A 57,536-nucleotide genomic window follows, 5' to 3' on the forward strand; every position below is an offset into this window, starting at 1 on the left:
TTTGAATTTGCCAATACCATTGACCATGTACTGTGCCCGCCATTCCTGGGCTAGCATTGCACGAAGTGAAGGAATACCGATTTCAATTATTAGCGAAGGGATGGGACATGATTCGGAAAGTACCACACAAATTTATCTTGCTTCTTTAGAAACACAGGTAATAGATAAAGCCAATCGCAAAATACTGAAATTGCTGTAATTAAGAATTATACAAGAGGAGTCATTCAATGGACTCCTTTTTTGTTGATGTGTCAAATTGTTTAGGTAAAATATCTATCTCCTTGTAGGAGATGAGCATATATCTGCAAAAATAGTTGTTTTCTAGCAAACTCAATTCTTTTTTAAGGACTTTTTTTCATACTTAGACAGAAAAATTCCCTAATACTCTTGTTTGTGTGACAAAACTCATACAAATACACACATAATATCATAATTATTAACTATATAATAGAGAACACTCATCTCCTACAAGGAGATGAAAAAAATAGCAAGAATATGTGTGTCCAAGATGTATACCACAAGGGAGAAGAATCGTTTGCCAATGGGACAAACGACCGCGAAGCGTGCCCAAAACGTTGGATTGCCGTTCTTGTTCAAATGAATTGTGAGAAAAAAACAGCTACCCAATTGGGCAAGGCAGGTTACGAAACTTATATTCCCATACAGCAAGAAATACATCAATGGAGTGACCGGAAGAAAAAAGTCAACCGACTCATTATGCCAATGGTCGTGTTTGTTCGTGCAACAGTAAATGAAGAAGAATGGTTGCGCAGCCAATCGTATATTTTCAAACTCTTAGCTTTACCTGGTACCGATGAGGATAAAAAGAAATTTGCAACTCCTATTCCCGATTATCAAATTGAGCGTCTGAAGTTCTTGCTTGAAAAAGCAGAAAGTGAGGTAACTATTGTTGCTAATCTAACAATTGGAAATGCTGTTCGAGTGATATTTGGTCCATTGAAAGGGCTTGAGGGAGTGGTTAGTGAGGCTGATAATAAAAGTTCTATCGTAGGAGTTATGATTGATGGACTAGGCTATGCTTGTGTGAAAATTCTAAAGACAAATATCGAAATTATCCTGTAAGAAGTTACTAATGACAAAAAAGAAATTGCCCGTTCGTTTTACGGGTCAGCACTTTACTATTGATAAAGTGCTAATAAAAGATGCAATAAGACAAGCAAATATAAGTAATCAGGATACGGTTTTAGATATTGGGGCAGGCAAGGGGTTTCTTACTGTTCATTTATTAAAAATCGCCAACAATGTTGTTGCTATTGAAAACGACACAGCTTTGGTTGAACATTTACGAAAATTATTTTCTGATGCCCGAAATGTTCAAGTTGTCGGTTGTGATTTTAGGAATTTTGCAGTTCCGAAATTTCCTTTCAAAGTGGTGTCAAATATTCCTTATGGCATTACTTCCGATATTTTCAAAATCCTGATGTTTGAGAGTCTTGGAAATTTTCTGGGAGGTTCCATTGTCCTTCAATTAGAACCTACACAAAAGTTATTTTCGAGGAAGCTTTACAATCCATATACCGTTTTCTATCATACTTTTTTTGATTTGAAACTTGTCTATGAGGTAGGTCCTGAAAGTTTCTTGCCACCGCCAACTGTCAAATCAGCCCTGTTAAACATTAAAAGAAAACACTTATTTTTTGATTTTAAGTTTAAAGCCAAATACTTAGCATTTATTTCCTGTCTGTTAGAGAAACCTGATTTATCTGTAAAAACAGCTTTAAAGTCGATTTTCAGGAAAAGTCAGGTCAGGTCAATTTCGGAAAAATTCGGTTTAAACCTTAATGCTCAAATTGTTTGTTTGTCTCCAAGTCAATGGTTAAACTGTTTTTTGGAAATGCTGGAAGTTGTCCCTGAAAAATTTCATCCTTCGTAGTTCAAAGTCGGGTGGTTGTCAAGATGATTTTTTTGGTTTGGTGTCGTCTTTTTTTAAGCTGCCGCATAACGGTTTGGCGCTTGGCGCAGTGGCGGATTTTGGAGCACAAAACTGTCAATACACCACAAAAGTTGATGCGAGGTAGAATGTTCAATTAACCACGTCACCCGCCATTGAGCCAAACGCCTGTTACCTGCTGGCATTCTTTTAAATTATATTCAAGTCTTTAAATACTTTTTTGGTAATTTCTTTTCTGCAACTTCCGAAATCAGACCTTTTCATTTTTCTGTCTTGTAAAAGTCTTGTTGCAAAAATATAAGTCCCATTTTTGGTCTCAATGTACCCTGTCCACCAACCTGTATTGATGTTATTTTCCCTTGTCCAACCTGTCTTAGCCCTTATAGTATATTCTTCATTTTGTTCCGTAATCATTACGTTTTTAACAATGTCAATATTTCGCTTAGAAAAGGGTAATTTTTCTTCATAAAAAGATTTTACAAATTCGACCTGATTTTTAGGCGAAATTGCAAAGTCTCCAAAATTCCAAAAATCGGCTTCAGTTTGGGATAAATTATTGTTTCCATACTTGCTCTCTGCGAGGTGTTTTCTATAGGTATCTTTTCCGATTTTCTTTGCAAGTTCTACAAAAACCCAACCTGCTGATAATTCAAAGGCTTCTTTGACTGGCATATCGTGATAAATTTCGGGTCTATAACCATACTTAACTGTATCTGTACTACCAACCCATTTTATTATTTCGTTTTCATCTTTGATAGTATTAGTTTCAAGAGCAATCAATAAATTTATAATCTTGAATGTAGATGCTGGAAGCGTTTCAATTTCTAATCCAACTGTGTCCGATACAATCCATTTATCATTTCTAATGTCATAAATAGCAATTGTGCCTTCAACTCCGCAACTGTCAAAATAATTTTGGAAGTCGCCCCGTATATTTATGTCGTTCTTAGCCAAAATATTTGATTTTCCATCTGCTTGTCTGTTAGACGAACATCCATAAATAAGGAAAAGTGTTACAATAAAAGAAAATAAACTTTTTGATTTCATTAGTTTCTTGAATTTACGGTTTGGTTTTTTATGCTTGCAGGTAACGTGCCGCGTATTGGCGATGGGCGGGATTTTTAGCACTGAACTTTAATCGAAGAACAGAAGTTGAATTTTGCACTTCCGTTGATACGAAGCCGTTCAGCCCGCCTATTGCCAATACGATGTTGTACGACGTAGTTATGTTTTGGGTTTTAGTCCAGCTAAATATTTTCGTATGTCATTTTCTAATTTATCCGGGTATTTGTACTCTAATTTTTTTGACAATTCAGTTCCTATTTCTGAAACTAAATCAGTCATTGAAAATAGAGCAGTCCAATTTTCCTTTATATCGCTCCCTGAAAATGTTTGTTCTGTTTTAGCCCACATTTCCTGGTTAAGATACTTTTTGAAAAGCCGTCCATATTTATTGGTCGTTATGTTCCAATTGTGTTCACTTGCAATGTGCCATTCAATTAAAGGAATTAAATATTCTGTGCGAATAACGGTTTCCGACATAAATTTCGCATAGAATATTTCATCTCTCACAAGACACTTTGCCACGTAAGTTGTGTCCCACCAAAAATCGTTTATTAGATTTTGAAACTCTTTTTCAGACGGTTTTTTGATAATGGAAATTTGATAAGTTGGTTTCAGCATTTGCTTTGTAATACCATCTTTATCAATTAAAATTTTATAACCAATATCCCAATCTTCTGGTAATTCTTTCTCTTGCGTTTCCTTTATAAATTTTGATTTGCTGTAAAGTTTAAAATCTACTTTCACACCGTCTTCATAAAGTAGCATTTTCATTGCGTGTTTATGGTTAAAACAACTTTCGTCTTCTTCAATCATAGCAATTGGATTTCCGAATTTAAGCGTCCAGCTTTTGTCTGAAATGTAATTTGTATTATCCTCAAAAACAAATTCAATGTCTAAATCACTAAATTCGTCAACAAGTGCTAAAGGATTTACAAGTGAACTTGTCAGAAGAAGAACTCTTACATCTTCGTTTTTCTCCGACCATTCTATAATTGTTCTTAACTTTTCTTCTCTGACTTTCATTTTGTTTGGTTCGGTTTTACTATGTCGTACAACGTCTTATTTACGCAACAAATATACAACATTCGTAAATACAAACCATATAACATTCGTAAACCGATTTGTGAGTAAAAGTGGAACTCCTTGATATGATATTGATAGAGAGAAGGATAAGCACGAAAATAAACATAGAATTATTTTGCATTTACGAATGTTTTGTTATCTTTGCCACTCACACTTATAACCGGAGGCATGGATGTTGACAGATTGATACTTGAATTTGAGCGGAAGCTCGTCTTGCAGCGCTACAGTGCGAACTCGATCGCTAACTACAAAAGCAGCGCGAGGAGCTTCCTTGATCTTGCGAAAAGGAAATTCTCGCATCCGGCTGAAATCGACGAGTTGGCGGTTGAGAAATATGTGCTGTGGAAAATCGAGAGGCACAGGATCGGCAGTTCTCACCAGCGCATGATAGTGGCGTCGATCGACAAGTTCTACAAGTCGATTTATGGCAGGGAGTTAAAGATAAAACACCTTTATCCGTCGAGGAGGACCTTTGCGTTGCCCAATTGTCTGAATATAGATGAAGTGAAAAGGATCATCGACGGCACCGAAAACATCAAGCACCGTTGCATGATCAAAATGCTTTATGGATCGGGGCTGCGATTGAGCGAACTGATCAATCTGGAGATAGCCGATATTGATTCTGCCAGGATGCTGATCCGCATCGTCAAGTCCAAGGGGAACAAAGACAGGGTTGTGACGCTCCCGGAATCCATTCTGACTGATCTTCGCACCTGTTACATCCTGCATAAGCCCGATGTATATCTGTTTGAAGGGCAGTGGGGCGGCCCATATTCGGCAAAGTCCGTGCAGATGGTTGTCAAGAACGCCGCGTCAAGAGCCGGAATCAGGAAGAGAGTCACGCCTGGATGCGTTCTGAATATTTTTCAACTCCCGACCTCCACCTCAAGTGGGCATCCGAGTCAAATGTCATAAAAAAAAGGGATTGCATTCGCATCGGAACACAAACCCTTTCGAGATAAAGAGAGAATGAAATTATCTTTTATTTTTGTCTGTCGCTCGTTGTGGCTACCACGCCCCTGAAATAACCGATGGATTCGGCAATTCCGATGAACGGATCCTTCATGTTGCGTTCGTGCTCCAAACTGACGACGCCGTCGTAGCCGGTTTTTCGGAGCATCCTCACGAATCCGGGGATATCAAGGATTCCCCGGCCGACCTCAACCGAATATCCCGCTTTTGAAGCTCCGGTGACATCTTTCAGGTGAATGTCGAACACGCGAGAGATGTATTTCTCCAAATCGGCGACCGGGTCTTTTCCGTTGCGTCTGTCATGACCGATATCCAGGCACATGCCGATGCGCGGGTCCAAATCCTTCACGTTTTCCCAAACGTCGTCGGCATCGGGATAGAGCGGCATGTCGGGGCCGTGCAGGTGGATGGCGTAATTGAAATCGTATTCCTTCACCTTTTTATCCAGATAAGGAAGCAGGTCGTAGTTTGGAACGCCGACGATCAGCTTCACTCCAACCCGTTTGGCATACTCGAATGCGTTGTCGATTTCCTGCTCCGTTTTCATGTAAATCGGTCCCACGGCATAACCGGTAACTCCCTTCGATTTCAATTTCTCGTGGAAATCGGCAATCTGTTGGTCGGTGCTGTTGAACGGCAGATGAAAATCCTTGATGCAGAGGTAGTGGACATCGCATTTTTCCAATGTCTGCAAGGTCTTGTCCAAATCGAAATTCACGAAAGTATAACCCGCCATTCCCACCTTGAATTTCTCGTAGGTGTCGGCAGCCGGTTGCGGATCGGGTCGATCTTGCGCGCTGATCATCATCGAAACGACGATTGCGGATAAGAAGAGGAGTAATTTTCTCATGACTTGCAAATGTTTTTACGTGTACGAACACAAATGTACGATTAAATATCATATGCAGGCAATGAATCAAATGTTTGTTATAGATATTTACCTTAATAAATTTAAAAATCACTTTTGTTCAATAAATCCCCGCTTTTTTCGTTACTTTGCATGCGGATTAAACGGATATGTCGGCATGATTGATTTCAATTCTCATCAATGGATCAAGTACGGTTTTGTTGCTTTTGCAGTGGCCATTGCATTGGCTTCTTTGTTGTTCTCCAACAAATTGGTGCGGGAACTGACCATCGAGGAGCGCAACAAGATTGAAATCTGGGCAAAAGCCACCGAGCATCTCGCCACCGAAACCGATAACAGCGACATGAACCTTGTGTTGCGGATCTTGCAGGGCAACACCACCATTCCGGTTATTTTGTACGACAAATCGAACCGAAGTTTCATTGTCAACAACATCAAACTTCCCGACAAAGGGCGGGACAGGTTTCTTCAAAAGAAAATGGAGGCATTTTCCAAAAAACGAAATGCCATTGAACTCACCGAACTCAATCAATCTCTTTATTACGATGATTCCTACACGCTCAAGCAGTTGCAGGTTTTTCCCTATGTGCAGCTGGCGGTGATAGCATTTTTCATCGCGCTGGTGTTCTTCGCCCTTCGCAATTCGTTGAAAGCGCAGCAGAACCGGGTGTGGGTGGGATTGTCCAAGGAGACGGCACACCAGTTGGGAACGCCGATTTCATCGTTGGTCGCGTGGATCGAGTTTTTGAAGCTGAAAGATATCGATCCCGCTCTATTGTCCGAAATCGACAAGGACGTGCATCGCTTGGAGATGATTGCCCGGCGTTTCTCGAAGATCGGTTCCGCCACGGATCTCCGGCAGGCAGATTTGCGCGAGGTTGTCCGCCGATCGTTAGGTTATATGGAAAAGCGGATTTCCGATAAAGTGCGGATCGATCTGGATTTTCCCGAACATGGGGTGACGGTTACCGTGAGCGAGCCGCTTTTCGATTGGGTGATCGAGAACCTGTTGAAAAATGCGGTGGATGCCATGGGCGGCGAGGGAACGGTTTTGTTCCATATTTCCGAAAGGCGGGGAAAGGTGCTTTTGGATATTTCCGATACTGGAAAAGGTGTCCCGAAATCACAGTTCAAAACCCTTTTTTATCCCGGATTCACCACCAAGGAGCGTGGTTGGGGACTTGGCCTGTCGCTTGTGAAGCGGATTGTGGAGGAATACCACAAAGGAAAGATTTTTGTGAAGGAATCGGAGCTTGGGAAAGGAACCACGTTCAGGATGGTGCTGAAATGATTATATATCCCTGTGTGATGGAACGTCGCATTTGCCATGGCAATTTAAGAGACCATTCTTTGACAGAGATTATTGACAAGAAATTGGTGAATTTCTCAAAGGAAAATGTAAAGGAATGCAAACAATGCGAATTCAGACATATCTGCAAAGATTGCCGACCTGATTCCATATCGATGAAAATAGATGATAAGCCATGGTACTGTTCGTACGATGTGGAGAAAGGTGAATGGGCAGACCCAGATGAGTTCATTGGTCAAATTTTGGCGTTGAACGAACAATCATGAATTACATAATTCGAGATATTTGCATTGAGCAAGATTTGCTAAAATTCCATAAAGTGCATTCGGATGCCAATTCGATGCTGTATTACGGAATGGAACCTGCTAGTAGCATTGATAAATCGCAAGAGTTGCTGAATGCTTATGCTTCTGCTGTTGCACAAGGCAAAATGATTATTAAGGTAATTGCAGATGCTACCACATCGGAATATGTGGGAGAAATTGGATTATTCAATATAAATGAGTTGCATCACAGAGCAAATTCATATTGTATTTTATTGCCGGAATATCGCAAAAAAGGTATCTCAAAATACATTTCCAAAGAATTCTATAATATGATATTCACGAGTACTTCGATAAACAGAATACAGGCTTATACAGATAGTAGAAACGTTAATGCGAAAAAGTCTTTGACAGGAATTGGTTATCAGTACGAAGGTAGGCTATATCAATATGAGTTTGACAAAGGAGAATATATTGATATAGATGTCTATTCGCTATTGCGTAAAAATTATTTCAGTAATGAATAATAATGAAAAAAATTGCAAAATACTTTCATGGATTTCTTGGAAAACATATAATCTTGGAACAATTGAGAAAACATTGATATTTGAGCAACATACACAGAGGTATTATCTGCTAGATAATAAGGCATCTGTTTGCTGGAATGAACTTCAATACAATAATTCCCTTACTTACGATAGCGCACAGGTTTTGCAACTGCTTATTGATGATGGCATTATTCTGATGAATTGTTCAAGCATAGACTTGGAATGCAATGAAAGTCACATAAACAAATACATTAATATCCCTCAGGACTTTTGTGATGAAATAAAATCTAATGGTTATATTTTTGATGCACACTGGGATATTACCAATAAATGTAATGCTAAGTGTATCCATTGTTATAATCAGCATGCACATGATGGAACAAGAAATACTGTCAATGACGAGTTGACATTTGATGAATCATTGAAACTTGTAGATGAGTTAGATTATTTAGGGGTTTTTAGATTGGTTTTGTCAGGAGGTGAAGTGTTAACGAAAGACTATTTTATACCTCTAAGTAAATATATAAGAGAACGACATATACAATTAGTTATATATACCAATGGAATTGCCCTTACAGATAACATGTTAGCTAATTTAGTAGAAATTCATCCATCTACAGTATGTTTCAGCGTATATGGGGATAATGATATGGTACATGACTCTATAACCCAAGTAAAAGGTTCATATAAAAGAATCATTAGTGCATTATCACACCTTAAAGAGTATAGTATAGAAACCTGTCATAAAAATACTCTTCTTCTATCCAATTATCATTGCTGGCGTGATACTTTAATTAAAGGAGGTACATTGGCAAATCATTCTTTAATAAACTGTACTATATACCCATCAATGGATGATGCTAAAATAACAAAATTTTCACTTGGAGAATCTCAATTATGTGAACTCGCATTATCACCAGATAGCCCTATTTATTATAAACGGAAAATAGTAGGTTCATGCAATATTTTTAAAGATAAAAATATCACTCCATGCTATAATACAACTAATATGATATATGTTAATCCTAATGGAGATGTTTATCCGTGTATAGCATTTCCTTGTGTAATAGCCAGTTTTAGAAGAGGGAATATAAAGGATTTAAAACGCAATAATAAGAGAGAAAAATTTGAGTGCAATTTTGATAAAATGAACAATATTGATCGGCTTGATAATTGGCGTTCTTTAAAAATATCGGATCTGAAAGAATGTGGCAAGCATGATTATTGTCGTTTTTGCATTGATGTATGCCCTGGAGATGCATATTTACTGACAGGCGATCCTTTACAAGCAGCCGAGAATCATTGCATAATAGCTAAAGCAAGATATGGAGCGTTCCTACAATATAATGACGATATATGTCTAATGAATTGAAATCTATTATTTTCAAACATCAGAAATCATTTGTAAATATTGAGTAATAAATAATATTATTACTATTATTAAAACTATTCATTGTATAATGAAAAATAGTTTGATTAATTACTTCTTTCTATGATTGAATAAATAACAAAATGCCTCCTGTATGATGTATGAGTAGTAGTAAAGACATGAAGTCATAGCGCCACATTCTATTACAAAGGAATATAGCATATGGCATTTATAATAAGCTAATTATTTTAGTATTTATTTTGACGGAATTAGATTTACATTACTAAAGGAGTCCAGTCCAAAGCCACGTTTGGATTGTGTTTCGCATTAAAAGTAATAATGAAACCGAATAAGGAAGGCAATATTGATTTTGAGGCATGGATAAGCATTGTCAAGCAGCAGTTTTTCCCGATCTTCCTTACCGTATGTGTGTCTTATCCGATTGCCATAGCGCAAATATGTGGGAGGATTAGGCTGGCAAAACTGGATGAAAAGACTATAGAAATAGCTGAAAGAGCGATGTATCAATATAGAAATAACCTTGCTATCCTGTTCTTGACAGGTTCAGGATCATATCCTAACGACCTCTTTCATTTGGAGTTCTTAGACGATATTTATAAGTTAGCAGAGCCGTTTTGCAACATTAAAGGTCTCAAAACAGCTCCAAAAATAATTTGACACAGTTTATTTACATTACTATATTTGCAAAAGCTCAGTTAACTAAAACCGCATCCTGTATTTCCACCTCTGAGGGCAGACGGGAAAGCAGGAGTTCCGCCATTGCCCCGTTCTGCGGAATCAGTGCCGGGAAGTCTGTTCTGCCAGGCTTATATATCTCAGTCGCTACGTTATATAAATCCCAAGCGGTAATCTGTCCCTTTTCGCGGGCCAGTTTCAGTACCTCTTCCGTGAAGATGGAAATCTGGCTTTGGTTCAGCGGGTAGGTTTCCACGGAGGATGACAGGTTCCTGTCTGAACTGTCATGGGAGACACGCAATGCTGTCAGCAGCCCGATATACATATATACTTCCTCCAGTAAGACGATTCTGCGTTTCAGCCGCTGAATCCTTGCAATGTCCTCGTTCATGTTCACCTCGAAGTTGGCCAGCCATCCGTCCACCGTCTCGAATACCCCTTCAGTTGTCACCTTGTTCTTTCCGTAATTGCAGATGCTTCTTTCCGGTGACAGGATACACTGGTTATGGCATACTTTCACGCACGGGCCTATGGCCGCTTGTATGCCGTCCTGATGGTAGGCGACGACCAGCGTAGTCGTCAGCTCGTCCGTTTCCCAGTCCTTGATACGGATGGTCGCGAAGATGCGTCGGAGGATGTGGGCTTCCACGGCCTTTTCCCCGTGTGTCTGTTCCACCTGCGGGAGAATGCTCACTCCCGGCTGTGTCTTGTTCCTGTTCTGAGCAGCGAAGATTTCCTCCACCTCGTAATCTAGGTTGTACTTCTCGCAAATGTCCATCATACGCTGCAGGACCTGGTAGTGATAGATGCCCTGGACAGGCTTGCCGTAGATATCATTCTCCTTGTAGGTACGCTGGAGAGTCTCGAAGTTCATTACTTCGATTCCGTTGTTCTGAAAATCAAACTGCTGTTGTTTTTCCAATACTGCCATTGCTTCCATAATCTTGAATTTTATAAAGTTAATACTATGATTGTCTATCTTTTTTCAGGTATGTATCTGCCATCCGTGGAACGGTCCAAGTGTCACGGCAAAAGACCGGTCGGGTATTCCGTGATAGAGCAGACCGCCTACGATGCCGATGCTTCCGTCGGGATAGCGTTGCGTGAAGCCGAACGAGTACGGGGCATGGTCGTAATAGAGCGAGATTTCGCTTGGATGGTCTGGATTCTCCTCCCATTTTTTCAGTCTGTCCAGACAGTTCTGGAGTGATGTGTCACCGATGGATTCGGCGTAACGCTTTACATTCTGGAAATGTTCTTCATTCAGGATTTTCATGACTCATTGTATTTTATCTGTTAAACACGTCCGGCTCCGGGAGCCGGTATTTTTTATTTTTCACCTGCCTGACTGTCCCGTGACCGTACCCGCAAGGTTTGGCGAAAGAAAATACCGCAGCCACCGGCGAGGATGATTTTCTTTCAGCCAACCCCATAGGGGCCTGACCTTGTCCGGGTACGTTGGACACGGGACTACCTTTGCAGGGAGGAAAATAAAATATACAGGTTGTGTGTCGTTGTATCTTCTTGCAGGTATGTCGGTGAGAAACCCATTGATTTGTTCGTCTTTGACAAAGGAATGGTGTACTTTTGCAAATCCTAATTTGAAAAATCATGGAAGATTATATAAAGAAAGCTGCGGATGCTTTCCTTGTGGAGCGTCCGTATGGTATGCGCGTGGATTACAGTAAGCGAGGATACGTGCTGTTCAACCGTAATCTCAATGTGTTGGGCAATGGGGAACATGCCCGTCTGGAGGAACTGCCTCTGGAGGATTTTGATGTGGACGAGATTCCCCTGGAAGGTGAAATCATAAAGGAACATGCGGGTTTTACCGATGTGTTTTTCTATTCGGACTGTACCAATCCCTATGCCGGGTATGTGCTGGATCTGAGGAAACTCAAGGCCTATAACCAGTTTATCTATCCCTTGGCAATGATACTGAACAGGAAGCTGTAAATCCTGATATGTCCTGATAATAGCGGTAACAGTTGCATAGGATGGCTGTTACCGCTTTGGATTTTATTGGCTGATTTCATCTTCGGCAAGGAATGCAAGATAGTCTGTTACAGCCTTATGACATCCGGTAAAGTCGGGAGTACGGCGGCCTTTGTATTTTCTGAAACTGACGGTTCCGTTCCGGTCGATTGCTGTTACATGTCGGTTGAATGTCCCTTTGGTTCTGATATGGATGTCAAAGCCGTCCCTTCCTGTGATTTCAAGAAACATTTCTGCCGTTATTTTCTCACCGTTCAGGAAATTCCGTTTGTTTTCGTCGAGTTGTTGATGCCATCGGGATTCTTTCTCCTTTCTTTCCTGTTCTTCTTTTCTTTTCCGTTCCAGACGCTTTTCTTCCTGCCTTTTTGCATACGTCTCACGGGCCTGTACCAAGGGAGTGGAGTCAAGACCGAGGGCGTTGAATACATGGACAGACAAGAGGGGGATGATTTTTCCATCCTCCGCATCCTTCAGGATGTTTTCAATCCAGTTCTTGCAATAGGCTGCCGCTTCTTCCCGGTGACCCTCCTTGTCAAGGATTCTGCGTGAATACTGTCCGCAGGAAAAATGGACATCACCTATCTTGCAGATTACATGGAAACTGTCTTCACTTTCGTTTCCGTATTCGTTTTTTCTTGCCAGCGAGATGAATACATTCTCCGCATACGGTTCAAGTTCCATGTATGGGGCAACGATGGTGTTGCCGTCAAACTTGTATTTCAATACTTTTGCTTTCATATTTCTATTCTGTTTTTCTGTCGGTACATATTCCATCTATTATCTCATTCTCTTTTCTCTCACCTTTGAGGAAGGCGAACAGCCACCGGAAAAAGAACGGGGCTTGGTCTGTCCCCAGCTGTGAGCTTTCCCCGTTACGGGTGGCGCATATTGCAAACCGTCCCAGTCCGAGACTGTCCTGTGGCGGTACGATATGGAATGACAGATCTTCCGTACCGTTGATATGAAGCCCGCCACGGTAGGTGTAGAAAGTCTTTGCGGCTCTACTGTCCGTATCAATGTCCACCCGGCTGTAGCCGCAGCGTTTCAGTTCTCTGATGATTTCCCTGTTTGTCATAATTGTATCTGTCTGATTGGATTTGAAATGTTCTGGTGTACTGTCCCCGTATTTGGGGATATGCCGTGTTCTGACACCCACTTCCGGTATGCCGTGGCATATTCCTGCCTTTCCCGTTCCAGACTGCTTTCCGTCTCCGGAGTATATCCGAGCAGGCGTATGTATCCGCCGTTGCAGCCTGTCAGTTCGCAGTGCATTCCGGCTGCCTCCAGTTTTCCGATGCGTTTCTGTGCCGTCTTCGCGCTTGAATACTCCTTGGGCCAGAAATAATGTTCTCCCTGTGAGCCGTAAAAGTCTTCTCCGAGTATCATTTCCCCGATATGCTTCCGGCTCTCGATGAAGCCGAAACGCGCCTTGCCCAGTGCCTGTCGCATAGCCTTGTGTGCAGGTCCTTCAGGATACCTGAACACTTCAGGAGTGTCTTTTCCCGTAATCTTCGGCAGTTCCATCTGGTACGGCTGTCTGTAGCTGCCGATTCCGAGCGTGAGGTAGAAGTTAGTGTGGAAATAGTCGGTCATGGGGTCGCTTTCATCGAAATTGTATGACATCACAAAATCCCTGACGTTTGTCATCACGTCCTTGGCCCGGTCGGTCAGACTGTCCGATGCCTGGATGTTGTAGTGGTTGATGTCTCCCTGTATTTTTCCGGACTCTTTGGTGAAAGCCTCGAAGTCCGCTTTCATCAGCCGAATAAGGATTGAATTGTATCCGTCCCTGCGGACCGAGAAGGTATATCTCGGGTAGGTTTCCTTGAGCCATGCCCTGACCAGTTCCGTGATCTCCGGTGCGGACTGTCCGGTATAGTTGTGTCCTTTCCAGCGGTATTCATTGTACACATATTCGGTGTATTCCTTTGCGGTGGCACCCTGAAAGTCGTGTTCGTAGCCTGTCGGGGCTGTGGAAACGCAGGGCTTGTCTTTCCAGACCTCGAACAATTTTCCGAATTCGGTGTTCACTTGCTGCATGAGGGCAGTGTCACCACCCTTGTCCGGGTGGTGAAGCATTGCCAGACGGCGGTATTCCTTTTTCAGGTCCGCCAGAGAGTGTATGTTTTGAAAATAAGTCATAGTTGTAGATATTAAAGTCCCGCAAGACGGTTGATGAAATATATCTGCCAGTCCTGGTCGAGTCCGAGGTTGCTGCACGCGATTTCGAAGTCTTCGCCTCTCAGGTCGTTGTCTGCCTGAAGTTCCTGCAGGTTCCTTATCTCGTCGTCCAAATATTCCTGTGCCTCTTCCTTGCCGCAACTGCATGAGTTGCAGATCAGGTCAATGATGTTCCGTGCCATAGCCGTTGTATTTAGTTGTTTGTCAGGTATATGTTCCGCTTCTCGTCATAGTTCTTGTCGTTCCACCATTCGTCGGCGGCCTCGGCGAATGTCTGCCCGGAATTGGCCGGAGGGAAATTGGATGCCTTGAATCCGGTCAGGTATTCAAGGTCATCGGTGCTGTTGGATTTCCACCATTCCTGCATCTTTTCCAGAAAGGATTGTTTGGAGCAGGTCTCCACATTGTCCTCGCACTGGGAACACCAAATGTCATCGTCCACGTCACTATGGTATTCATTCGTGTTTACATCCACCCATGCCTGGATTTCAATCTCTGTTGAACCGCAGTCACTGCACACCTTGATTTTGGAATCGTCCGGGTGTTTGCGTCTGGCTTTGCCGTCATACAGGCTGACGGCCCGTTCCACCAGCTTTTCCCTGTAACGGTCCGTCAGTTCCGCATAGAACCGTTCAGCGGCTCCGAATATTCCCTTGTCCGTCATCAGAGACCATTTTTCCCAAAAGTGTGGGTGCATTTCCTTGAATACTGTCCTGCACTCTTCCTCGCACCAGGCATTCCACATATAGTAGAAGAAGCTGGAGACTGCATTTTCCGCTTGATATTTCATAATGTTGTTTTTATTTAAGGTTATACATCCTTGCAAAATAGCTGTTCACTTCAGGTATCCTTTTCTTGTAATAGGGCTGGTTGTCCCTGCACCAGTCCGCCAGTTCCTGCTTGTTCCTGAAAGGTTCTTTCCAGCTTTGCCCGCTCATGATCATTTCCACCTGCGGGGCCAGCTCCCTGATGAACGCTCCGACAGTCCATCCTTCCCGAATATGCCTGTCCATGTTGATTTTTGTTGCCATATCGTCTTTTATTTCAAGAGTTTCCGTTTATATTTTCAAGTTGAAGCCTTACTGCTTCGTACATTTGATTGAGCCAATCAATATTGCTGGCTCCAAGGTCGTAGGGAGTGTAGCAGGCCACTTCGTCCCCGCTTTCCTTCTCCAATGCGATTACTGTCATACTATCCTCCGTAACTTTAAGCTTCGTTACCCGGCATTCATATGGATCGCCGTTTTTCCCGAACCAGATGACCCATACCGGATCGTCATTGCTGTCACAGAATGAGATTTCTTTCAGTCCGTGCGTATCAAGCAGCTCCCTGATGGCTTCGATTATGTCCTTACGCAGTTCTTCAATCCTGTCGCTGAAACACATGGACGTGTATCTGACCTTGCCTTTGTCAACCCGTTCCCTGAAAGAAAGGATCTGCATGTCAGGGTGACTGCTGAATCTCCAGTCTGTCACCTCGTCATCATCGCGGGTAGTGTGGATGTTTCCGCCCAATACCAGACCGCAGTCTTCCGTTACAATTCTTTCCGCCTCGTCGCGGTCTTCCGCCACGACCTTGTAGGTACCCTCGAAGGTGTACCTTACTCTTACATCGTACTTTGCCATAATTCCTATGATTTGGTTAATGATTTCTATTGTTGATTCTTATTCTTGGTTCTCGAACGATTCCGGTGACAACCGGTACAGTTCAGCCAGGTTCAGTTTGGCCATCGGGTATTCCACCCATCCGCTTTTGCGTCTGTATCCCGTATCTTCGGCAAGGCTGTTCCTTATGAGGAATTCCATCGCTTCCGGATTGTTGTTTATGTCAATGAATGCCTGGTCGGGAATCCCGAATGCCGGGGAGTCTTCCAGATTGACGGTAAGTACCGTGTATAGTTCCCCGTTGTCCGGTGATTCCAGACTCAGAACCGGCCATCCGTTCGGGTAGAAGCCGGTGACAAGCATGAATTCCTTTTCATGGTACCGGAATGTCCTTTCAGACCGGTTTTTCCCGGATTCCTGAATTTTGAAGTCGTCTTCTCCTTCAGTGAATGTCCTCACCGGGCAGGACACATCGTAATGGCAGCCGTCTTCGTGTCCGCACAGGTATTCTTTTCCCTTGAATAGGATGATTGCATATTTCTTTTCCATGATTTGATATCTTTAAGTGACCATACTTGATTTATGAAGCGACAAGACCTATCTTTTCTCCGAAGAAGGAATCGCATACCCCGTACACATGCTTGATGGAGCATTCATATTTTGAGTTCTCGCTGTCAAGACGGAAGCGGAATCCGTGATAGTCCCTGACTTCCAGTTTCAGTCTGACATCTTTCAGGAGTTCCATTTCCAGGAGACTTCCACCGCCGTACATGGAGCTGAAGATGCCGCAGCAGTTGCCTTTGGGAATAATGACTTCCCCAAGCGAGAATCCGGCATCATAAAGTTCCTGCAGGCTTACCTTGCCGATATAGGTCAGCAGGTTGGCACCGCAGCAGGAGTTGATGAGTTCATGGTAGAACTGTTCATAGGATACCTGTTCCTTGCCGTCCCTGTATTTTTTGTCGGGGAACCGGCCATATACCGTGTAGCCTTTCTCCACCAGCATTTTCTTCACTTTGGCTGGATTGAGGTTCAGCGCGTCTATCATATCCCCGAAATAGGATTCCTTGTACCGGTATCCTTCCTGCGATTCCAGCCAGTTGGAATTGATGCAGTCGTAGTTTGACAACATCTCGACACGCACGGGGATGTCATCCGTGTTTTTGAGAAGTTCTTTCAGCGTGTCAGAGTCGTTTCTGTCATAGATTTCTTCCCTGATTTCGTCTTCGTGTTCTTGAAAGAACTTGTCCACTTCCTCTTCCCCGAAATCATGGAAACGGATACATTCATCCTTCAGCTTTGAGACGATTTCACGGACAGCTTCCCATTCCGCATCACTGTACCATTCATCAACTTTCTCCCACAGACTTTCACAGCTTCTTTCTTCCAGACACTTCTGGATGGTGTCACGGCAATTGTCGAGATTGTCATTGTAGTCCACCCATACCAGCGTGTAGGACTTGTCCATGAGGGATTTCACGAGTTCCATTGTCAGTATTTCCTGTTCTTCCATTTCTGTTACCTGTGTACGACAGGATTCAGTTTCCCGTACATGTCGTTTATAAATGAGAAGAGCGACCTTTCGGCCGCTCCCTTATCATCTGTTCTCTTCCTTGAGCCTTTCATATTTCTCTGTTTCCATTTCCGTCTCGCCGTCGAAGTGGAAATGTGCCATATGACCGTATCCGGTCTTCGGCTCACCGCCGCACTGGTGCAGGGCGGTATCTATTTCCCAGTCGGTGTCACCGATGCCGAGGGATATGTATGTCCCTCTGAGCATACACCCGGCCAGCCTCAGTGCGGCATCCTTCCTTTGTTCCCTGCGGAGCCTGTCAAATGCCGCGAGCGCGATTTCCCGGTTGGGTATTTTTACCGTAGTTTCCATATCGTTTCATTTTCAGTTTGCCGTTTCCATGTCTTTTCCGTTGTCTTTCGCTGCCAGGACACCGAAAGGCAAATCGAGTATCCTGTGATTAAAACACAGCGTTGAATTGTAGTCCGTGCGTTGCCAGAGGGTGAAATGGTCTCCGGTGAACGACCATCTGAAATAGCCTGACAGCGAGCCGAATTGCGGGTTGACGTTCCTGCTTATGAGGAAGCGGTTCACGTCCACGATGTGTCCCGCCGTCAGTAGTATGTTCAGTATCTCCACGAATGCCAGCTGCGAGTATGGGTCGATAGGCATTACAGGTCCTTTGAAGTTGATTTCCATATCTTTTGTCTTTTAGTCATAATTGTCATCAAATATTTCGTACCGGAAGGGAAGCATGTCGCAGTAGTAGCTTGATACGCCCGTGTATATCAGGGCATCTTCTCCCGTGTCCGCGTCTTCTTCCGTTTCCGTGACGGTGTCCCCGTACAGGTCATGGTAGTGCGATACCATCATGTGCGGGTCATCCGTGGTGATGTCATATCCGTAACTTCTGCTCCAGTTTATGAAAAACTCCGTTTCTTCCTCTTCGAGCCTTTCAAGGGCATCCCTGATCTCGAAGAAGTTGGGACAGAGCCATTCACGGCTAATCAGTGTGTCCGGAATGTTTTCCCATTTCGGATACCGGTATTCCGGTTCCTCCTCCCCGGGAAACAGGTCGGAACAGGCACTCAGGAACTCGCCCATGTCGCTGTATTCGGACAGGTGCATCCAGTAGTCCCTGTAATCCTTTATGTCCATGAGATGCTGTGTGGTCACGGCAATCTCTGCATTGTTCAGATCCATATTACTTGTCTTTTATGTATGTGGATGCCGGGGATTCCATTCCACCGACCTTGACAAGGTGCCGTGTCCCGGCTGTGCAGGGTTTTTCGGGAAAATACCGCAGCCCCGGCGAGGATGATTTTCCCGAAAACCGCCTGCGGCCTGACCTTGCTCAGCCGATGGGGACGCGGACTACCTTTGTCGGTGGGAATGGAACTCCCGGTCTTCTCCATACGGTTCATGTTCATTCTCTTATGCGCTGGCTTCCCCAGCTGATATGTATTTTGCCTTCACTGTCCTGCGTGCGGACGAGCAGGCTGTCGATGACGGACATCGTGATGTCGAATTCCTCGAAGATTTCTGACTGTTCCTTGACCTCCCCGGTCTTGATGAATTCGTTCAGACGTTCCTTGGTCAGTACCAGTGCCATCAGGTTCTGTTCGACCGAATCTTCGTAGGTGACGTAGTGGACATCCTTCATTTCTTTGGAATCGAGACGGATGAAGCGGAAATAGAACTGTTCCATGCGGGGGATGTTCCATTGCAGGGACTCCAGTATCACGTCGTTGCAGGTAGGTATGTTCACGGAACTGCTCAGGCTCTGTTGCGTGCATATCAGGATGCCGTTGATGGTGGAGTCGAATTCCGTCACGATACTTTGCCGTTTTTTGAAGGCGACATCTCCCTTGACCACATATACAGGTCTGTCAGGAAAATGTTCCCGGATATAGCTCTCATACAGGTCAAATGCCGCCAGCGTGGTACATCCGATGGCTACCTTGCCCGGTATTTCTCTTACAAGCCTTTCGATATACCGGGTCTTGGAGGGATACCTGTCGCCGTAATACCCCTTTATCAGATGCGGTACCGAGCAGGCCTTGATAAGCAGCTTGATCTGTCTCATGAGTCGCAGCCCCGCGTCCTTTTTCGTGTCTCCCGTACTGTTGTAGTACAGCTCGCAGATGCGGCAGAATTCCTCGATGATGACACGGTACACCTCGTGTTCCCCTTCCGAGGGGTGGACGGTATGTGTCCGTATCCGGTATTTCTCTCCCGCGAAGTCACGGAACTTGCGGGTGATGACCGTCTTGCCTATGAGTTCGGAGAGTTCGTCCTTGTTATAGACATCCTGATTCTGTTTCTCTATGCCGAATACGGTGGCTTTTCCCGGACAGTGGCAGGCACGGAAGAGGACGTGTCCCCTGAAGGCTGGGAACGGTGTCCCGTAATCCGGGTTGTTCTCTTCCTCTATTTCGCGGTCCCTGTTTTCGTGGTAGACCTGCGGACTCCAGCATATCATGTTTACGGAGTTGTTGTAGAGCAACTCGAACTGGCTGTACAGTTCCGCGATGTTGTTGCGGGTGGTTGTTCCGGTATCGAGAATCTTGTATTTGAGCCTTCTGAATATGCACAGGACGTTTCTTGTACGCTGTGATGTGGGATTGGTGATTTCGTCCGACTCGTCGAAAACCAGGCACAGTTTGCCGGAAGTGCGTTTCACGAAACGCATCAGTCCTCTTTTCAGTTTCCGGAGCATGGAGGTGGAGACGACAAGGAATGTCCCTTCCGGTATGTTGTTGAGGTCGCCGGCGGTCTGTATTGTACGGAAGCGTTCCTTGTTTACGGTAAGGAACGGTATCCAGGTCATGTTGGTGGCAATGGCCGGTGCCAGTATGATGACATTCCTTGCCCTCCGGAACTTGAGCAGGTATTTCGCCCTGTGATAGACGGCGGCGGTCTTGCCCGAGCCTTGCTGCCAGTTCAGAAGGGCATAGCGTTTCTGCAGCACGAGGTTCAGGTCGTGTTTCTGCAAGTCCGTGAATTCGCAGACTTCACCTTCCTTGTTGATGAACCTGGTGCGGTCCAGGTATTCCTTCAGACCGTCATCTTCCCGCATTTCCGCAAACTGGAGATTCTGGGTCTCATATTGCCTCTGTTTGCGCCGTATCAGTTTTCTGGCGGCACGGATCTGCCGCATGTTCTTTTCCGTGACGGTTTCCGGCATCGGGAGTTCGGCCCTTCCGAGTATGATGTCGTTGATGCCTGCGGCCTTGTGCGTGACCTTGTCGAGCAGACGCGGGGCATACTGTTTCAGCTTGAAGCCGTAGGATGTCTTTACCAATGCCACTTCCTTGCGCGGTACCACGTTCTGCGAGGTGATGTACCTGCGGATGATGCTGAGAACCTTGCCGGTGGTCAGCTTCTTGCGTTCCCATTCCTTTATCTGTTCTCTGGTGGCACCTTCCGGTGGTTTCTGGTTGCGGAATTTGGACACCAGCGCTTCCGCCTTTTCGATGTGCCTGTTCAGCACGGCATGGGCTTTCAGTTCGTACATGTACTTGGCGAGCCTGTACTCGAACTGTTCCAGTTCTTCCTTGTCTATATGGTTGGACTCCCGCATCAGTTGGAAGCGCAGCCGGTGTTTCATTTTCCGTACTTCGGCTATGCGTTCCTTCAGTTCTTCCATGCTGACAAACTCTTCCGCGTTGTAGGGTTGCATTTCTATATGGAAGGAACGGCGGAGGAATACCATGATTTTTGTAGCGAAATTCTGTACGCCCACCGGAGAGAAGGCTGAATGGTCCAGCCGGGTCTGGCCGATGAAGGAGAAATTCGAGTTGATTTTCGCCACGCGGGTCTTTTCCCAGAATTCGTTCTGCATGAAGGAGAGAGGGACGATGACCATCAGGATTCCGGCGGGGTTAAGCACGTCATAGGCCTTGTCCATGTAGAATTCCTGCGACAGTCTGTAATCAAATTTCAGGTTGAAGGGCGGATTCCCGACAATGATGTCGAAACGCTGTTCGGGATTGTACAGCTGTATATCGCACTTTTCGATATGGGCTTCCGGGTATAGGTATCTGGCGACAGTCACCGCCTTGCCGTCGATGTCGAATCCGTAGGCATTGTGCAGGTTGGGCAGATGGTTGAAGAAGTTGCCCATGCCGCAGCACATGTCAAGCACCATTTCCGTAGATGTCGGGGATAGGGTTTCCATCATGTTCCGGCATATGTCGTGCGGGGTGAAGAACTGTCCCATCTCAAATTCCTTCTTGGCCTCGGCATAGTCATGGTAGCTGGCGAAGTCCGACTGTCTGAGGCTGTGCAGTCCTCCGGTTCCCGTGTAGCAGTTGTAGATGCTTTCCTTCGGGACGAGGTCCTTGCCGGAGTCTATGGCGAAAAGAATCTTCTCGTTGACCTCGGCACGCCTGTCCTGGGGAATCTGTTGGGGTATGATGGCATACATGTCTTTTCTTTTTTAATGGTTGGAAACGAAGACACCCCGCAAGGATGTCTTACGGGGTGCCTGAATAAGTATTTCATGAATCAGTCTTCTCTGAGTGTGATTTCATCCAGCCGCAGTTTCCTGTAGCAGTTCTCTGCGGCCCGGCTGTCCTTGAAGCGCACGTCGATGCGTCCGTTCTTGTAGAACTTGATCTGCTCTGCATTGGTCAGGGTGAGGCTGTACCATTCGGTTATATCCACATCGCGTCTGTCAAGGCCGATGACCATACCGCTTGAACCGTTTATCACGTCATCCGCCCCGTATGCGATACCTTCGCAGAAAATGTCCACTTTCCTCCCGCAGTCATACGAGAACTCATATTCCTTGTGGTATTCCAGATGGATGCTGTCCCAGGACACGATGTCAGGGAAAGTTATCTTGTCCTTTTTCAGTTCGGGCTTCACCTTGCTCCAGCGGGAAGGCTGTACCGTTTTCAGGAAACGGGCCAGCAGTTCTTCCTCTGCGGTCTCACGGAAACTTTTTCCGCCGAGGTGTTCGATGACCGTGTCCACGTAAGTCTGGTAGACCGGACGGAACCCCATGCGCATGGCCTTCTCGTCGATTACAGGAACGGGGACATCTACATTGTAGGTCCTGTTGAAATAGGAAATGATGCGACTCGCAAAATTCGCGTTGGCATTGCAGTTGTTGTCCGCAAGCTCGTTGATGAGGTCAAACGGTTTGAATTCGTTGTGGGTATAGTCATCCTCCCCGCTGTAGTTGAAATGGAAGTTCCGTATAGTGACCTTACCGTTATCCTCATACTTGAAGTTCTTTGTTTCCCGGTACCGTTCCGCTTCTTCCTTGAAGATGGCATACCATCGGTCGATACGGTCAAGCGTTTTGTAGAGCTGGTCCTGCTGGAGCTGGCAATACTGCCTGTCCTGTTCTGTAATCTTGTCCTCGTTTCTCACTTGTACGTTCAGGATTCCTGTGAGCAGGTCAGTGTGGCTGCCTGCTGTTCTTGTTGCTGTTGTCTGCATAACTGTATTATTTTAGAGATTGTCAATTTCGGGTTTGATACGGTAACAGCAGGTAATGTGGCTGTCCATGTCCTTGACCAGCTTGACCTGTTCTGGATAAAAGTTGAGACGCCGTTCCACGGCCGGGGCATCTATCTTGTCCCACTCGTGCTGCGGCAGGAACCGGTTCTCATGACGGAAACACCAGAGAACGATATGGTTTTCCTGGTTGCCCTTGAACACGGTCCCTTCATAGTCCTTCAGGAACTGCTGGAAGTCATCTTCGGTCCTGAAAGCTATGTCGAAGCCCTGGTACAGGTTGCGTGCGTCCGGACCCGTGTTTTTTGTCAGATAATACTGTCTCCATGTTTCCGTGGTGAAATCGCCGTAGAGAGGGTCAGGTTCGGAATAGGACCATAACGGCACTCTTGCCGTGAATGCGACGGCACCGTTGGCGCACGCACCGCAGTTGCCCCAGTCTTGGAATACCCCTTCCGTCCATCTGACGAACTTTAACTGGCGGGGGTCAATATGATGGAAGGATCCTCCGCTGACGCTTAAACCTATACCGTCATACTCTTCCCATATGAAAGGGACATAGGGGATTTCACAGATGGAAATCAGTCCGTCCGTATTTTTGCGTTTCTCGATGAGGGCGTTGCCGTAATATTTCCCGTATCTGTCCACATAGATGAGTCTGTCTCCGACCTGCGGAATCTTTTCAGAGCGTGTCCTTTCTATCAGTTCCACATAACCGTTGGCCATATCCACGTCCTGCTGTGTCAGCCAGTGTTCATGATCGTACAGAATGTTCAGTGGTTTGAGTGTTTCCACCGTGTACTTGTTCTTTGTTGCCTGTAACATAACATTTGATTTTTTGTTAGTCCGGCTTCTGGGGCCGGAGTTCCCATAACTACAGGCCTAAAAAGGTCGTGTTCCGTACATGCAAGGCTTCGGGAAAAAATACCGCAAGCCCTCCGGGGCGAGGATGATTTTTTCCACGAACCCGAAGGGCTTGGCCTTGCTTGTACGGGAAGAACACGAATTACCTTTGCCTGTGGTTCTGGGGACTCGGCTACGGTATGCTCGTTTTTCCCGATATGTTTTTATTCCGTAAGATTGCAGCCGTTTATATGGCCTTTTCAGAAAGAAATGTTATCTTTGCAAGTGAGATAAAGAGTTATTTGAAAGCATGAGAAATATGGCGGTTCGGAACAGTCCGGCTTTTTCTTATCCATTGCCCGTTCTCGTGCGAGTTTTATCCAATCTGTTGATAGTCAAATAAAACCTACCTGATTACAACAAATATAGGAAAAAGTTGATAGTTCTCAAATGAGAGTTGACAGTTGTTTGATTCCTGTATAGAATATTAACTGTCACATATTCATAATTATCTATCAATTGCTCCAATCGCCATTCTCTTTTATTAATTGAACTAAACGCTCTACAGCATCTTCCTCAGGGATATTTTTTAATACGCATTTTTTCCCTTTATACAGATTGATCTGTCCGCGTCCGGCTCCTACATATCCATAATCGGCATCGGCCATTTCGCCGGGACCGTTCACTATACATCCCATTATTCCTATTTTTAAACCTTTCAAATGGAAAGTCGCTTCTTTGATACGGGCTATCGTTGTTTGCAAGTCATATAATGTACGTCCGCAACTAGGACATGAAATATATTCTGTTTTACTGATACGGACACGTGCCGCCTGTAAAATACCGAACATACATCTGTCGGTAACCAACGCAACCGTACCTTCATTATGCAGCATTACGCCATCCCCGAACCCGTCAAGCAACAAAGTTCCAAAGTCGGCAGCAGATTTTAATTGCAATGCTTCAACGTCTGTTTCCTGATAATCACGATGCAAGATAACCGGCACATCGCAACCGGCGGACAATAATTTATGCATGGCCGCACGCTCAGAGCCTACTCCATTCTGATTATGAGTGCTAAGCACAACAACAACGGTCTTATCTTTTTTCAATATCTCCAATAACCGGTCGTTCAGATCGTTATTTGTGATACGTATAAACTTTAAAGGGGCTTGGCAGCTTTCCAGTTCCTCAGCTTCGGATGCGATAAAATAGGGAAACGCATTCGGACGTTCTTTCCAGAAATGGGCATCCACCAACAAACAGAAATTATCCGGCAAATTGTCCGGGTCTTCTTTCCCTATATACAAATAGTCGGGCAAAAACGAATAATCAAATTCAAAATCGCCATTGCTGCGATCGGAAATGACAACCGGAGGAAAACCACCCCCTATTCCTTCTACAACACGGGAAATACGGCGGTCGGCTGTTACCGGATCATAACCGGGAGCTAAAGAGGCCATAATCGGGACATGGTTTTCACGCTCCAATATATAATCCACCAGCTTACGTGCAACCGGTATTTCCGCTTCCGGATCTTCACTTAAAGAAACACGGATAGTATCACCTATCCCATCAGACAAAAGCGCACCTATACCAACCGCGCTTTTTATACGTCCGTCTTCTCCGTCTCCGGCCTCAGTCACACCCAGATGCAAAGGAAAAGACATTCCTTCTTTCTCCATTGTACGTACCAACAAACGGACTGTTTTCACCATAACCACCGTATTGGAGGCTTTAATGGAAATAACTACGTCGGGAAAATTCTCTTCCCTGCAAATACGAAGAAACTCCATACAAGAGGCAACCATCCCCTCCGGAGTATCACCATACCGGCTCATGATACGATCCGAGAGTGAGCCATGGTTCACTCCAATACGGATGGCAGTCTTATGTTTTTTACAAATGTCAAGGAATGGTACAAAGCGGTCACGTATCTTTTGTAACTCTGCGGCATATTCCTCATCGGTATACTCAAGATGGCTAAAGGTTTTAACCTTGTCTACATAATTGCCCGGGTTGATACGTACCTTCTCTACTTCTTCGGCAGCAACATCGGCCGCTTTCGGATTAAAATGTATATCTGCAACTAACGGAGTAGTATAACCTTCCATGTTCAAAGCCCGGCGAATCTCGCCTAAATTGCGCGCTTCACGTTCGCCTTGTGCGGTAAAACGTACATATTCGGCTCCGGCTTCAATCATCCGTATTGCCTGACGGACAGCTGCATCTGTATCCATGGTTGATACATTGCCCATAGACTGGATACGAATCGGATTCTCTCCTCCTAATGGGATATTACCAATATTTACCACTGACGATTTACGTCGGGAATAATTAAAGTAATCCATAATTCAGTTGACAAGTGAGAGTTGGCAGTAACATAAAGCTACTGCCAACTATTAACTAATTTGTTTTATATTTAAAAGAAACTTTCGCCAACTCTTCGTTGGCCTTTACTATCTTTTTCTTCAGTTCTTCCTTATAAGCAGTGAGTTTATCCTGTAGTTTTTCATCCCCTACGGCAAGCATTTGCACAGCGAGGATACCGGCATTCAAAGCGCCATTAATACCAACGGTAGCAACCGGAATTCCCGGAGGCATCTGTACAATAGCCAATAAAGCGTCCATGCCGTCCAATGTGGAATTAATAGGTACACCAATTACAGGAACAGTCGTCATAGAAGCAATTACCCCGCATAAATGGGCAGCCATACCGGCAGCGGCAATAATAACTTTAATGCCACGGTCTTTAGCTCCTTTTGCGAAAGCCTCTACTTCGGCCGGTGTACGATGAGCAGACAACGCGTGCATTTCAAACGGGATTTCCATCTCGTCCAATAATTTCGCAGCCTTTTCCATGACGGGCAGATCGGAAGTACTGCCCATTATTATACTTACAACAGGTGTCATATATTCTTATTTTGCAATCATTTTCTGGTAATCGGCAGCAGACAGCAAACCATCCAGTTCTGCCTTGTCTGTTATGGCTATTTTAATTAACCAGCCTTTACCGTAAGCGTCTTCATTAACCAATTCGGGGTTGTCTTCCAATTCAGCGTTTATCTCCAATACTTCGCCTCCAACAGGCATAAACAGGTCTGACACGGTCTTTACAGCTTCAATAGTCCCGAAGACTTCTTCACGGGCAACTGTTTCACCTTCTGTAGTAATGTCTACATAAACAATTTCTCCTAATTCGCCTTGTGCATAATCAGTAATACCAACGTAAGCTACGTCGCCTTCTACACGAATCCATTCATGATCTTCTGTGTACTTTAAATCTGCAGGAAAATTCATAATTTCAGTGTTTTTATTAGATGAATAAATAGATATAACTTAATAATGAGGCTACAAAGGTACACATAAATCCCAGACAAAAGCCTGTATATACCTGCATTGGCGTATGTCTTTTTAAAAAGATACGCGATGTGCCTACCAAACCGGCAATTACAAATAAAGCAATAAACGCCCAGTAAGGATTTATCATATGAATACGAGCCACGCCCATTATACCACCCAGCAATCCGCCGATACCGATGGCATGCGCGCTTATTTTCCAGAAAAAGTTAATACATAACGCAATTATCAAAGCAAAACAAGCTCCTATCAACATGGATAACAACCAAAACGGCATCATCATTTTATACAGAAAAAAGGTGCATACCATTATGGAAGTAATAAATATAAGGTAAGGAACAACCCGCTCTCTCCGGTCCGAGAGTTCTATATCGACCGCAGCGCCGCTCTTTATCATCAGCCAAATAAATATCGCAGGTATAATTGCCGTAGAAACAAATGTACCACCTGCTATCAGTAGCTTCATCGTGGGCGGGTAGATGGCGAGATACGTAAAGGTAAGCGCCAATACAATCCCATAGGTCACCATAAGCAACGGATGGAACAGGAAAGATATTATATTTGAAAATAATCTCATATCACTTATTAATTAAATTTCTTTTCTGAGCCTGGCCACCGGAACGCCTAGCTGTTCCCGGTATTTGGCAACCGTACGACGAGCTATTACATACCCTTTTTCTTTCAAGATAGATGCCAATTCTTCATCCGTAAGAGGTTTGCGTTTATCTTCACTGTCGATGTGCTCCTTCATGATCTTTTTCACCTCGCGGGTAGATATTTCCTCGCCACTGTCGGTTTGCATTGATTCCGAGAAGAAATATTTAAGCGGATAAATACCGAAATTGGTCTGCACATATTTACTGTTACTTACCCGTGAAATAGTAGATATATCATATCCGGCACGCTCGGCAACATCTTTCAGAATCATCGGACGAAGCGTTGCTTCATCTCCTGTAAGGAAAAAGTCCCTCTGCAAGAGGATTATAGCCTCCATTGTACGCTGCAAGGTTTCCTGGCGTTGCTTGATCGCATCAATAAACCACTGGGCAGAGTCTAACTTCTGTTTCACAAACTGCACGGCATCACGCATCTCAGACGTCTGGTTTGCTTTGTTTCCCGCGTAATCCTGAAACATTTCGGCATACTCACGATTAATCCGCAGAGCCGGAATATCCCGATTATTCATATTCAAAATCAGTTCACCATTATTGGCTTCTACCAGAAAATCCGGTACAATCCGGCTCATCGCTACTTCCATAGAACCACCCCAACTGCTTCCAGGTTTAGGATTCAGCATGGTTATTTCATGTATGGCTTTCTTTAGCGTATTTTCATCTATATCCAGAGAACGCAGGATCTTATCGTAATGTTTACGGATAAACTCTTCAAAATAATCGGTAAGAATACGTATAGAGAGTGTATTTACCGGCGTTTTTTCACGCTTGTCCAATTGAATTAACAAACATTCCTGTAAACTGCGGGCACCAACGCCGGCCGGTTCAAAGTCCTGAATGATGGAAAGCACATCTTCTATCTCCGCTTCCTGAACGTCTTGTCCTGCCTGAAACACAAGATCATCGGCTATAGCAGACAAGTCTCTTCTCAGATAACCATCATCATCTATATTACCTATAATATATTCAGCTATCTTTTCTTGTTTTTCGGACAACTCGCGCAATCCCAACTGTTGCAACAGACATTCATTTAAAGACTGGCTGACCGAAAACGGCACATCCTCTTTTTGTTCCACCCGCTCACTCATTTCGCGGAGCTTATAATCCGGTATGTCGTCTTCACTCAAATAATCGCCTAAAGAGAGGTCTGTTTCTGTATCGGCCGACGCGGAATCCATTCCGCTTTCATCTTCTTCAGTCCGTTCAAAGTCATCCACAGGCTCCCGTCCTTCTTCCAATGCAGGATTATCCTCCAGTTCATGCTTCACACGTTCTTCCAGTTCAATAGCCGGAAGCTCCAGAAGCCGTATCAACTGGATCTGCTGGGGAGAGAGTTTTTGCTGTAACTTTTGTTGTAACTGTTGCTTCAACATAAATCTATAAATCTACAAGAACAGACACAGCCTGTTCGTCTATTTAGAACATGCAAATATAAGTGTTTACAACCAAGATACATGAATCTCTTTCATAAATATTTCATAACCGCTATGCGCAGCCCTTACCACTTCTTACTATCGCCTATGGCACATTCTAACCCAAAAGATCCTAAAAACTAATAGGCCGACAGTAGTCAACCTATAAAACGACACTGGTCGGCCTATAGTTTGACAGCTGTCGATCTATAAGCCGACCCGTGTCGTTCTATTAAATAGTCGGGATAAAATGGCTAAATAGTACGGTATTTCAAATAAAAAAATCCGGACTTTTTGTTTAAATCCGGATTAAAGAGAATAATATAATCCTATGAATTAATACCGGAAACTTCCGCCTCCCAAAAATTCACGCAATAGAGAAGTGCCCGGCAAATCTTCGTCAGGAATATAATTAAAGTAGCGTAAGAAACGGAGCAAACGGTAGGCTTCGGCATTCGCACGGTCACTCTCGCGGACTTCCGATAATATCGGTTCGGCAAAACGGCGAAGGGCGGCCAGTTCGTACAGCATGGCACTGTTAAACATGGCATCGGCATTTTCCTGATAAGGAAATATCCATTTGTCTTCGCCACGGCGTACGCTGGGCCAGCGCGAAATCGTATCCTCGGCCGAATATCCCCGGAAACGGTAATCGCGAATAATACGACGAAGCAGACGGTTATCGGTAGTAGGAATCCAGTTATGGTTATCCAATGAAATGGAAGTCAGCACGGAAACGTAAACGCGATATTTATATTTATCGTCAACAAAAGCCGTAAGCTCCGGATTCAAGGCATGAATACCTTCGATAACCAATACGGAGTTTTCATGAAGTTTTAACTTCTTTCCTTTATAAATACGTGAGCCTGTCTCAAAATTGAAACTGGGCAGTTCTATCTCTTCTCCGGACAACAGTTTCTTTAAATCACTGTTAAAATAGGGAAGGTCAAGGGCGTAAAGAGACTCGAAATCGTACTCGCCCGATTCATCCTTAGGTGTATCTTCCCGGTTCAAGAAGTAATCGTCCAGAGAAATTCCAACCGGATGCAGCAAATTCGTCGTTAATTGTATCTCCAAACGCTTGCAGAACGTAGTCTTTCCTGAGGACGAAGGGCCGGAAATAAGCACCATACGCACGCCGTCTTGATAACGATGGGCAATGTCTTCCGCTATTTTCGCAACCTGCTTCTCCTGCATGGCTTCGGAAACCAGTATGATTTCACGCGAAAGGCCTTTCTCGATAGCCCTGTTCAGATCTCCTACATTATTTAATCCTACAGTACGCTGTAAAGTAAGATGCTCCTTGTATGCTTCAAACATCTTATCCTGGCAAATGACCGGTTCCAACTCGGTTGGATTACTGCGCTGAGGTATACGCAACAAAACGCCGTCGGCATAAGGTATAATATCAAACAACTGAATATAGCCGGTAGACGGAGTAAGACATCCGTAGAAGAAATTGATATATCCGTCCAGGTCATAATAAGAGGTATATGACATACCGGCTGTTTCAATCAAACGGGCTTTGTCATTCATTCCACGTTCCCGGAATAATACGGCGGCATCTACGGTACGAACCGTTTTATGGAGAAACGGCAGGTCTGCACTAATAATTTCACGCATCCGCTTCTTTATTTTGTCGATTGTCTCCAAATCTATTTGTTTACCATTATGGATAACGCAATAGTATCCTTTTGAGACGGGATGCTCCAAGTTCAGGGTAGCGCTGGGCAGAACATCATTCACTGCCTTCGAGAAGATATGGCAAAGAGAGCGAACATAGGTTCTCAACCCTGACAGGTCCTTATAATCTACATATTCGATGTCTTTAGGCTGCCAACATTTAAAAGTCAAAGCCTCTGTACGGTTATTAACTTGCGCGTTCATAGGACGATACTGCAACGGCGCACCTACGGCGGCATAAATATCAAGTAAAGAAGAACCGATGGGTACTTCTTTATAAGTATTGTTATTTTTACAATAAATTGTAATTGTTTCAGACATGTTTTTTCAGTTATTATTTATATTTTTGCCCCCTAAAGTTAGGAATATTAATCGGATATACATCCACTTAAACTTATTTTAAATGGACTATTCTTTTTTTGATTTTCTCCGGCTGATAGGATCATTGGCCCTGTTTTTGTACGGAATGAAAATCATGAGTGAAGGATTGCAAAAGTTCGCAGGCGACAGTTTACGACGGATCTTGACCGCAATGACCACCAACAGGGTGACAGGCGTACTGACCGGAGTATTAATTACAGCCCTTATCCAATCTTCATCAGCCACTACTGTGATGGTAGTAAGTTTTGTTAACGCCGGATTACTGACACTTACCCAATCCATCGGTGTCATCATGGGAGCCAACATCGGAACAACGGTCACAGCCTGGCTTATTTCGGCTCTCGGTTTCAAAATAGATATCTCGGCTTTTGCTCTTCCCCTCCTAGCTTTCGCTCTTCCTCTTTTCTTCTCAGGAAAAAGTTCCCGTAAATCTGTAGGTGAATTCATTTTCGGTTTCGCTTTCTTATTTATAGGACTGCAAAGCCTGAAAACGAACGCTCCCGATCTAGGTGCCAACCCGGACATGCTGGCATTCGTTCAGAATTATACAGACATGGGATTCTTCTCCATTATCCTGTTCCTGTTTATCGGCGCGGTGTTAACCATGATTGTGCAGGCCTCTGCTGCAACAATGGCTATTACTTTAATTATGTGTGCCAATGGATGGATAGATTACCATCTGGGCGTGGCATTGGTATTAGGAGAAAATATCGGAACAACCATCACTGCCAACCTTGCTGCTTTAACAGGAAACACACAGGCCAGAAGAGCTGCTTTGGCGCATTTGGTATTCAACGTATTCGGTGTTATCTGGGTACTTGTTTTATTCTATCCGTTTACAAATGCCATTTCCTGGTTTGTAACTCATGTAATGAAAGTAAGCGACCCGGAAGTAGCCGTTTCATTCAAGCTGGCGGCTTTCCATACAGCATTCAATATCAGTAATACTTGTATCATGATATGGTTTGTAAACCTGATAGAGAAAACAGTATGTACACTTATCAAAGGAAAGCCGGAAGACGAAGAATATCGTTTGCGTTTTATTACCGGAGGTATGTTATCCACTGCCGAATTATCCATATTACAGGCTCGTAAAGAAATCACATTGTTTGCCGAACGAACCGCGCGCATGTTTAATATGGTCAAAGAGTTATTCTATGAAAAGAATGAAGAAAACTTCCTGAAAACATACGGACGCGTAGAGAAATACGAGAGCATAAGCGACCGGATGGAAGTAGAAATCGCCAATTATCTGACACAAGTTTCCGAAGGCCGTTTAAGCTCGGAGAGTAAGGAAGAAATCCGCATCATGCTACGTGCGGTTTCCGAAATAGAAAGTATTGCAGACTCATGTAACAATCTGGCCCGTAGTATTAAACGCAGAAATGAATTTAAATCGGAATTCACCGATGAACAAAACAAGCACATGGACCATATGTTTGAACTTGTCAGCCAGGCATTAGGCCATATGAACATTGTTCTGCATAAACCGGAGCTGGTTCACGACGACATCAATACGTCTTACAATATCGAAAATGAAATAAACAACTACCGTAATCAACTGAAGAACCGGAATATCGAAGATATAAACAACAAAAAGTATCAATATCAAGATGGCGTTTATTATATGGATATGGTTAGTGAAAGCGAAAAACTGGGAGATTACGTATTAAATGTAATGCAAGCTGTAATCGATAAGAAAATATAAAAACAGAATACAATAATCCAAAAAGCCGTCTTGCAACAAATACATGACGGCTTTTTGTGCTTTCCAACAAAACAGTCGTCGCGACTCCTTCATTACAAAGACTTGTTAACCTTAGATCTAAAATACTATGAAAAAAACTCAGTGCAAATATAAAATGATTTATTCGATATGCAATAGTTTTTATAACAATTTATTGCAATATTATCACTTTTATATTCCATTTTGACATATATCACAGCATTATCTGATTATTCCGAACTTTTCGGGGATAGAATCCATGATATGAAACAACTCTTCCACCGTTGCCGCACGCAACATAGCAACACGCGTTTGTTTAAAGTCGGTAATACCTTTAAATAAAGGAGTCGCTGCCAAATGACGGCGTATATGAAGTATGCCTCTGCGCTCATCCAGACGTTCCACACTTTGCAATACTTGCTGTTTCAATATATCTATATACCAGTCAAACGGTTCATCAGGCAATAGTTCTCCGGTATTAAGATAATGTTTCACCTCCCGGAATATCCAGGGACGGCCAATGCTTCCGCGTCCGATCATTACGCCATCCACTCCACATTCGGAGAAACATTGCCGGCATATTTCGGCGGATGTCACATCGCCATTACCTATAATAGGGATATACATACGCGGATTATTCTTTACGTCACCAATCAATGTCCAGTCAGCCTCACCGGTATACATTTGCGCACGGGTTCGTCCGTGGATGGAAAGAGCGGCAATACCGCAATCTTGCAATTGTTCGGCAAGATCTACAATAATCTTATTATCGGCATCCCATCCCAAACGTGTTTTAACAGTCACCGGGATATTCACAGCTTTAACTACTTCCTTTGTAATCTGCAACATCAAAGGAATATTACGTAGCATTCCGGCACCTGCGCCCTTGCCCGCCACTTTCTTTACCGGACAACCAAAATTAATATCTAAAATATTGGGACGGGCGGCTTCGCAGATACGGGCGGCTTCCACCATCGCATCTACATCTTTTCCGTATATCTGAATAGCAACAGGACGTTCATCTTCCGCAACAACCAGTTTTTGTTGTGTTTTGCTTACACTGCGTATCAGCGCATCACTGGAAACAAACTCCGTATAAACCATATCAGCACCGAAACGTTTACACATCAAACGAAAAGAGATGTCCGTCACGTCTTCCATGGGAGCCAGAAAAACGGGATGTTCGCCCAAGTCAATAGTTCCTATCTTCATAATTCATATAATAACGTCTTTTACGATTGCAAAAATACTGCTTTTCTTAGAAGAATACGGTATATTTGCATCTCTAACAATCAAATTGTATCCATGAAAAGAATCAGCATCTTATTACTTCTCATGGCGACTGCCATGTTCAGCACAATACAGGGACACGCACAGAAAAAGTCCTTTATCCCTGCCAATGATCCGAATATTGTTTATACAGGCCGCGTTAGTTTTCATAATCCGGAATCACCTGCTTTTACTTATCCGGGAGTGCAAATGATAATAAACTTCGAAGGAACATCTTTAGCTATGAAAGTAAAGCCGCATAGCGGTTATTTCACAGTAGAACTGGATGGAGGAGAACCATTCAAAGTGACTTCTCTTGAAAATGACAGTATCATTCCTTTAGCAACAAATTTACCTGCAGGAAAACACGCGGCTACAGTTATGCTGGCTTATGAAGGACGGGATTTCCGTCCGGAATTCCGTGGTTTCTATGTAGATAAAGAAAAAACATTACTTCCTCCTCCATCGCTTCCCAAAAGAAAAATAGAATTTATCGGCAACTCTATTACATGCGGATATGGCATAGAAGCGGAAGCTGAAAGTCCTTTTGATTATAAAGACGAAAATTTCTATTATACTTACGGTGCAACAACGGCCCGCGCATTGAACGCACAACATTTGGTAGTAGCAAAATCCGGCATTGGCGTTTACCGTAATTATGGTGATCCGAAGGAAGGATCGCCGGGCACTTGCTTACCCGATTTATACGATCAAACTCAATATATGGACAGTACGGAGATATGGGATTTTTCCCGCTATACGCCGGATGTCGTTTGTATTAATCTGGGAACAAATGATATATGTTTCAATACGTATGATGTAGACTTGCTTAAAAATGCTTATGTAAAGTTTGTACGCAAAATTCGCGGTTACTATCCTCAGGCCCAAATAGTGCTTCTCAGTGGTGTTATGCTAAACGGGAAACAGTTGGAAGATGTTCAGGGCGCAATGAATAAGGCGGCAGATGAATTAAAAGCCGGAGGCGAAACCCGGATATACCGTTTTGACATGACTCCGCAAGACGGCTCTCTTGGCTATGGCTCCGGTTGGCATCCTTCCATGAAACAACATCGCAAAATGGCCAAAGAACTTACAGGATTCCTCCAAACCATTACCGGTTGGGAGGTGGTATCTCCTATAGACTAGGCTATTTCCAAAATAACCCGTATCTTTGCCGTTCAAATATTTAATTCACAGAAAACATTGAACGAGAAAGATTTTGAAATAATGGCGCCGGTTGGTTCTTACGAATCATTGATGGCAGCCATCCAGGGAGGAGCCGATTCTATTTATTTCGGAATAGAGGGACTTAATATGCGTTCCCGCTCCTCTAACAACTTTACGACAGAAGACTTACACCGCATCGTTTCCATTTGCCGTGAACATGGAATAAAAAGCTACCTGACAGTAAACACCGTTATTTATGGAGAAGACATTCCTTTAATGCGTGAAATCATCAACGCAGCCAAAGAAGCCGGAGTCTCAGCCATCATTGCGGCAGACGTTGCTGCAATGGACTATGCAAACAGTATCGGGCAGGAAGTACATTTATCTACGCAACTGAATATTTCCAATGTAGAAGCACTGAAATTCTATGCACGTTTCGCAGACGTTGTCGTACTGGCAAGAGAACTGAACTTAAAGCAGGTACACGAAATATACAAGCAAATAGTAGAACAGCAGATTAAAGGCCCTAAAGGGGAACTGATCCGTATCGAAATGTTTGCCCACGGAGCTTTATGTATGGCCGTATCAGGCAAATGTTATCTGAGCTTGCATGAAATGAATGCCTCAGCCAATCGCGGAGCATGTATGCAAATCTGTCGCCGGGCTTATACCGTAAAGGATAAAGACAGCAATATCGAACTTGATGTAGAGAACCAGTATATCATGTCTCCCAAAGACTTGAAAACCATACATTTCATGAATAAGATGATGGATGCCGGCGTACGCGTATTCAAGATTGAAGGGCGAGCCAGAGGACCTGAGTATGTGCGTCTTGTAACCGAATGCTACAAAGCGGCGGTAAAAGCGTACTGCGATAATTCATTCGACGAGGAAAAAGTGGCAGACTGGGATAAACGTTTAAAAAGCGTATTTAACCGCGGCTTCTGGGATGGATATTATTTGGGACAGCGTCTGGGGGAATGGAGCAGTAAATACGGCTCAGGTGCCACTAAAAGAAAAGTATATGTAGCCAAAGGCATCAAATATTTCAATGGAATTGGCGTGGCGGAATTTGAGATGGAGTCCGGCAACCTGAAAGTAGGTGACGAAATTCTGATAACCGGCCCGACAACAGGAGCTATCATGCAAACAATAGAAGAGATACGGGTAGATTTGAAACCCGTAGAAGAAACAATAAAAGGAGAGCGCTTCTCATTTAAAGTAAATGAAAAGATACGTCCATCGGACAGATTATACAAAATGGTTCCCAATAGTATTGAAAAAGAACTGGAATAAACATGAAAGAGTATATATTTAAACTGACGGATAAAGTCCGTGACTACGAATGTGATTTACAGGGCGTAGTGAACAACTCCAACTATCAGCACTACATGGAGCATACTCGCCATGAATTTCTTGAATCGCTTGGTGAGAATTTCGGAGTTATGCACGATAAGGGAATAGACGGATTTGTGTCCCGCGTGGAAATACAATATAAAATATCCCTGAAAAGCGGCGATAGTTATATCTCTTGCCTGAATGTATATAAAAAAGGCGTCAAGCTCGTATTTGAACAAGATATCTACCGGGAGTCCGACGGAGCTCTCGCAACCAAAGGAATTGTAGAATCCGTCATCGTACAAGACGGCAAACTGACGCGAGGGGAATACTTCGATGATATGCTGAAAAGATTGAATAAAAAATAAATGACAGACAAACTAATTTACCAAATCGGCCTTACTATGATAAACGGGATAGGAGATATTCTAGCCCGCCATCTGCTGGAAATGTTCGGGGATGCAGAGGCTATTTTCTCAGAGAAAAAGCAAACACTGGAAAAAGTTTCCGGCATCGGGAGTATATTAGCCGCTGAAATTAAACGTGCGAATGTACTCCAGAGAGCCGAACAAGAGTTGGATTTTATTGAGAAAAACAACATTGTTCCTTATTTCCTGACCGATAAAGAATACCCGGAACGTCTACGGCAATGCCCGGATGCTCCGGTTTTATTTTATTTCAAAGGAAACGGGGACTTAAATGCTAAATATATTATCAGCATTGTAGGGACTCGCCATTCAACCGGTTATGGACAGGAATTGACCGAACAATTAATAGATGGACTGGCAGCTGTTCTGCCGGATGTATTAATCGTTAGCGGACTAGCCTACGGAATAGATATTTGCGCACACAAAAACGCGTTAAAAAATCAACTGTCAACGGTAGCTGTTCTTGCGCACGGATTAGATCGTATTTATCCCCCTTTACATCGAAACACAGCTGTAGAGATGTTATCCAATGGCGGATTATTAACCGATTTTCCAAGCCAAACAGATCCCGACAAACCGAACTTTATAAAGCGTAACCGGATTGTCGCGGGATTGGCAGACGCAACTGTCGTTATCGAATCCGCAGATAAAGGCGGTTCACTTATCACAGCCGACATAGCATTTTCATATGGTAGGGATGTTTACACATTCCCAGGGAGAATCGCCGATCCGTACTCCAAAGGATGCAACCAGTTAATCAAACAGAATAAAGCCGGACTTATCACCTCCGCCAACGATCTGATATCTGCCATGCGTTGGGATATTACACCACAAAAAGCGCCAATGGCAGTACAGGCAGAGCTTTTTTTCCCGGAAAATGAGAAACATACAAATATACAATCGTTGCTTTACAGCGAAAAAGAACTCCACATCAATCAACTTGCATTACTTCTCGATATGCCTGTACAAGAACTATCCGGTATTTTATTTGAGTTAGAAATGAATGGAATTGTAAAAGTTATGCCCGGCAACATTTACACTTTAGTTCATAAATAAGAATATGGAGTAGGGAAATTGATTTCACGAAGCAACTATATAAAACAATTAAAGGTTGTCTCCCGACAACCCCTAACCAACTTTGTTAACCTTAAATCTAATACTATTATGAAAAAACCACATTGCAAATATACACTCAAAAAGGCTTCTGTCAAGCGTTTTCCGAATAATATATGTTAAGTTCAAGCCATCCTATAGCCAAAAAGTGTTAGACAGTTTAAAACTACGTACAATACAACCAAAAACATTTAAATTTAACAATTAAAACGCCGTTTTCAATCCCTTTTCCCATGCATCATATCTTTTCTCCTATTTCAGAATTTCCATTTAACCTTATTCCCAAATCATCGGGATCATTTTTTGAAATCATCGGGATGTTTTTGAAAAATCATCGAGATGAAATTCTTTAACGTCTTATAGAAACTACTGAAAGTGATTAGTAAATTCATTAACATCATCCAATAAATAAAAAACGATTATATGCCAATAAAATACGATTATTTCATATATTTGCATAAAAATCGTAACAAGATAAAACAGCAACGATGAAAGAATTAACTCTAGTAGAACATATGTACAAACTGTACATTATTATTTTTATATTTTTGCTTGGTTGTACCAATACGCAAAAAGAGAATATTGAAACCTCCGACAGCAAACAAAGTATTCCTCAATATGAAATAGCATCTAACATAAATATTTCAATAAAAGATACTTTTAAATGGAATAGCATTGCAAAAAAATATACACTGCTGCCACTTGAGACAAAGGAATATATTGGAGCATCAAGTCAAATTAACTATCTGGATGACAGCTTAATCATAATAATAGACAATCAAACCCAATCATTATTCTATTTTGACATGAAGGGTGATTTGAAAAAGAAGTTCAATAAAACAGGTAACGGGCCGGGAGAATATCAGTACTTATCATTTTCCAAATACAACAAAGAAGACTCAACATTATTGATATTTGACAACGGAAATTCGAAAATACTAAAGTATTCTTTTAATAATGATTTGATATATGACAAAAAAGTTAATAACAAATCATGGAAAAACATTTGTTTTTCGGATAACACCGGTCATTTATACACAAAAAATATATCAGAGTCAAAAGCATTGATATCAGTATTAAATGATGACCTCAGTATAAAGTGTGATTATTTATTTTTTGATACGTTAGCAAGTATCAGGACAAAAACATGTATCTTTTTGCAGACTAACAAAAGCAATACTGTTGACAAATTTTTAATTAATGAAGCATCAAATGACACAGTCTATGAAATTAACAGTTCCTGTATAAAACCATTCTGTATAATAAAAAAAGAGAATCATGCCATACCTGTAAGTCAAATTGACAATTTCCTTAAATTACCACCGGAGAACGACTACATTTTATATTCAACAATAGATGCATTTTCGTCCTACATGCTTTATAGGTATTTATACAAAGGAGTTTCTAAAATAGAACTGTGGAGTAGCGAATCTAATGAGAAAATAGCAAATAGTGAATTACGAAGATCCGGATCAGATCTTCGCTCTCCACTTAAAGGAGGCTTCAAATTTGAGTTCAATACAGGTAATTCAATAAATATACTGCCAAGTTATGTTTCTGATAGTCGATTGGCATTTTTAATTCCGGCCGAAGAATGCTTAAATGAAATAGAGGGAGTAAAAGAAGATGATAACCCCCTATTACTTTTAATTGACTTAAAATAATAAACAAAGAAGTATCTATTTGAAATAGAACAGTCAAGAATTACAAAAATAAAAAAAGCATCCCATTAAACCTTTTTACAGAATAGTAGTCCAAATATGCAGTCTGTTGTGTATATTCGCAAAAATAATTGGAAGTACTTAGAAAAAGGTTTGAAAAGATCATGACAAAAAAAGCGAAGTGGGGCGTTACCGGTGCGATTATTCTATTAATCGCAGGAATGATTGCATACCCACAATTGAAAAGAGCGCTTATAACATCGAATGATGATGTTGCAGTACCGACCCCGGGTACATCTACCCACAAACAAACATTGAACATTAATGCAGAAGTTCTTAAATACAGCTCCCTCACTGACAAAATCAGGAGCATCGGCACCACTCTTCCCGATGAAGAAGTCGATCTGGCATTTGAATCTTCGGGTAAGGTAGTAGCTATCTATTTTACGGAAGGCACACATGTTAAAGCCGGAGATTTACTGGCAAAAATCAATGATAAACCATTACAGGCACAATTAAAAAAGCTGGAGGCACAAGTTCCTTTGGCAAAAGACCGTGTTTATCGTCAGCGTACTTTACTCGAGAAAGATGCTGTCAGCCAAGAGGCTTACGAACAAGTGGCAACCGAGTATGAAAAATTGATGGCCGATATAGAACTGGTGAAGGCAAATATCGCACAAACAGAATTACGCGCACCATTCGACGGCATAATCGGACTTCGTTCGGTAAGTGAAGGAGCATACGTTACTTCATCATCTTCCGTAATTGCAAAACTGACAAAAATATCCCCCTTAAAAATAGAATTTTCGATTCCGGAACGGTACGCTTCTGAAATCAGGGACGGCTCACCCATTGTATTCCGTATGGAAAGAGGTGGTCTGCTACATGAATACAATGCAACCGTATATGCCGTAGAAAGCAAGGTCGATACGGAAACCCGCACCCTGCGAGTCAGGGCCGCTTATCCCAATATAGGCGAATCCATACTTCCGGGCCGCTATACTTCCGTAGAAATAACCCGACAAGAAATTAAAGACGCACTGGCTATACCGAGCGAAGCATTAATTCCTGAAATGGGCAAAGATATTGTCTATCTTTATAAAAACGGTGTGGCAGAACCTACGGAAATAAAAATCGGATTACGCACAGAAGATCATGTACAGGTTTTAAGCGGATTAGTGCCCGGTGATACTTTGATCGTATCAGGCGTGATGCAGTTGCGCACAGGAATGAAGGTCTCAATTGATAACCTCGATTAATGAAAAGGAATCCACTTTATGGCAAATATATCTGAAACTAGTATTAATCGTCCGGTACTTTCCACGGTAATGATGCTTGTCATCTTGCTGTTCGGATTTATCGGATACCGTTTTCTTGGGGTTCGTGAATTTCCGAGTGTAGACCAACCTATTATCTCAGTAAACGTTTCATATCCGGGGGCAAACGCAGACGTTGTCATGAACCAAATAACAGAACCGCTGGAACAAAACATCAACGGGATTCCGGGTATCCGTTCTCTAAGCAGTGTAAGTAGCCAGGGAAGTTCACGTATTACTGTAGAGTTCGAGCTTTCTGTTGATATGGAAACGGCAGCTAATGACGTTCGTGATAAAGTATCCCGCGCACAACGTTACTTACCCCGTGACTGCGACCCTCCTACAGTATCGAAAGCGGACGCGGATGCTTCTCCTATTATGCAAATTGCCATCCGGAGCAGTAAGCGTTCTTTGATGGAACTAAGCGAAATAGCCGAACTGACAGTAAAAGAACGGTTACAAACCATCGAGAATGTAAGTGGTGTTGATATCTGGGGACAAAAGCGTTATTCCATGCGTCTTTGGTTAGACCCTACCAAAATGGCAGGTTACGGGGTAACACCTATTGATATAAAAAACGCAGTAGACAAAGAAAACGTAGAACTCCCCTCCGGAAGTATCGAAGGCAATACGATGGAACTTTCTATCCGTACACTGGGACTGATGCACTCGGCTGAAGAATTCAACAACCTGATTGTAAAAGAAAACGGCAACAGCATTGTACGCTTTAAAGACATAGGCCGCGCCGAACTCGCTCCCGAAGATTTGCGCAGTTTACTAAAGAAAAACGGCGAGCCTATGGTTATCGATGTCATTATACCTCAACCGGGAGCTAACCACATTGAAATCGCAGATGAAGCCTATAAACGTATCGAACAACTGAAAAAGGATTTACCCGAAGATGTTACCGTTGAAATGATGTATGACAATACCCGTTTCATCCGGGCTTCCATTAATGAAGTACAACAAACCATTTATGAAGCATTCCTGCTGGTAGTACTAATTATCTTCCTGTTCCTTCGCGACTGGCGTGTTACATTAGTGCCGGTAGTAGTTATCCCTGTATCGTTAATAGGGTCATTCTTTGTTATGTATATTTCCGGATTCTCCATTAACGTATTAACCATGCTGGCAGTCGTACTATCCGTCGGGTTGGTAGTAGACGACGCGATTGTAGTAGCCGAGAATATTTATGTCCGTATAGAAAAAGGAATGTCTCCTAAAGAAGCGGGTATAGAAGGCTCAAAAGAGATTTTCTTTGCTGTTATATCCACCACCATTACATTAATTTCGGTATTTCTTCCTATCGTATTTATGGAAGGTATGACAGGGCGATTGTTTAAAGAATTCAGCATCGTTATTGCCGGTTCTGTGGCAATTTCTTCTTTTGTAGCTTTGACATTCACCCCCATGCTTGCCACTAAACTATTAAAAAAGCGAGAAAAGAAAAACTGGCTATATACCAAGACCGAACCTTTTTTTGAAGGATTAAACCACGTCTACTCCAAATCATTGAATTTCTTTCTGGATCATAAGATATGGTCTATCCCAATCGTCATTATTCTGTTCGGTTCTATCGGTTATTTCTGGAAAAACATACGTTCGGAACTTTCTCCGTTGGAAGACCGCTCTATGATTTCAGTCAGCATGCGCGGCCCTGAAGGCTCTACGTTTGAGTTCATTCGCGATTATGCAGATCGTATCGAGCAGATTGCAGATTCTATTGCTCCGGAACGTCAGGCCGTTATGACACGTTCATGGAATGGAGGCGGTTCTTTGAACCTCATCTTACCGGATATTAAAGACCGTACCCGCTCCCAGATGGAAATAGCAGACATACTGTCTACAGAAGTACAGAAAGAAACAAAAGCCCGTGCGTTTGTACGCCAGCAGTCCACATTTGGAGGACGCCGTGCAGGAATGCCGGTACAGTATGTATTACAAGCTCCCACTTTGGAAAAATTACAGGAACATCTGCCGGCTTTCATGCAAAAGGTGAATGAAAGCCCGGTTTTCCAGATGGCAGACGTAGACTTGCGTTTTACCAAACCGGAAGCACGGATTATCATTGACCGGGACAAAGCGTCTTCACTGGGTGTGAGCACGCTCAATATAGCACAGACACTGCAATATGCACTGAGCGGTCAGCGTATGGGATATTACTATATGAACGGTAAACAATACCAGATACTGGGAGAAATCAACCGTCAACAGCGTAATACCCCTCTGGATTTAAAATCCATCTATGTACGCAGTGAAAACGGTTCTATCATACAACTTGACAATCTGGTAACTCTCGAAGAAAATGTAGCGCCTCCACAGCTTTACCGCTATAACCGCTTTGTTTCGGCAACGATATCCAGCGGGTTAAATAAAGGATACACTATTGGAGACGGACTGGATGAAATGGACAAGATCGCCGCTGAAACTCTGGATAGCAGTTTCCGCACTGCGCTTTCCGGAGAATCCAAAGAATTCCGCGAGAGTTCTTCCAGTTTAACGTTTGCTTTAATATTGGCACTCCTGATGATTTACTTGGTGCTGGCAGCCCAGTTCGAGAGCTTCAAAGACCCTCTGGTCGTCATGTTTACTGTACCGTTAGCTATTTCCGGTGCCTTAATATTCATGAGCTATTCCGGCATCACCATGAACATATTCAGCCAGATCGGTATTATCATGTTGATTGGTCTGGTTGCTAAAAACGGTATTTTGATTGTAGAGTTCGCCAACCAACGACAAGAAGCCGGCGCAAGTTTACCCGAAGCAATCCGTATAGCCGCAACACAACGCCTTCGTCCTATCCTCATGACCAGTGTATCTACCATACTCGGATTGGTCCCATTGGTATATGCTACCGGAGAAGGTGCGCAGGGACGTGTTGCCATGGGAGTTGCGGTGGTAGGAGGTATGTTGGTTTCCACATTTCTTACTCTGTTTATTGTACCGGCCATGTATAGTTTTATTTCTACAAACCGGAGAAAGAATAAAAAAGAAAAGTTACCAGTTAACAACACGATAGCATGAAACGGTTCTTTATAATAATATCAATACTATGTGCAACGTTCACCGGATATGCACAACAGATATATAGTTTGAAACAATGTATCGAGACTGGTTTGGAAAGAAATTATTCCATCCGTATCATCCGCAACGAACAACAGATAAGCGACAACAATGCAACCCGGGGAAATGCCGGCTATTTGCCTACCGTTGATATGAACGGAGGACTTAGCGGTTCTGTTAATAACAACCGGAATAAACTGTCCGACGGTACTATTGAAAAGAATACCGGGGTAAACGATGAAACGGCGAATGTAGGACTGAACGTTAACTGGACTTTATTCGACGGATTCGGTATTCAGGCCGATTATGCCAAACTAAAAGAATTACGGCACATGGGCGAATTGAATACCCGCCTGACAATAGAGGATTTTGTTGCCAACCTTTCCAGCGAATATTATAACCTGATACGCCAGAAAATACGTCTGCGTAACCTTCGTTCCACGTTAGACCTTTCCCGTGAACGTCTGCGTATTGTTGAAGAGCGGTACTTTATTGGTTCTATGTCGAGGCTTGATTTACAACAGGCACAAGTTGACTTCAACGCAGACAGTTCCAAAGTATTGAATCAATTGGAAGTAGTCCACACTTCCCGTATCCGGCTGAATGAACTGATGGCCTTAGACAATGTAGAGGAACAAATACAGATAAAAGATTCTTTGATCTACCCGAATCCTTATCTAGATGAGGTGGATTTATGGAAAAGCACATTAACGGCCAACGCATCTTTATTAATCGCGAAAAAGAACAAAACAATATCCGAACTGGATTACAAAAAGGTAAGAAGCCGGAATTATCCTTACGTTAAATTGAATGCCGGCTATGGCTATACGGCCAATTGGTACGAAGTAGGCACTACCGATTTACAGCAACGCCTCGGTTTGAATTATGGCATGACAGTAGGCATCAACATCTTTGATGGAATGAACCGCCGCCGGGAACAACGCAACGCCCGTATTCAGATAAAGAATCAGGAATTGCGCACTCAGGAAATGGAACTGGCCTTACGTGCCGACATGAGTAATTTCTGGATGGCCTACCGAAACAATCTACAACTATGGACATTAGAAAAAGAAAACCTGGTGGCTGCCCAGGAAAACTACCGTATTGCCATCGACCGTTATAAGTTAGGTGAACTATCCGGAATAGAACTGCGTGAAGCACAAAATAGCCTGCTGGAAGCCGAAGAACGCCAGTCTATCGCCGAATATTCCACTAAAATCTGTGAAATATCCCTATTACAATTAAGCGGACAAATACTGACTCATATCGCATCCGATCCCGAGAAGGCCAGTGAATAAGAAATGAAATGATGCAAATAATACCTAAGGCTGACACATGGAGAAAGGGGGTACTTTTATACCGCGGCATCCGCTACAGAAGAGGCTACGGCGTACATTCTCCTTTTGTTTTCAACCTGATCACCAAAGTCATTGAAGAGAAATGCCCATATTATAGTTTCTATGACATAGAGCTTATCCGTAAGCAGCTTTTGTTCATAGATGAACATATTACTTATCCGGACAGACGGCAACAGGGTAAACTAAAAAGCCGTTCCATAGCCAATATTGTAGAACGTGAAGCAATAAAACCCAAACACGGAGCTTTACTTTTTCGCCTGACTAACTATTTTAAACCCGTAAATATATTACAGATAGGTACGGCTACCGGCTTGTCTACCCTGTACCTCACCTCATATGCTACCGGACTAAAATGTATCGCGCTGGGAAACATACCCGAACTGGCACCCATTGCCCGCCGGGTATTTAACAAAGCGCACAACAACCGGATAGACCTCCGGACAGGCGCTTACAACGAGCTGCTTCCGCAAGCCCTGAAAGATATGGATAAGATAGATTTCATATTTTTCAACACTTCCTGTGAACAACTGAATAACATATCGTTGTTTAATGAATGTGTAAAGCATATCCACAACGACAGCATCTTCGTATTTCAAGGGATAAAAGCAAGCCGTAAGATGCGTGATTTATGGAAAGAGATATGCGCACGTCCAGAAGTAACCGTCACGGTGGACTTGTATTCGCTGGGGATTGTTATTTTCAATAAGAAATTACATAAACGAAATTACATCGTATATTTTTAAGCATATGAAAAAGAGTATTATTTATACCGGTACAGGTGACCAGGGAACTACTTCCCTGGTAGGCGGCCAACGCGTTTCAAAAATACACCAACGTATAGAAAGTTATGGTACGATAGACGAGTTAAACTCTTTCATCGGATTACTCATGACCTCCCTTGAAGACCGGAAAGATTTGGACTTCCTGCTGTTCATCCAACATAAGTTGTTTACAATCGGTTCTTATCTGGCGACTGACCAGGAAACAACAGAACTGAAAATTGAAAGCCAGGTAACGCCGGAAAGTATCAAACGTACCGAGCACGAAATAGACCGTATAGACAACGAGTTGCCTAAATTGAAGAATTTCGTCCTTCCCGGAGGATGCAGGTCTGCGGCATTGGCCCACGTATGCCGTACGGTATGCCGCCGCGCTGAACGTCAGATTTACCGTCTGGCTGAGACAAATCCGGTGGAAGAACCTGTTTTGGTATTTATAAACAGACTTTCTGATTATCTATTCATATTAGCCCGTAAAGAATGCGTAAAAAATAACGGGAAAGAAATTATTTGGGATTATACTTGCAAGTAAGAAATAATGTTTTATTTTTGCGCAAAATTTGAGAACCGGACTGCTTCGGCAGTTATTAACACTTGACAGCTATGTATTGGACTTTAGAATTAGCTTCAAAACTGGAAGATGCACCCTGGCCAGCCACCAAGGACGAACTTATTGATTACGCACAACGTTCCGGTGCGCCCTTGGAAGTGATTGAGAATTTGCAAGAAATGGAAGATGAAGGCGAAATTTACGAATGTATGGAAGATATTTGGCCTGACTATCCCAGTAAAGAAGACTTCTTCTTCAACGAAGAAGAATATTAACAGCTTTCATATAAGCTAAATAACAGAATACCGGCGGGATAAACAAGAATAACTTGTTTGTCCCGCTGGTGTTTTATGGTGTCGGGTGAAAAGAGATTACGGCATAAGACACTTTTGCAAAGGTGAATATTTGAATAAAATTCGCTTTTTCAAAAGTGTTTCATTATATTTGCATTCAAAACTTGATAAATTGATGTCGTTATGGATTATGCGGATATTCAACCTTTATTAAATGCCTATCATAGAAAACTCACTACAACCGATTTGCGTTTCAAACGATATTTGTATAACCGGATTAACTGGGATGTTCGGCTGGTAGGAATAAAAGGAGCGCGTGGTGTCGGTAAGACTACCATGCTCATGCAACATATCAAGGAAACATTTGACAACATAGATGACGTATTATATGTTTCACTTGACAATTTGTGGTTTGAGAATCATAGATTGGAGGAATTGGTTGAATTTCTCTATACGCATGGTGTGATGCATATCTATTTCGATGAGGTACACAAGTATAGAAACTGGACAGCATTGCTCAAACACTTCTATGACAGTTATCCCAACCTGAATATCGTTTATACCGGATCGGCTATGCTTGCTATCGAAAATTCGGTAACGGATTTGTCCCGCAGACAATCGCTTTACACACTTAACGGCTTATCGTTCCGGGAATATCTCGAATATGAGGGCATTGCAACGATTCCATCCATCGAATTGGAAAAGTTGCTCGCGAACCATACAAGATATGCACTGGATGTTACTTCTGAAATAAAAGTGCTGAAACATTTTGACCGATATCTTCAGATAGGATATTATCCCTACTATAAAGAGGCAGGGGAGGATTACTTGATGCGAGTTGGAGAGGTTGCACGGCTTGTTATCGATAGCGATATTCCGGCCGTTGAAGATATCACTTACACGACCGCACAGAAAATCAAGAAACTCCTGATGGTTATTGCCGAGAATGTTCCCCTTGAACCGAACATCAATAAACTCTCGTCACAATTGGAGTCTACGCGCGACCAGACACTTAAAATGTTGCATCTGTTGGATCGCGCCGGATTGCTGTGGTTACTTACGGACAAGATCAAAGACTATAAGCACCTGACTGGACCGAAGAAGATATATTTGAATAATGCCAATCTGATGTACGCTCTCTCTGGCAAAGTCTCGGAAGGGACGATGCGTGAAACATTTTTTGCCAATCAGGTAGGAGCAGTTACGACTCTGACAATGCCCAAACAGGGCGATTTTATGGCAGATGGTAAGTATTTGTTCGAGGTTGGCGGCAGCCGCAAGACCTTCGATCAGATTGCGAATCTGCCGAATAGTTACCTTGCTATTGATGACATTGAAACTGGTAACGGCAATCGGATACCGCTTTGGATGTTTGGGTGTTTATTTTAACCCCTGCACATCGGAGTTTTTGGAGAAATAATAATTTGTTTGCCAAAAAACTCTATCTTTGCACCCGATAGCCTCAGATAGCGTAGTTTGTTTGGCTAAATATCGCTTGAAAAATAGTAATATACGGATATGCAAATTGGCAGATTAAGATATGAGGTGATAGGCTTTTCGTCTGTTACCTCTTTTGTTTTTTCAGGGGGAAATACAATTTATTGCACTTTTTGAAGTTTATATACCTGTAGTTCCCAAAGAATGATTATGAAGAGAATTCTCCTGCTGGTTTTATTATGTTGTACCTGTGCAAATATAGTACGGGCGCAATATGACGCGCAGTTCAGCCAGTATTTCCGGGCTATGGGTTACTACAACCCCGCTTACGCAGGAACTACCGAAGACCTTAACCTTTTCTCCATCTACCGCCAGCAATGGTTAGGAATACATGGCGCACCCGGTTCATTCTTCGTATACGGCGATATGCCGTTCAATTTCTCCAAAATAAACATGGGAGCAGGATTATTGGTATTTACCGAAAGCGTCGGATTATTTCAGAACACCCACGTATCCGGCCAGCTTGCCTATAAACGGAAACTATTCGGAGGAACGATTAGCGGCGGTCTTCAATTCGGCATTGTGAACCAGTCTTTCGACGGCACTAAAGTATATATACCCGAAAGTAACTTCCACCAGCAGGTAGACGGAGCTATCCCAACTACCCAAGTACAAGCTATGGCACTGGATATGAGCTTCGGCCTGTATTATACCCACAAGCGTTTCTATGCCGGGCTGGGAGTCTCCCACCTGACCGAACCGGAACTGCAATTGGAGGAAAACGCCTATGTTTTTATCGGTAGAACGTTTAATTTGACCGGTGGATACAATATTCAGTTAAGGAACCCGTTGTATGAATTACAGCCGTCAGTATTCCTGTTGACTAACTTTCAGAGTTACCACACAGACATTACGGCCCGGTTGATATATAATAAAATGTTTAATGGAGGTTTTTCCTGGCGTGTAAACGAATCGGTAGCTTTGCTGTTAGGCGCTACCATCGGACGTTTTGATGTAGGATATGCCTACGACTTCCCAACCTCCGTATTGGGAAAGGCTACCAGCGGAAGCCATGAAGTGATGGTTAAATACAGGTTGAAGCTGAATAAAACGAAGACAGGGAAAAACAAACACAAAAGCGTACGTATATTATAGTATATGAAAAAAGTATTGTTAGTACTTATGGCAGTAGCCTTACTCTCCTCATGCGGCAAGTCGCTCAGAGGCGGAGGGGCTGAAGTAACAGGTGTAAGAACGGTTGCCTTCAATGAACCGTCGCCTTATGGAATGGTATTGATTAAAAGAGGTTCTTTTGAAATGGGGCCATCCGATAAGGATTCGTTATGGGGAACCACACCCGAAACCAAAGGTGTTTCTTTCGACGCGTTCTGGATGGACCAGACGGAGATCACCAATTCCAAATACCGTCAGTTTGTTTACTGGGTACGCGACTCGATTATCCGCGAACGCCTGGCCGACCCCGCTTTCGGTGGCAACGATCTGTTTAAGATTACGGAAGACAGATACGGAGAGCCGGTAACACCGCGCCTCGACTGGAGCCGCCCTATCCCCTGGAGACGGCCTAACGAAGACGAATTACGCGCTATTGAAAGTGTTTATTACGTCCATCCTATCACAGGAGAAAAGAAACTGGATGCAAAGCAAATGAATTTCAAGTACGAATGGTACGACTATACAGCCGCCGCCCTACGGAAAAACCAGCTTGATCCGAAAGACCGCATTCGCAACACGGACATAACCGTAGATCCGAACGACGTAATCATGATCTCAAAAGATACGGCCTATATCGACGACGAAGGCAATATCATCAACGAAACAATCACCCGTCCGTTAAGCGGTCCGTGGGATTTCCTCCACACCCGCATTGTAAATGTCTACCCGGATGAAAGCTGTTGGGTGAACGACTTCAACAACGCATACAACGAACCGTACATGCGTATGTATTTCAATCATCCGGGATATGACGACTATCCGGTAGTAGGTGTTTCATGGGAAATGGCAACCGCTTTCTGCGTATGGCGTACCAACCTGTATAAAGAATCGCTGAACCTGCCGGCCGGACAAGCCATAGAGCCGTTCCGCCTGCCAACCGAAGGCGAATGGGAATATGCCGCCCGCGTAGGAAAGAACGACCGCAAGTTCCCCTGGGCCGGCGACGAATTGCAAAGCGGCAAAGGATGTTTCCTGGGAAACTTCAAGCCGGGCAAAGGCAATTATACCGAAGACGGTCACCTGATCTCATCACGCGTAGGCTCTTTCTCGCCGAACGAATTCGGACTATATGACATGGCCGGCAACGTAGCGGAATGGACTTCCACGTCTTACTCCGAATCGGGCCCGAGCCAGATGAGCGATATGAATCCGGACTTGCGCTACAACGCAGCAAAAGAAGACCCCTACGCCATGAAGAAAAAAGTGGTACGCGGCGGGTCATGGAAAGACGTTGCGCAGTTTGTACGTTCAGACATGCGCACATTTGAATACCAGAACGAAACCCGTTCATACATCGGATTCCGTTGCGCACGTACGCAGATCGGTTTTTCACGGGCCAAAGGCAAGAAATAAGTAAGAGTTATGACTATTGATTTATGAATTATTTAAGACGATAATACGACGATGGGAAAGTATAAAAGATATAAGAACAGATTGGAGATGTTCCTCTCCAGTGAAAAAGGGAAACGCGTATTAAACTTCCTCTACAGTTGGGGAGCCTCTATCGTTATCCTGGGTGCTTTGTTTAAACTGTTGCACGTGCCATACGCCAACCAGATATTGTTTGTGGCTATGATAACCGAATCTATTGTATTCTTTATCTCCGCCTTCGAGCATCCGTCAAAAGAATACCATTGGGAAGACGTATTTCCGGTGTTGAAATCGAAGAACCCGATGGATCGTCCGGACTTCTCCAACTCTTCCATCGCTGCGATGATAAACTCCAACGACAACCTGGAAGACGACGACAACAACGCTCCTTCCAAAATCAACATAGCAGCTACCGCAGCCAAGAGTGCTTCCGGGCTAGGCGCTTTGGATGTTTCGGAAGAAGACACAAAGAACCTGTCGGACAGCATCAAGAAACTGAGCGGAGCAGCCGAACAAATCTCCAAGATGGCCGAACTTACCGAAGCCACCCAGAAATACCTGGAGCAGCTTTCCGGCATGTCCGACAATATGGAACGTTTCAGCAAGGTAACAAACTCGCTTACCAACGTATCCGATACGCTTTTGAACTCATATAAAACGATTACCGACAATTCAGACGGTATCAACCAAAACTCACGCGGTTACGTGCAGCAGATGGAATTGCTGAACCGCAACATTTCAGGTCTGAATACCATCTACGAAATACAGCTAAAGAGCATCAGCTCGCAGATCGAATCTATCGAACATATCAACGGCGGCCTCAACCGTATCCGCGAGATGTACGACGGCTCGGTGGTAGACAGCTCCGTATTCCGTAACGAGACAGAGAAGATGACCCGCCAGCTGGCCGAACTCAACAACGTGTACAGCCGTTTGTTGCAAGCCATGACGGTAAACATGGGTATGAGCGCGCCGCAGCCTAACGCTTATCAACAGCAACAACAGCCGCAGCCGCAACAACAGGGCTATCAGCAACCCTACGGCTACCAGCAGCCCCAGCAATACCCTAACAACCCGGGACAACAACCGGTAAGATAACAACTCTATTAATTGAACTAGAATAACAATGGCAGGAATATCAAATAATCCCAACTCGCCCCGTCAGCGCATGATCAACCTGATGTATCTGGTGTTCATCGCGATGATGGCACTCAACGTGTCGTCGGAGGTGCTTGATGGCTTCGAGCTGGTGGAAGGTAGCTTGCGAACCTCTATAGACAACACCTCTCACCGCAACGACATCGTAGCCGGCGAGATGGACGCCTATTATCAGTCCAACCCCGAGAAGGTGCAGGCATGGTACGAAAAGAGCAAACACGTACAGAGAGCATCCGACAGCTTGTTCAACTACATACAAGACCTCAAGGTGCGCATCGTGAAAGCAGCCGACGGAAAGGATGGCGATGTAAACAACATCAGTTATAAAGATGACCTGGAAGCTCCTTCACACATCATGCTCTCCCCCATAAACGGAGAAGGTAAGAACTTGAGAAACTCCATCGACGCCTACCGTGCCATGATGGGTAACATGATAGACGACACCGCAAAGACGCGCGTGCTGGAAGCCAGCCTCAACACCACCCCTCCCCACAAGGCCGGAATAAACAACCGCACCTGGGAAGAGGCCCTGTTTGAAAACATGCCGGTAGCCGCCGCCGTAACCCTGCTCACCAAGATGCAGAGCGATATTCGCTATGCCGAAGGAGAAGTCCTTTCAAACCTGCTGAGCAGCGTAGACGTGAAAGACTACCGTGTAAACCAGATCACCGCGCAAGTCATCCCGCAAAGCCAGATCGTAATGCGCGGAAGCCAGTATAAAGCCAACATCGTACTGTCGGCGGTAGACTCTACGAAGCGTCCCACCATCTTCGTCAACGGCAACATGCTGCCCGAAGAGAACCAGGGCGTATTCACCGTCAACACAGGCGCTACCGGGACATTCCCTATCAAAGGATATATCGAAATGCCCGGAGGAGACGGCAGCGTGATGCGCCGCGAGTTCGAGAGCGAATACTTCGTTACCGACCCCATGGCCAGCGTAGCCCCTACTCTGATGAACGTACTCTATGCAGGTATAGCCAACCCCATCCGCATTGCCGTACCGGGCGTACCTAGCGGCAACGTAACAGCCACGATGAGCAACGGCACGCTCACACGCAAAGGCGACCTGTGGGAAGCCCATCCCTCTAAAGTGGGAACAGAAGCTGTCGTAACCGTCAATGCCCGCATGGCCGACGGACGCAGCGTAGAAATGGCGAAGACCTCGTTCCGCGTACGTGCACTGCCCGATCCGCTACCATTCATCGAATACAAAGACCAGAACGGCAACATGCGCAAATTCCGCGGAGGAATGTTCGCCAAGCGTAACCTGGTGGAAGCCGACGGCATACAGGCAGCTATCGACGACGACCTGCTGAACGTGAAGTACACCGTGCTGCGCTTTGAACTGACGTTCTTCGACTCGATGGGTAACGCCATCCCCGAAGTATCGGAGGGGACTAACTTCTCGCAACGTCAGAAAGACTACATCCGGCGCCTCAGCAAGGGCAAACGCTTCTACATCACCCGTGTGGTAGCCAAAGGCCCGGACGGCATCGAACGTACCATACCAACCATTGAAGTAATTGTAAACTAAAGATATGAAACGTTTTTATTACATACTCGTCCTGGCAGGCGCCCTGTTCGTGAGCGGCACGCTGCAAGCGCAGGAAGAAGCCACAGAAACCCAGCAACAGGCACGTAGAAGCCCCCGCGCCAGTCGTGGTGAACGTGAGGTAAAGAATGACAACGGCCTGCCCGAACTCACCGTACGTGCACAGGATATGAACGAACGCATGACGCAGGAGATAGGCAACGCACGCTGGATGCGCGTTATCTACCGACAGATAGACCTGACCAAAGAACAGAACGCGCCGCTTTACTATCCGGTACGTCCCATGAACGGACAAATGAACCTCTTCTCCGTCATATTCCAGTTGCTCAGCGAGAACAAGATCAAAGTCTACGAATACCTCGACGGATACGAACAGTTTGACGACACCCATCTGGTGAACTTCAAAGAACTGCTGGACCGCTTCTATATCCTTTACGAAGAAGTGCCCTCCAAGACCGGAGGCGAACCCATGTTCGTAATCAACGAGAGCGATGTTCCTTCCGAAGACGTCCGTTCTTACTACGTGAAAGAGGCCTGGTATTTCGACCAGAACAACTCTGTGTTCGACGTAAAGACGCTGGCTATCTGCCCGATCCTGACGTCCAACGGCGACATGGGCGAAACCACCATGCCGATGTTCTGGCTGCCGTACGAAAACATTCGTCCGTATATCCGCACGTCATACATCATGACGTCAAACGTCAACAATGCCATGACCTTTACGATGGACGACTACTTCCGCCGCCGCATGTTCGACGGCGAGATCATCAAAACGCAGAACCTGATGAACCAGCCTCTGCAGGCCTACTGCCCTACTCCGGACTCGCTTAAACGTGAGCAGGAACGCATAGAAGGACAGTTGGTAGCCTTCGAGAAATCCCTTTGGTTGCAGCCCGACACCGCACAGGTAGTAGATGCCAAAGCCGACAAGAAAGCTCGCAAAGCATCCGTGCGCGGCAACTCCGGTGCTACCGCCTCGTCCGCAAGCAAGGAAAAGACCGTAAAGACAAAAGCCCCCAAAGCCGAACGCTCCGCACCCGTCAAGAGCGTCCGCCGCAGAAGATAACGCCTACCCCTAGCTCTTAACACAAGCGGGCTCAAGGCACACAGATAACACAAACGAGCGCAGATAAACGCAGATCGATTCTTTTCATTAAGAACCTCTGCATTTATCTGCGCTCGTCTTTATATCCTGCTGCCTATTTCAAATCTTGAATGACTTGCTGTACAGTCGTTTTTAATGGGATCAAATGCTTTCTGATAACGACCAGAACCATATCCGGGTCAACATCTGCATATTGATGAGAAATATAATTCCTCATGCCGAATATTTGCTTCCAGGGGATTTCCGGATAATTAACCAATAGCGATTTATCCGTCTTCTTGTCGATTGCTAAAGCTGTTTCGCCAATAAACTGAATACGCATCAGGTTTGCATCCAGCAGTGTCATGCCCCAGGGAGTAGATAAATAATCTTCCACCGATGTTATATCCCTGTTTCTTTCCAGAAGAACGTCTATTGAGTCGATGATCTGTTCCAAGCGGTTTATAACCTCTTCTTTAAGCTGGTATTCCATCTTGTTCAATTCTTTTAAGTAACAGTTTATTCAGTCCATTGCGCAGACGCAGTAAATCAATCTTGCATCCGCACAGCGATTCCAGTTCGTCACTGATGTATCCCATTATAAAAGGGTCGGCTTCACGCAATTCTACAAAAACGTCGAGGTCGCTGCCCTCATGCTGTTCACCACGGGCTACCGATCCGAATATTCCCATCGAAAGGATTCCGTATGTATCGGCCTGACGCTTCATAAAGTCGCGCAGGATAGCCAGATATTCTTTTGTAGACTTCATAGCTTATTCAATATTACAGAAGGAAACTTGCACAAACCTTATGGATTTCGTTCAGCTTTGAGAGACTTTTCTTATCCCTCCGTGCCATTTCCAGATTATACCGGCTTTGCATATTCACCCAAAATGAAGCATCTACACCAAGCGCAGCTTCCAGTATCAGAGCCACATCGGCAGTAATAGGACGTTTGCTGTTCAGTATCTCATTCTGCATAGTGTAAGAGATAGAGGTAAGTTCCGAAAACTTCTTCTGAGTAATTTTGCGTGCCTGCAGTTCGTCTTTCAGCACCTCTCCGGGATGGGTAGGAATATAAGGCCTTAATTCTTTGTTCATAACTTCGTTCATTTATAATGATTAGACAATTCCAGTATGGTACAAACCGTTATAATCGGCTTACTGCCATCCTGCTGACTGATCGAGAACTCAATAATCATAGTTAATAGTTTTAGTTTGACAAAGATAGAACAAATCCGGAATATTCACTAAATGAGTGAATATTTTTTATCTATATTAAATACAAGCAGGCTCAAGGCACACAGATAACACAAACGAGTGCAGATTTACGCAGACTATTTATTTTCTTTAAATAATAATCTGCGCTCGTCTGCGTGCTCTGCGTCATCCGCGTTCCCTTCGAGCCCGCGTTTCACATAAGCCTGCCCCCCCACCATGTTAAAGAACGCTTTTTAGATTCAGCGTGAGGCTAACGTTAGATTCACCGGTGGGCTAACGCTGGATTCTCCGGCAATCTAACGGCACGCTAATACACCGACATTAAGTTCGAGTATTCATACGTGCGGGGTTCCTTCGTAAAGGAACTGGATGTACTGTATTGCGTCGTAACCTTCCCCCGCCAGTCGCCGGCGCTGACGGGGGTGAAGGTGATGCCTATCTCGGAGGCGTGCTCCGGCGTGCCGCGAAGGGCCAGACGCGTGCCCTCTATCAGGGCCATGCCGCGGAAGGGCAGCTGGTCGCGCGTGTCGGGGTCGGTAGGGCCGTACCCCAGGTTGATTACCGGACCGCCGGCTACGGCCTGCTCGGTTACCACCTCGGAGCAGTCGTAGCAGACATATTTCTCATAAGTCATACGGGCACAGCCCGCGCCGATAAATGCCTCCAGTCCCCAGTGGCGTCCTAGAATACAGTGGTAGCCGTAGGTCAGGCCACCGCCGTAAAGCTCGCCACGGTAATTGTAATCACTCATGGCCGTCATGAAAGGGATATTACCCATATTGAAGTGGCCGTAATGGCCGTGCACACCGAAGAAATGACCCTCGAACGTCTGGCAGGGCCAGTAACGGACTTCGGGCTGGGCGAGGTAATGTTTCAGCGACATCCCGTTGTTGAACACCCACGCGTTGTAAGCGCCCCAGGCATCCAGGCTCACATGGTCCGACAACCGGAACTCGAAGCCCATATTGGGCGTAGTGGTGGCCCAATAAAGAAGGTTGCTCTTTAAGGAAACGTGCTGACTTCTGAGTGGCGTTAAAGTCAGGCAAAGCATGATTATCAACAATAGACCGAATTTGTTCATTTACCCCTTTTTTACAGGAACAACACATTTTTCCCTTATTTACAAAATAAGGTATGTTATCCCGTCTTCCCCACCAATTCGGCTATCGATCTCGTTATCCTGTTATTCGCTTTATTCAGCACCGACTGGTCCAG

At 44.1% G+C, this 57,536-nt stretch carries 59 protein-coding genes; 28 read left to right on the forward strand and 31 right to left on the reverse strand.

The window, feature by feature from the left end:
* The 3 genes from C1721_RS04960 to erm(F) all read left to right on the forward strand — a co-directional run.
* On the forward strand, nucleotides 1–199 hold a 199-nt coding region (locus C1721_RS04960; protein ID WP_159063535.1), incomplete at its 5' end, for a tyrosine-type recombinase/integrase.
* Between the two features lie 296 nt (nucleotides 200–495).
* Nucleotides 496–1,083, forward strand: a complete 588-nt coding sequence (locus C1721_RS04965; protein ID WP_102407388.1) for a UpxY family transcription antiterminator — start codon at nucleotides 496–498, stop codon at nucleotides 1,081–1,083.
* A 10-nt stretch (nucleotides 1,084–1,093) separates the two neighbouring features.
* The gene (gene erm(F), locus C1721_RS04970; RefSeq protein WP_002682030.1) at nucleotides 1,094–1,894 is read left to right on the forward strand and encodes a 23S rRNA (adenine(2058)-N(6))-methyltransferase Erm(F); all 801 of its coding nucleotides are present in this window, start codon (nucleotides 1,094–1,096) and stop codon (nucleotides 1,892–1,894) included.
* 207 nt (nucleotides 1,895–2,101) lie between these two features.
* Here erm(F) and blaOXA read toward each other — a convergent pair whose 3' ends face one another.
* Together blaOXA and C1721_RS04980 are read right to left on the reverse strand one after the other, a co-directional pair.
* Nucleotides 2,102–2,959, reverse strand: coding sequence for an OXA-1327 family class D beta-lactamase (gene blaOXA, locus C1721_RS04975; protein ID WP_005938297.1), 858 nt, complete (start codon nucleotides 2,957–2,959; stop codon nucleotides 2,102–2,104).
* 177 nt (nucleotides 2,960–3,136) lie between these two features.
* On the reverse strand, nucleotides 3,137–4,000 hold the full coding sequence (locus tag C1721_RS04980; protein WP_003013318.1) for an aminoglycoside 6-adenylyltransferase AadS: 864 nt from the start codon (nucleotides 3,998–4,000) through the stop codon (nucleotides 3,137–3,139).
* Between the two features lie 228 nt (nucleotides 4,001–4,228).
* Between C1721_RS04980 and C1721_RS04985 the strand changes: the two genes are divergently transcribed.
* Entirely contained in the window at nucleotides 4,229–4,975 is a 747-nt protein-coding gene (locus C1721_RS04985; protein WP_005938300.1) for a tyrosine-type recombinase/integrase, read from the forward strand.
* A 67-nt stretch (nucleotides 4,976–5,042) separates the two neighbouring features.
* On the opposite strand, the gene C1721_RS04990 is transcribed toward C1721_RS04985, so the two are convergent.
* Nucleotides 5,043–5,840, reverse strand: a complete 798-nt coding sequence (locus C1721_RS04990) for a sugar phosphate isomerase/epimerase family protein (RefSeq protein WP_270530567.1) — start codon at nucleotides 5,838–5,840, stop codon at nucleotides 5,043–5,045.
* A gap of 217 nt (nucleotides 5,841–6,057) precedes the next feature.
* Between C1721_RS04990 and C1721_RS04995 the strand changes: the two genes are divergently transcribed.
* The 5 genes from C1721_RS04995 (at nucleotide 6,058) to C1721_RS05015 (ending at nucleotide 10,067) form a co-directional block, all read left to right on the forward strand.
* Nucleotides 6,058–7,191 carry a sensor histidine kinase gene (locus tag C1721_RS04995; RefSeq protein ID WP_018452643.1) on the forward strand — a complete coding sequence of 378 codons (1,134 nt, stop codon included), beginning with the start codon at nucleotides 6,058–6,060 and terminating at the stop codon, nucleotides 7,189–7,191.
* A gap of 17 nt (nucleotides 7,192–7,208) precedes the next feature.
* Complete coding sequence (locus C1721_RS05000; protein ID WP_159063536.1) at nucleotides 7,209–7,475, forward strand: hypothetical protein; 267 nt, start codon at nucleotides 7,209–7,211, stop codon at nucleotides 7,473–7,475.
* Nucleotides 7,472–7,999, forward strand: coding sequence for a GNAT family N-acetyltransferase (locus C1721_RS05005; RefSeq protein ID WP_102407390.1), 528 nt, complete (start codon nucleotides 7,472–7,474; stop codon nucleotides 7,997–7,999). Before C1721_RS05000 ends, C1721_RS05005 begins: the two co-directional genes overlap by 4 nt.
* Nucleotides 7,992–9,392: a radical SAM protein gene (locus C1721_RS05010; protein WP_159063537.1), complete on the forward strand. Its 1,401-nt coding sequence runs from the start codon at nucleotides 7,992–7,994 to the stop codon at nucleotides 9,390–9,392. Before C1721_RS05005 ends, C1721_RS05010 begins: the two co-directional genes overlap by 8 nt.
* Before the next feature lie 336 nt (nucleotides 9,393–9,728).
* Nucleotides 9,729–10,067: a hypothetical protein gene (locus C1721_RS05015; RefSeq protein WP_102407392.1), complete on the forward strand. Its 339-nt coding sequence runs from the start codon at nucleotides 9,729–9,731 to the stop codon at nucleotides 10,065–10,067.
* A gap of 34 nt (nucleotides 10,068–10,101) precedes the next feature.
* On the opposite strand, the gene C1721_RS05020 is transcribed toward C1721_RS05015, so the two are convergent.
* A complete protein-coding gene (locus C1721_RS05020) occupies nucleotides 10,102–11,025 on the reverse strand; it encodes a DUF932 domain-containing protein (protein ID WP_102407393.1) in 924 nt (307 codons plus the stop codon).
* A 45-nt stretch (nucleotides 11,026–11,070) separates the two neighbouring features.
* Nucleotides 11,071–11,361: a DUF4120 family protein gene (locus tag C1721_RS05025; RefSeq protein WP_102407394.1), complete on the reverse strand. Its 291-nt coding sequence runs from the start codon at nucleotides 11,359–11,361 to the stop codon at nucleotides 11,071–11,073.
* 335 nt (nucleotides 11,362–11,696) lie between these two features.
* Between C1721_RS05025 and C1721_RS05035 the strand changes: the two genes are divergently transcribed.
* A complete protein-coding gene (locus C1721_RS05035; RefSeq protein WP_055172633.1) occupies nucleotides 11,697–12,041 on the forward strand; it encodes a hypothetical protein in 345 nt (114 codons plus the stop codon).
* Between the two features lie 63 nt (nucleotides 12,042–12,104).
* On the opposite strand, the gene C1721_RS05040 is transcribed toward C1721_RS05035, so the two are convergent.
* The 21 genes from C1721_RS05040 to C1721_RS05150 all read right to left on the reverse strand — a co-directional run bounded on the left by C1721_RS05040 (nucleotide 12,105) and on the right by C1721_RS05150 (nucleotide 31,141).
* Nucleotides 12,105–12,818, reverse strand: a complete 714-nt coding sequence (locus tag C1721_RS05040) for a hypothetical protein (RefSeq protein ID WP_102409247.1) — start codon at nucleotides 12,816–12,818, stop codon at nucleotides 12,105–12,107.
* A gap of 4 nt (nucleotides 12,819–12,822) precedes the next feature.
* Complete coding sequence (locus tag C1721_RS05045) at nucleotides 12,823–13,155, reverse strand: hypothetical protein (protein WP_057281950.1); 333 nt, start codon at nucleotides 13,153–13,155, stop codon at nucleotides 12,823–12,825.
* A complete protein-coding gene (locus C1721_RS05050; protein ID WP_102407395.1) occupies nucleotides 13,152–14,222 on the reverse strand; it encodes an LPD29 domain-containing protein in 1,071 nt (356 codons plus the stop codon). The genes C1721_RS05045 and C1721_RS05050 overlap by 4 nt, the downstream gene beginning before the upstream one ends.
* Nucleotides 14,223–14,233: 11 nt before the next feature.
* A complete protein-coding gene (locus tag C1721_RS05055; RefSeq protein ID WP_022460391.1) occupies nucleotides 14,234–14,443 on the reverse strand; it encodes a hypothetical protein in 210 nt (69 codons plus the stop codon).
* 11 nt (nucleotides 14,444–14,454) lie between these two features.
* Entirely contained in the window at nucleotides 14,455–15,051 is a 597-nt protein-coding gene (locus C1721_RS05060; RefSeq protein ID WP_102407396.1) for a hypothetical protein, read from the reverse strand.
* A gap of 10 nt (nucleotides 15,052–15,061) precedes the next feature.
* Nucleotides 15,062–15,292, reverse strand: coding sequence for a hypothetical protein (locus tag C1721_RS05065; protein ID WP_102407397.1), 231 nt, complete (start codon nucleotides 15,290–15,292; stop codon nucleotides 15,062–15,064).
* 13 nt (nucleotides 15,293–15,305) lie between these two features.
* Nucleotides 15,306–15,887 carry a hypothetical protein gene (locus C1721_RS05070; protein WP_102407398.1) on the reverse strand — a complete coding sequence of 194 codons (582 nt, stop codon included), beginning with the start codon at nucleotides 15,885–15,887 and terminating at the stop codon, nucleotides 15,306–15,308.
* A 39-nt stretch (nucleotides 15,888–15,926) separates the two neighbouring features.
* Nucleotides 15,927–16,415: a DUF4313 domain-containing protein gene (locus C1721_RS05075; protein ID WP_102407399.1), complete on the reverse strand. Its 489-nt coding sequence runs from the start codon at nucleotides 16,413–16,415 to the stop codon at nucleotides 15,927–15,929.
* A 31-nt stretch (nucleotides 16,416–16,446) separates the two neighbouring features.
* Nucleotides 16,447–17,379: a hypothetical protein gene (locus C1721_RS05080; RefSeq protein ID WP_102407400.1), complete on the reverse strand. Its 933-nt coding sequence runs from the start codon at nucleotides 17,377–17,379 to the stop codon at nucleotides 16,447–16,449.
* 84 nt (nucleotides 17,380–17,463) lie between these two features.
* Nucleotides 17,464–17,751, reverse strand: a complete 288-nt coding sequence (locus C1721_RS05085) for a hypothetical protein (RefSeq protein ID WP_102407401.1) — start codon at nucleotides 17,749–17,751, stop codon at nucleotides 17,464–17,466.
* Nucleotides 17,752–17,763: 12 nt separating this feature from the next.
* Nucleotides 17,764–18,078 carry a hypothetical protein gene (locus C1721_RS05090; RefSeq protein WP_102407402.1) on the reverse strand — a complete coding sequence of 105 codons (315 nt, stop codon included), beginning with the start codon at nucleotides 18,076–18,078 and terminating at the stop codon, nucleotides 17,764–17,766.
* Nucleotides 18,079–18,090: 12 nt separating this feature from the next.
* Nucleotides 18,091–18,582 (reverse strand): hypothetical protein, encoded by a 492-nt coding sequence (locus C1721_RS05095; RefSeq protein WP_071149203.1) that lies wholly within the window; start codon nucleotides 18,580–18,582, stop codon nucleotides 18,091–18,093.
* Between the two features lie 223 nt (nucleotides 18,583–18,805).
* Nucleotides 18,806–21,808: an N-6 DNA methylase gene (locus C1721_RS05105; RefSeq protein ID WP_102407403.1), complete on the reverse strand. Its 3,003-nt coding sequence runs from the start codon at nucleotides 21,806–21,808 to the stop codon at nucleotides 18,806–18,808.
* An 80-nt stretch (nucleotides 21,809–21,888) separates the two neighbouring features.
* Complete coding sequence (locus C1721_RS05110) at nucleotides 21,889–22,830, reverse strand: hypothetical protein (protein WP_102407404.1); 942 nt, start codon at nucleotides 22,828–22,830, stop codon at nucleotides 21,889–21,891.
* 12 nt (nucleotides 22,831–22,842) lie between these two features.
* Entirely contained in the window at nucleotides 22,843–23,673 is an 831-nt protein-coding gene (locus C1721_RS05115) for a DUF4121 family protein (RefSeq protein ID WP_102407405.1), read from the reverse strand.
* A gap of 533 nt (nucleotides 23,674–24,206) precedes the next feature.
* On the reverse strand, nucleotides 24,207–26,042 hold the full coding sequence (locus C1721_RS05125; RefSeq protein WP_102407406.1) for a 4-hydroxy-3-methylbut-2-en-1-yl diphosphate synthase: 1,836 nt from the start codon (nucleotides 26,040–26,042) through the stop codon (nucleotides 24,207–24,209).
* 55 nt (nucleotides 26,043–26,097) lie between these two features.
* Nucleotides 26,098–26,604 carry a 5-(carboxyamino)imidazole ribonucleotide mutase gene (purE, locus tag C1721_RS05130; protein WP_102407407.1) on the reverse strand — a complete coding sequence of 169 codons (507 nt, stop codon included), beginning with the start codon at nucleotides 26,602–26,604 and terminating at the stop codon, nucleotides 26,098–26,100.
* 6 nt (nucleotides 26,605–26,610) lie between these two features.
* Nucleotides 26,611–26,991 (reverse strand): glycine cleavage system protein GcvH, encoded by a 381-nt coding sequence (gcvH, locus tag C1721_RS05135; protein WP_102407408.1) that lies wholly within the window; start codon nucleotides 26,989–26,991, stop codon nucleotides 26,611–26,613.
* 16 nt (nucleotides 26,992–27,007) lie between these two features.
* Nucleotides 27,008–27,628: a hypothetical protein gene (locus C1721_RS05140; protein WP_102407409.1), complete on the reverse strand. Its 621-nt coding sequence runs from the start codon at nucleotides 27,626–27,628 to the stop codon at nucleotides 27,008–27,010.
* Between the two features lie 12 nt (nucleotides 27,629–27,640).
* Nucleotides 27,641–29,098, reverse strand: coding sequence for an RNA polymerase factor sigma-54 (rpoN, locus tag C1721_RS05145; protein ID WP_102407410.1), 1,458 nt, complete (start codon nucleotides 29,096–29,098; stop codon nucleotides 27,641–27,643).
* 375 nt (nucleotides 29,099–29,473) lie between these two features.
* Nucleotides 29,474–31,141, reverse strand: coding sequence for a nucleoside kinase (locus C1721_RS05150; RefSeq protein WP_102407411.1), 1,668 nt, complete (start codon nucleotides 31,139–31,141; stop codon nucleotides 29,474–29,476).
* Nucleotides 31,142–31,223: 82 nt separating this feature from the next.
* Between C1721_RS05150 and C1721_RS05155 the strand changes: the two genes are divergently transcribed.
* Nucleotides 31,224–32,909, forward strand: coding sequence for a Na/Pi cotransporter family protein (locus C1721_RS05155; RefSeq protein ID WP_102407412.1), 1,686 nt, complete (start codon nucleotides 31,224–31,226; stop codon nucleotides 32,907–32,909).
* 240 nt (nucleotides 32,910–33,149) lie between these two features.
* On the opposite strand, the gene dusB is transcribed toward C1721_RS05155, so the two are convergent.
* Nucleotides 33,150–34,139 carry a tRNA dihydrouridine synthase DusB gene (gene dusB, locus C1721_RS05160; protein WP_102407413.1) on the reverse strand — a complete coding sequence of 330 codons (990 nt, stop codon included), beginning with the start codon at nucleotides 34,137–34,139 and terminating at the stop codon, nucleotides 33,150–33,152.
* A 93-nt stretch (nucleotides 34,140–34,232) separates the two neighbouring features.
* On the opposite strand from dusB, the gene C1721_RS05165 reads away from it, so the two are divergent.
* The 17 genes from C1721_RS05165 (at nucleotide 34,233) to porN (ending at nucleotide 55,082) form a co-directional block, all read left to right on the forward strand.
* The gene (locus C1721_RS05165; RefSeq protein ID WP_102407414.1) at nucleotides 34,233–35,342 is read left to right on the forward strand and encodes an SGNH/GDSL hydrolase family protein; all 1,110 of its coding nucleotides are present in this window, start codon (nucleotides 34,233–34,235) and stop codon (nucleotides 35,340–35,342) included.
* A 57-nt stretch (nucleotides 35,343–35,399) separates the two neighbouring features.
* Nucleotides 35,400–36,659, forward strand: a complete 1,260-nt coding sequence (locus C1721_RS05170) for a peptidase U32 family protein (protein WP_102407415.1) — start codon at nucleotides 35,400–35,402, stop codon at nucleotides 36,657–36,659.
* 2 nt (nucleotides 36,660–36,661) lie between these two features.
* A complete protein-coding gene (locus C1721_RS05175; RefSeq protein WP_102407416.1) occupies nucleotides 36,662–37,069 on the forward strand; it encodes an acyl-CoA thioesterase in 408 nt (135 codons plus the stop codon).
* Nucleotides 37,070–38,185 carry a DNA-processing protein DprA gene (dprA, locus tag C1721_RS05180; RefSeq protein ID WP_102407417.1) on the forward strand — a complete coding sequence of 372 codons (1,116 nt, stop codon included), beginning with the start codon at nucleotides 37,070–37,072 and terminating at the stop codon, nucleotides 38,183–38,185.
* Between the two features lie 545 nt (nucleotides 38,186–38,730).
* On the forward strand, nucleotides 38,731–39,906 hold the full coding sequence (locus tag C1721_RS05185) for a 6-bladed beta-propeller (protein ID WP_102407418.1): 1,176 nt from the start codon (nucleotides 38,731–38,733) through the stop codon (nucleotides 39,904–39,906).
* A gap of 161 nt (nucleotides 39,907–40,067) precedes the next feature.
* The gene (locus C1721_RS05190) at nucleotides 40,068–41,162 is read left to right on the forward strand and encodes an efflux RND transporter periplasmic adaptor subunit (protein WP_102407419.1); all 1,095 of its coding nucleotides are present in this window, start codon (nucleotides 40,068–40,070) and stop codon (nucleotides 41,160–41,162) included.
* An 18-nt stretch (nucleotides 41,163–41,180) separates the two neighbouring features.
* Nucleotides 41,181–44,243: an efflux RND transporter permease subunit gene (locus C1721_RS05195; RefSeq protein ID WP_102407420.1), complete on the forward strand. Its 3,063-nt coding sequence runs from the start codon at nucleotides 41,181–41,183 to the stop codon at nucleotides 44,241–44,243.
* Nucleotides 44,240–45,580: a TolC family protein gene (locus C1721_RS05200; protein ID WP_102407421.1), complete on the forward strand. Its 1,341-nt coding sequence runs from the start codon at nucleotides 44,240–44,242 to the stop codon at nucleotides 45,578–45,580. Before C1721_RS05195 ends, C1721_RS05200 begins: the two co-directional genes overlap by 4 nt.
* Nucleotides 45,581–45,591: 11 nt before the next feature.
* Nucleotides 45,592–46,383, forward strand: coding sequence for an O-methyltransferase (locus C1721_RS05205; protein ID WP_102409248.1), 792 nt, complete (start codon nucleotides 45,592–45,594; stop codon nucleotides 46,381–46,383).
* A gap of 4 nt (nucleotides 46,384–46,387) precedes the next feature.
* Nucleotides 46,388–46,951, forward strand: coding sequence for a cob(I)yrinic acid a,c-diamide adenosyltransferase (locus tag C1721_RS05210; RefSeq protein WP_102407422.1), 564 nt, complete (start codon nucleotides 46,388–46,390; stop codon nucleotides 46,949–46,951).
* A gap of 71 nt (nucleotides 46,952–47,022) precedes the next feature.
* Nucleotides 47,023–47,244 (forward strand): DUF2795 domain-containing protein, encoded by a 222-nt coding sequence (locus tag C1721_RS05215; protein WP_005633363.1) that lies wholly within the window; start codon nucleotides 47,023–47,025, stop codon nucleotides 47,242–47,244.
* Between the two features lie 201 nt (nucleotides 47,245–47,445).
* Entirely contained in the window at nucleotides 47,446–48,651 is a 1,206-nt protein-coding gene (locus C1721_RS05220) for an ATP-binding protein (RefSeq protein ID WP_102407423.1), read from the forward strand.
* A gap of 258 nt (nucleotides 48,652–48,909) precedes the next feature.
* Nucleotides 48,910–49,854, forward strand: a complete 945-nt coding sequence (locus C1721_RS05225; RefSeq protein WP_102409249.1) for a PorP/SprF family type IX secretion system membrane protein — start codon at nucleotides 48,910–48,912, stop codon at nucleotides 49,852–49,854.
* A gap of 3 nt (nucleotides 49,855–49,857) precedes the next feature.
* On the forward strand, nucleotides 49,858–51,285 hold the full coding sequence (gene porK / locus C1721_RS05230; RefSeq protein WP_102407424.1) for a T9SS ring complex lipoprotein PorK/GldK: 1,428 nt from the start codon (nucleotides 49,858–49,860) through the stop codon (nucleotides 51,283–51,285).
* 51 nt (nucleotides 51,286–51,336) lie between these two features.
* Nucleotides 51,337–52,401 (forward strand): type IX secretion system motor protein PorL/GldL, encoded by a 1,065-nt coding sequence (porL, locus tag C1721_RS05235; RefSeq protein WP_234347317.1) that lies wholly within the window; start codon nucleotides 51,337–51,339, stop codon nucleotides 52,399–52,401.
* A gap of 28 nt (nucleotides 52,402–52,429) precedes the next feature.
* On the forward strand, nucleotides 52,430–53,998 hold the full coding sequence (gene porM / locus C1721_RS05240; RefSeq protein ID WP_102407425.1) for a type IX secretion system motor protein PorM/GldM: 1,569 nt from the start codon (nucleotides 52,430–52,432) through the stop codon (nucleotides 53,996–53,998).
* A 4-nt stretch (nucleotides 53,999–54,002) separates the two neighbouring features.
* Nucleotides 54,003–55,082: a type IX secretion system ring subunit PorN/GldN gene (gene porN / locus C1721_RS05245; RefSeq protein WP_102407426.1), complete on the forward strand. Its 1,080-nt coding sequence runs from the start codon at nucleotides 54,003–54,005 to the stop codon at nucleotides 55,080–55,082.
* Between the two features lie 133 nt (nucleotides 55,083–55,215).
* Here porN and C1721_RS05250 read toward each other — a convergent pair whose 3' ends face one another.
* From C1721_RS05250 to C1721_RS05265, 4 genes are all read right to left on the reverse strand, one after another.
* The gene (locus C1721_RS05250; protein ID WP_102407427.1) at nucleotides 55,216–55,593 is read right to left on the reverse strand and encodes a HepT-like ribonuclease domain-containing protein; all 378 of its coding nucleotides are present in this window, start codon (nucleotides 55,591–55,593) and stop codon (nucleotides 55,216–55,218) included.
* Complete coding sequence (locus C1721_RS05255; protein WP_102407428.1) at nucleotides 55,577–55,870, reverse strand: nucleotidyltransferase family protein; 294 nt, start codon at nucleotides 55,868–55,870, stop codon at nucleotides 55,577–55,579. The genes C1721_RS05250 and C1721_RS05255 overlap by 17 nt, the downstream gene beginning before the upstream one ends.
* 13 nt (nucleotides 55,871–55,883) lie before the next feature.
* The gene (locus tag C1721_RS05260; protein WP_102409251.1) at nucleotides 55,884–56,201 is read right to left on the reverse strand and encodes a HigA family addiction module antitoxin; all 318 of its coding nucleotides are present in this window, start codon (nucleotides 56,199–56,201) and stop codon (nucleotides 55,884–55,886) included.
* Nucleotides 56,202–56,628: 427 nt separating this feature from the next.
* On the reverse strand, nucleotides 56,629–57,402 hold the full coding sequence (locus C1721_RS05265) for a DUF3575 domain-containing protein (RefSeq protein ID WP_102407429.1): 774 nt from the start codon (nucleotides 57,400–57,402) through the stop codon (nucleotides 56,629–56,631).
* Nucleotides 57,403–57,536 lie beyond the last annotated feature (134 nt).

Source organism: Parabacteroides bouchesdurhonensis (assembly GCF_900186615.1).
In the GTDB taxonomy this organism is placed as follows: Bacteria; Bacteroidota; Bacteroidia; order Bacteroidales; family Tannerellaceae; genus Parabacteroides; species Parabacteroides bouchesdurhonensis.

Excerpts from the sequence above, each read along its gene's own strand:
- C1721_RS04965 (WP_102407388.1), top strand. The coding sequence starts at position 496 with ATGTGTGTCCAAGATGTATACCACAAGGGAGAAGAATCGTTTGCCAAT.
- blaOXA (WP_005938297.1), bottom strand. The coding sequence starts at position 2,959 with ATGAAATCAAAAAGTTTATTTTCTTTTATTGTAACACTTTTCCTTATT.
- C1721_RS04980 (WP_003013318.1), bottom strand. The coding sequence starts at position 4,000 with ATGAAAGTCAGAGAAGAAAAGTTAAGAACAATTATAGAATGGTCGGAG.
- C1721_RS04985 (WP_005938300.1), top strand. The coding sequence starts at position 4,229 with ATGGATGTTGACAGATTGATACTTGAATTTGAGCGGAAGCTCGTCTTG.
- C1721_RS04990 (WP_270530567.1), bottom strand. The coding sequence starts at position 5,840 with ATGATGATCAGCGCGCAAGATCGACCCGATCCGCAACCGGCTGCCGAC.
- C1721_RS04995 (WP_018452643.1), top strand. The coding sequence starts at position 6,058 with ATGATTGATTTCAATTCTCATCAATGGATCAAGTACGGTTTTGTTGCT.
- C1721_RS05000 (WP_159063536.1), top strand. The coding sequence starts at position 7,209 with ATGGAACGTCGCATTTGCCATGGCAATTTAAGAGACCATTCTTTGACA.
- C1721_RS05005 (WP_102407390.1), top strand. The coding sequence starts at position 7,472 with ATGAATTACATAATTCGAGATATTTGCATTGAGCAAGATTTGCTAAAA.
- C1721_RS05010 (WP_159063537.1), top strand. The coding sequence starts at position 7,992 with ATGAATAATAATGAAAAAAATTGCAAAATACTTTCATGGATTTCTTGG.
- C1721_RS05015 (WP_102407392.1), top strand. The coding sequence starts at position 9,729 with ATGAAACCGAATAAGGAAGGCAATATTGATTTTGAGGCATGGATAAGC.
- C1721_RS05020 (WP_102407393.1), bottom strand. The coding sequence starts at position 11,025 with ATGGAAGCAATGGCAGTATTGGAAAAACAACAGCAGTTTGATTTTCAG.
- C1721_RS05025 (WP_102407394.1), bottom strand. The coding sequence starts at position 11,361 with ATGAAAATCCTGAATGAAGAACATTTCCAGAATGTAAAGCGTTACGCC.
- C1721_RS05035 (WP_055172633.1), top strand. The coding sequence starts at position 11,697 with ATGGAAGATTATATAAAGAAAGCTGCGGATGCTTTCCTTGTGGAGCGT.
- C1721_RS05040 (WP_102409247.1), bottom strand. The coding sequence starts at position 12,818 with ATGAAAGCAAAAGTATTGAAATACAAGTTTGACGGCAACACCATCGTT.
- C1721_RS05045 (WP_057281950.1), bottom strand. The coding sequence starts at position 13,155 with ATGACAAACAGGGAAATCATCAGAGAACTGAAACGCTGCGGCTACAGC.
- C1721_RS05050 (WP_102407395.1), bottom strand. The coding sequence starts at position 14,222 with ATGACTTATTTTCAAAACATACACTCTCTGGCGGACCTGAAAAAGGAA.
- C1721_RS05055 (WP_022460391.1), bottom strand. The coding sequence starts at position 14,443 with ATGGCACGGAACATCATTGACCTGATCTGCAACTCATGCAGTTGCGGC.
- C1721_RS05060 (WP_102407396.1), bottom strand. The coding sequence starts at position 15,051 with ATGAAATATCAAGCGGAAAATGCAGTCTCCAGCTTCTTCTACTATATG.
- C1721_RS05065 (WP_102407397.1), bottom strand. The coding sequence starts at position 15,292 with ATGGCAACAAAAATCAACATGGACAGGCATATTCGGGAAGGATGGACT.
- C1721_RS05070 (WP_102407398.1), bottom strand. The coding sequence starts at position 15,887 with ATGGCAAAGTACGATGTAAGAGTAAGGTACACCTTCGAGGGTACCTAC.
- C1721_RS05075 (WP_102407399.1), bottom strand. The coding sequence starts at position 16,415 with ATGGAAAAGAAATATGCAATCATCCTATTCAAGGGAAAAGAATACCTG.
- C1721_RS05080 (WP_102407400.1), bottom strand. The coding sequence starts at position 17,379 with ATGGAAGAACAGGAAATACTGACAATGGAACTCGTGAAATCCCTCATG.
- C1721_RS05085 (WP_102407401.1), bottom strand. The coding sequence starts at position 17,751 with ATGGAAACTACGGTAAAAATACCCAACCGGGAAATCGCGCTCGCGGCA.
- C1721_RS05090 (WP_102407402.1), bottom strand. The coding sequence starts at position 18,078 with ATGGAAATCAACTTCAAAGGACCTGTAATGCCTATCGACCCATACTCG.
- C1721_RS05095 (WP_071149203.1), bottom strand. The coding sequence starts at position 18,582 with ATGGATCTGAACAATGCAGAGATTGCCGTGACCACACAGCATCTCATG.
- C1721_RS05105 (WP_102407403.1), bottom strand. The coding sequence starts at position 21,808 with ATGTATGCCATCATACCCCAACAGATTCCCCAGGACAGGCGTGCCGAG.
- C1721_RS05110 (WP_102407404.1), bottom strand. The coding sequence starts at position 22,830 with ATGCAGACAACAGCAACAAGAACAGCAGGCAGCCACACTGACCTGCTC.
- C1721_RS05115 (WP_102407405.1), bottom strand. The coding sequence starts at position 23,673 with ATGTTACAGGCAACAAAGAACAAGTACACGGTGGAAACACTCAAACCA.
- C1721_RS05125 (WP_102407406.1), bottom strand. The coding sequence starts at position 26,042 with ATGGATTACTTTAATTATTCCCGACGTAAATCGTCAGTGGTAAATATT.
- purE (WP_102407407.1), bottom strand. The coding sequence starts at position 26,604 with ATGACACCTGTTGTAAGTATAATAATGGGCAGTACTTCCGATCTGCCC.
- gcvH (WP_102407408.1), bottom strand. The coding sequence starts at position 26,991 with ATGAATTTTCCTGCAGATTTAAAGTACACAGAAGATCATGAATGGATT.
- C1721_RS05140 (WP_102407409.1), bottom strand. The coding sequence starts at position 27,628 with ATGAGATTATTTTCAAATATAATATCTTTCCTGTTCCATCCGTTGCTT.
- rpoN (WP_102407410.1), bottom strand. The coding sequence starts at position 29,098 with ATGTTGAAGCAACAGTTACAACAAAAGTTACAGCAAAAACTCTCTCCC.
- C1721_RS05150 (WP_102407411.1), bottom strand. The coding sequence starts at position 31,141 with ATGTCTGAAACAATTACAATTTATTGTAAAAATAACAATACTTATAAA.
- C1721_RS05155 (WP_102407412.1), top strand. The coding sequence starts at position 31,224 with ATGGACTATTCTTTTTTTGATTTTCTCCGGCTGATAGGATCATTGGCC.
- dusB (WP_102407413.1), bottom strand. The coding sequence starts at position 34,139 with ATGAAGATAGGAACTATTGACTTGGGCGAACATCCCGTTTTTCTGGCT.
- C1721_RS05165 (WP_102407414.1), top strand. The coding sequence starts at position 34,233 with ATGAAAAGAATCAGCATCTTATTACTTCTCATGGCGACTGCCATGTTC.
- C1721_RS05175 (WP_102407416.1), top strand. The coding sequence starts at position 36,662 with ATGAAAGAGTATATATTTAAACTGACGGATAAAGTCCGTGACTACGAA.
- dprA (WP_102407417.1), top strand. The coding sequence starts at position 37,070 with ATGACAGACAAACTAATTTACCAAATCGGCCTTACTATGATAAACGGG.
- C1721_RS05185 (WP_102407418.1), top strand. The coding sequence starts at position 38,731 with ATGAAAGAATTAACTCTAGTAGAACATATGTACAAACTGTACATTATT.
- C1721_RS05190 (WP_102407419.1), top strand. The coding sequence starts at position 40,068 with ATGACAAAAAAAGCGAAGTGGGGCGTTACCGGTGCGATTATTCTATTA.
- C1721_RS05195 (WP_102407420.1), top strand. The coding sequence starts at position 41,181 with ATGGCAAATATATCTGAAACTAGTATTAATCGTCCGGTACTTTCCACG.
- C1721_RS05200 (WP_102407421.1), top strand. The coding sequence starts at position 44,240 with ATGAAACGGTTCTTTATAATAATATCAATACTATGTGCAACGTTCACC.
- C1721_RS05205 (WP_102409248.1), top strand. The coding sequence starts at position 45,592 with ATGCAAATAATACCTAAGGCTGACACATGGAGAAAGGGGGTACTTTTA.
- C1721_RS05210 (WP_102407422.1), top strand. The coding sequence starts at position 46,388 with ATGAAAAAGAGTATTATTTATACCGGTACAGGTGACCAGGGAACTACT.
- C1721_RS05215 (WP_005633363.1), top strand. The coding sequence starts at position 47,023 with ATGTATTGGACTTTAGAATTAGCTTCAAAACTGGAAGATGCACCCTGG.
- C1721_RS05220 (WP_102407423.1), top strand. The coding sequence starts at position 47,446 with ATGGATTATGCGGATATTCAACCTTTATTAAATGCCTATCATAGAAAA.
- C1721_RS05225 (WP_102409249.1), top strand. The coding sequence starts at position 48,910 with ATGAAGAGAATTCTCCTGCTGGTTTTATTATGTTGTACCTGTGCAAAT.
- porK (WP_102407424.1), top strand. The coding sequence starts at position 49,858 with ATGAAAAAAGTATTGTTAGTACTTATGGCAGTAGCCTTACTCTCCTCA.
- porL (WP_234347317.1), top strand. The coding sequence starts at position 51,337 with ATGGGAAAGTATAAAAGATATAAGAACAGATTGGAGATGTTCCTCTCC.
- porM (WP_102407425.1), top strand. The coding sequence starts at position 52,430 with ATGGCAGGAATATCAAATAATCCCAACTCGCCCCGTCAGCGCATGATC.
- porN (WP_102407426.1), top strand. The coding sequence starts at position 54,003 with ATGAAACGTTTTTATTACATACTCGTCCTGGCAGGCGCCCTGTTCGTG.
- C1721_RS05250 (WP_102407427.1), bottom strand. The coding sequence starts at position 55,593 with ATGGAATACCAGCTTAAAGAAGAGGTTATAAACCGCTTGGAACAGATC.
- C1721_RS05255 (WP_102407428.1), bottom strand. The coding sequence starts at position 55,870 with ATGAAGTCTACAAAAGAATATCTGGCTATCCTGCGCGACTTTATGAAG.
- C1721_RS05260 (WP_102409251.1), bottom strand. The coding sequence starts at position 56,201 with ATGAACAAAGAATTAAGGCCTTATATTCCTACCCATCCCGGAGAGGTG.
- C1721_RS05265 (WP_102407429.1), bottom strand. The coding sequence starts at position 57,402 with ATGAACAAATTCGGTCTATTGTTGATAATCATGCTTTGCCTGACTTTA.